The 57,064-nt window shown below is 54.6% G+C and carries 54 protein-coding genes, 2 pseudogenes and 1 other annotated feature (1 of these 57 cut by a window edge); of the genes and pseudogenes, 41 read left to right on the top strand and 15 right to left on the bottom strand.

The window, feature by feature from the left end:
- From RT197_RS17125 to RT197_RS17090, 8 genes are all read left to right on the top strand, one after another.
- On the top strand, positions 1-617 hold the 3' portion of the coding sequence (locus RT197_RS17125) for an ATP-binding cassette domain-containing protein (protein WP_312952387.1). 397 nt of this gene lie to the left of the window's left edge; 617 of the gene's 1,014 nt are visible here — the last part of the coding sequence; its start codon lies beyond the left edge, outside the window; the stop codon is at positions 615-617.
- Positions 610-1,278, top strand: a complete 669-nt coding sequence (locus tag RT197_RS17120; RefSeq protein ID WP_312952349.1) for a methionine ABC transporter permease — start codon at positions 610-612, stop codon at positions 1,276-1,278. Before RT197_RS17125 ends, RT197_RS17120 begins: the two co-directional genes overlap by 8 nt.
- A gap of 22 nt (positions 1,279-1,300) precedes the next feature.
- Positions 1,301-1,762, top strand: a complete 462-nt coding sequence (locus tag RT197_RS17115; RefSeq protein ID WP_312952348.1) for an S-ribosylhomocysteine lyase — start codon at positions 1,301-1,303, stop codon at positions 1,760-1,762.
- Between the two features lie 67 nt (positions 1,763-1,829).
- On the top strand, positions 1,830-4,142 hold the full coding sequence (locus RT197_RS17110) for a molybdopterin-dependent oxidoreductase (RefSeq protein WP_312952347.1): 2,313 nt from the start codon (positions 1,830-1,832) through the stop codon (positions 4,140-4,142).
- A 173-nt stretch (positions 4,143-4,315) separates the two neighbouring features.
- Positions 4,316-5,344, top strand: coding sequence for an isopenicillin N synthase family oxygenase (locus tag RT197_RS17105; RefSeq protein WP_312952346.1), 1,029 nt, complete (start codon positions 4,316-4,318; stop codon positions 5,342-5,344).
- 17 nt (positions 5,345-5,361) lie between these two features.
- Positions 5,362-6,168 carry a MetQ/NlpA family ABC transporter substrate-binding protein gene (locus RT197_RS17100; protein WP_312952345.1) on the top strand — a complete coding sequence of 269 codons (807 nt, stop codon included), beginning with the start codon at positions 5,362-5,364 and terminating at the stop codon, positions 6,166-6,168.
- Positions 6,161-6,949: a methionine ABC transporter ATP-binding protein gene (locus RT197_RS17095; RefSeq protein WP_312952344.1), complete on the top strand. Its 789-nt coding sequence runs from the start codon at positions 6,161-6,163 to the stop codon at positions 6,947-6,949. The genes RT197_RS17100 and RT197_RS17095 overlap by 8 nt, the downstream gene beginning before the upstream one ends.
- On the top strand, positions 6,937-7,605 hold the full coding sequence (locus RT197_RS17090) for a methionine ABC transporter permease (RefSeq protein WP_312952343.1): 669 nt from the start codon (positions 6,937-6,939) through the stop codon (positions 7,603-7,605). Before RT197_RS17095 ends, RT197_RS17090 begins: the two co-directional genes overlap by 13 nt.
- 83 nt (positions 7,606-7,688) lie before the next feature.
- Here RT197_RS17090 and yieH read toward each other — a convergent pair whose 3' ends face one another.
- Positions 7,689-8,357, bottom strand: a complete 669-nt coding sequence (gene yieH, locus RT197_RS17085; protein ID WP_312952342.1) for a 6-phosphogluconate phosphatase — start codon at positions 8,355-8,357, stop codon at positions 7,689-7,691.
- Between the two features lie 167 nt (positions 8,358-8,524).
- Here yieH and adeP point away from each other — a divergent pair, with 167 nt between their 5' ends.
- On the top strand, positions 8,525-9,862 hold the full coding sequence (gene adeP, locus RT197_RS17080; protein WP_312952341.1) for an adenine permease AdeP: 1,338 nt from the start codon (positions 8,525-8,527) through the stop codon (positions 9,860-9,862).
- Between the two features lie 390 nt (positions 9,863-10,252).
- On the opposite strand, the gene RT197_RS17075 is transcribed toward adeP, so the two are convergent.
- The 7 genes from RT197_RS17075 to rpmH form a co-directional block, all read right to left on the bottom strand.
- Positions 10,253-10,822: an NADPH-dependent FMN reductase gene (locus RT197_RS17075; protein WP_312952340.1), complete on the bottom strand. Its 570-nt coding sequence runs from the start codon at positions 10,820-10,822 to the stop codon at positions 10,253-10,255.
- 22 nt (positions 10,823-10,844) lie between these two features.
- Positions 10,845-11,585 carry a hypothetical protein gene (locus tag RT197_RS17070; RefSeq protein ID WP_312952339.1) on the bottom strand — a complete coding sequence of 247 codons (741 nt, stop codon included), beginning with the start codon at positions 11,583-11,585 and terminating at the stop codon, positions 10,845-10,847.
- Positions 11,586-11,774: 189 nt separating this feature from the next.
- The gene (mnmE, locus tag RT197_RS17065) at positions 11,775-13,139 is read right to left on the bottom strand and encodes a tRNA uridine-5-carboxymethylaminomethyl(34) synthesis GTPase MnmE (protein ID WP_312952338.1); all 1,365 of its coding nucleotides are present in this window, start codon (positions 13,137-13,139) and stop codon (positions 11,775-11,777) included.
- Positions 13,140-13,211: 72 nt separating this feature from the next.
- Positions 13,212-14,855: a membrane protein insertase YidC gene (gene yidC / locus RT197_RS17060; RefSeq protein ID WP_312952337.1), complete on the bottom strand. Its 1,644-nt coding sequence runs from the start codon at positions 14,853-14,855 to the stop codon at positions 13,212-13,214.
- 2 nt (positions 14,856-14,857) lie between these two features.
- Positions 14,858-15,115 carry a membrane protein insertion efficiency factor YidD gene (yidD, locus tag RT197_RS17055; protein ID WP_312952336.1) on the bottom strand — a complete coding sequence of 86 codons (258 nt, stop codon included), beginning with the start codon at positions 15,113-15,115 and terminating at the stop codon, positions 14,858-14,860.
- Positions 15,079-15,438: a ribonuclease P protein component gene (gene rnpA / locus RT197_RS17050; RefSeq protein WP_312952335.1), complete on the bottom strand. Its 360-nt coding sequence runs from the start codon at positions 15,436-15,438 to the stop codon at positions 15,079-15,081. Before rnpA ends, yidD begins: the two co-directional genes overlap by 37 nt.
- Positions 15,439-15,453: 15 nt before the next feature.
- A complete protein-coding gene (rpmH, locus tag RT197_RS17045; RefSeq protein WP_003849659.1) occupies positions 15,454-15,594 on the bottom strand; it encodes a 50S ribosomal protein L34 in 141 nt (46 codons plus the stop codon).
- 592 nt (positions 15,595-16,186) lie between these two features.
- On the opposite strand from rpmH, the gene dnaA reads away from it, so the two are divergent.
- From dnaA to yidA, 5 genes are all read left to right on the top strand, one after another.
- Positions 16,187-17,584 (top strand): chromosomal replication initiator protein DnaA, encoded by a 1,398-nt coding sequence (gene dnaA, locus RT197_RS17040; protein WP_312952334.1) that lies wholly within the window; start codon positions 16,187-16,189, stop codon positions 17,582-17,584.
- A gap of 3 nt (positions 17,585-17,587) precedes the next feature.
- Entirely contained in the window at positions 17,588-18,688 is a 1,101-nt protein-coding gene (gene dnaN / locus RT197_RS17035; protein ID WP_312952333.1) for a DNA polymerase III subunit beta, read from the top strand.
- 124 nt (positions 18,689-18,812) lie between these two features.
- Positions 18,813-19,886 (top strand): DNA replication/repair protein RecF, encoded by a 1,074-nt coding sequence (gene recF / locus RT197_RS17030; protein ID WP_312952332.1) that lies wholly within the window; start codon positions 18,813-18,815, stop codon positions 19,884-19,886.
- A 28-nt stretch (positions 19,887-19,914) separates the two neighbouring features.
- Positions 19,915-22,329, top strand: coding sequence for a DNA topoisomerase (ATP-hydrolyzing) subunit B (gene gyrB, locus RT197_RS17025; protein WP_312952331.1), 2,415 nt, complete (start codon positions 19,915-19,917; stop codon positions 22,327-22,329).
- A gap of 219 nt (positions 22,330-22,548) precedes the next feature.
- The gene (gene yidA, locus RT197_RS17020) at positions 22,549-23,361 is read left to right on the top strand and encodes a sugar-phosphatase (protein WP_312952330.1); all 813 of its coding nucleotides are present in this window, start codon (positions 22,549-22,551) and stop codon (positions 23,359-23,361) included.
- Positions 23,362-23,416: 55 nt separating this feature from the next.
- On the opposite strand, the gene RT197_RS17015 is transcribed toward yidA, so the two are convergent.
- Positions 23,417-24,331, bottom strand: coding sequence for a LysR family transcriptional regulator (locus RT197_RS17015; protein ID WP_312952329.1), 915 nt, complete (start codon positions 24,329-24,331; stop codon positions 23,417-23,419).
- 93 nt (positions 24,332-24,424) lie between these two features.
- Here RT197_RS17015 and RT197_RS17010 point away from each other — a divergent pair, with 93 nt between their 5' ends.
- From RT197_RS17010 to RT197_RS16980, 7 genes and pseudogenes are all read left to right on the top strand, one after another.
- Positions 24,425-25,441, top strand: coding sequence for a nitrilase family protein (locus RT197_RS17010; RefSeq protein WP_312952328.1), 1,017 nt, complete (start codon positions 24,425-24,427; stop codon positions 25,439-25,441).
- A 419-nt stretch (positions 25,442-25,860) separates the two neighbouring features.
- The gene (dgoR, locus tag RT197_RS17005; protein ID WP_312952327.1) at positions 25,861-26,550 is read left to right on the top strand and encodes a D-galactonate utilization transcriptional regulator DgoR; all 690 of its coding nucleotides are present in this window, start codon (positions 25,861-25,863) and stop codon (positions 26,548-26,550) included.
- A complete protein-coding gene (locus RT197_RS17000) occupies positions 26,547-27,425 on the top strand; it encodes a 2-dehydro-3-deoxygalactonokinase (RefSeq protein ID WP_312952326.1) in 879 nt (292 codons plus the stop codon). Before dgoR ends, RT197_RS17000 begins: the two co-directional genes overlap by 4 nt.
- Complete coding sequence (locus RT197_RS16995) at positions 27,409-28,026, top strand: 2-dehydro-3-deoxy-6-phosphogalactonate aldolase (RefSeq protein ID WP_312952325.1); 618 nt, start codon at positions 27,409-27,411, stop codon at positions 28,024-28,026. Before RT197_RS17000 ends, RT197_RS16995 begins: the two co-directional genes overlap by 17 nt.
- Positions 28,023-29,171, top strand: a complete 1,149-nt coding sequence (gene dgoD / locus RT197_RS16990; protein ID WP_312952324.1) for a galactonate dehydratase — start codon at positions 28,023-28,025, stop codon at positions 29,169-29,171. Before RT197_RS16995 ends, dgoD begins: the two co-directional genes overlap by 4 nt.
- A gap of 80 nt (positions 29,172-29,251) precedes the next feature.
- Positions 29,252-30,588: pseudogene (locus RT197_RS16985) on the top strand (MFS transporter).
- Positions 30,589-30,638: 50 nt separating this feature from the next.
- A complete protein-coding gene (locus RT197_RS16980; RefSeq protein ID WP_312952323.1) occupies positions 30,639-31,865 on the top strand; it encodes a DUF3748 domain-containing protein in 1,227 nt (408 codons plus the stop codon).
- Here RT197_RS16980 and RT197_RS16975 read toward each other — a convergent pair whose 3' ends face one another.
- Positions 31,866-32,192, bottom strand: a complete 327-nt coding sequence (locus RT197_RS16975) for a YceK/YidQ family lipoprotein (RefSeq protein ID WP_312952322.1) — start codon at positions 32,190-32,192, stop codon at positions 31,866-31,868.
- A gap of 243 nt (positions 32,193-32,435) precedes the next feature.
- Positions 32,436-32,512, top strand: a sequence feature (ROSE (Repression Of Heat Shock gene Expression) occurs in the 5'-region of heat shock genes and acts as an RNA thermometer to modulate expression.).
- Between RT197_RS16975 and ibpA the strand changes: the two genes are divergently transcribed.
- The 5 genes from ibpA to RT197_RS16950 all read left to right on the top strand — a co-directional run bounded on the left by ibpA (position 32,506) and on the right by RT197_RS16950 (position 36,931).
- Positions 32,506-32,919 carry a small heat shock chaperone IbpA gene (ibpA, locus tag RT197_RS16970; RefSeq protein WP_312952321.1) on the top strand — a complete coding sequence of 138 codons (414 nt, stop codon included), beginning with the start codon at positions 32,506-32,508 and terminating at the stop codon, positions 32,917-32,919. Its footprint overlaps the feature before it by 7 nt.
- A 113-nt stretch (positions 32,920-33,032) precedes the next feature.
- Positions 33,033-33,461, top strand: a complete 429-nt coding sequence (gene ibpB, locus RT197_RS16965; RefSeq protein ID WP_312952320.1) for a small heat shock chaperone IbpB — start codon at positions 33,033-33,035, stop codon at positions 33,459-33,461.
- A 106-nt stretch (positions 33,462-33,567) separates the two neighbouring features.
- Positions 33,568-34,701 (top strand): AAA family ATPase, encoded by a 1,134-nt coding sequence (locus RT197_RS16960; protein WP_312952319.1) that lies wholly within the window; start codon positions 33,568-33,570, stop codon positions 34,699-34,701.
- Positions 34,698-35,159, top strand: a complete 462-nt coding sequence (locus RT197_RS16955) for a PIN domain-containing protein (RefSeq protein WP_312952318.1) — start codon at positions 34,698-34,700, stop codon at positions 35,157-35,159. Before RT197_RS16960 ends, RT197_RS16955 begins: the two co-directional genes overlap by 4 nt.
- Positions 35,160-35,269: 110 nt before the next feature.
- On the top strand, positions 35,270-36,931 hold the full coding sequence (locus RT197_RS16950) for a putative transporter (RefSeq protein ID WP_312952317.1): 1,662 nt from the start codon (positions 35,270-35,272) through the stop codon (positions 36,929-36,931).
- Here RT197_RS16950 and RT197_RS16945 read toward each other — a convergent pair.
- A complete protein-coding gene (locus RT197_RS16945) occupies positions 36,928-37,632 on the bottom strand; it encodes a GntR family transcriptional regulator (RefSeq protein WP_312952316.1) in 705 nt (234 codons plus the stop codon). The genes RT197_RS16950 and RT197_RS16945 overlap by 4 nt on opposite strands.
- Before the next feature lie 276 nt (positions 37,633-37,908).
- Here RT197_RS16945 and RT197_RS16940 point away from each other — a divergent pair, with 276 nt between their 5' ends.
- Positions 37,909-39,528 (top strand): alpha-glucoside-specific PTS transporter subunit IIBC, encoded by a 1,620-nt coding sequence (locus tag RT197_RS16940; RefSeq protein WP_312952315.1) that lies wholly within the window; start codon positions 37,909-37,911, stop codon positions 39,526-39,528.
- Positions 39,525-40,847, top strand: a complete 1,323-nt coding sequence (locus tag RT197_RS16935; protein WP_312952314.1) for a 6-phospho-alpha-glucosidase — start codon at positions 39,525-39,527, stop codon at positions 40,845-40,847. Before RT197_RS16940 ends, RT197_RS16935 begins: the two co-directional genes overlap by 4 nt.
- A 23-nt stretch (positions 40,848-40,870) precedes the next feature.
- On the opposite strand, the gene RT197_RS16930 is transcribed toward RT197_RS16935, so the two are convergent.
- Entirely contained in the window at positions 40,871-41,746 is an 876-nt protein-coding gene (locus RT197_RS16930; RefSeq protein WP_312952313.1) for an AraC family transcriptional regulator, read from the bottom strand.
- A gap of 174 nt (positions 41,747-41,920) precedes the next feature.
- Between RT197_RS16930 and RT197_RS16925 the strand changes: the two are divergent.
- The 5 genes and pseudogenes from RT197_RS16925 to RT197_RS16905 all read left to right on the top strand — a co-directional run bounded on the left by RT197_RS16925 (position 41,921) and on the right by RT197_RS16905 (position 46,709).
- Positions 41,921-43,635: pseudogene (locus RT197_RS16925) on the top strand (solute:sodium symporter family transporter).
- On the top strand, positions 43,632-45,125 hold the full coding sequence (locus RT197_RS16920) for a sulfatase-like hydrolase/transferase (protein WP_312952312.1): 1,494 nt from the start codon (positions 43,632-43,634) through the stop codon (positions 45,123-45,125). The pseudogene RT197_RS16925 and the gene RT197_RS16920 overlap by 4 nt, the downstream one beginning before the upstream one ends.
- Positions 45,126-45,512: 387 nt before the next feature.
- A complete protein-coding gene (locus RT197_RS16915) occupies positions 45,513-45,860 on the top strand; it encodes a DUF202 domain-containing protein (RefSeq protein ID WP_312952311.1) in 348 nt (115 codons plus the stop codon).
- Entirely contained in the window at positions 45,850-46,212 is a 363-nt protein-coding gene (locus RT197_RS16910; RefSeq protein ID WP_312952310.1) for a DUF202 domain-containing protein, read from the top strand. Before RT197_RS16915 ends, RT197_RS16910 begins: the two co-directional genes overlap by 11 nt.
- Positions 46,209-46,709: a radical SAM protein gene (locus tag RT197_RS16905; RefSeq protein ID WP_312952309.1), complete on the top strand. Its 501-nt coding sequence runs from the start codon at positions 46,209-46,211 to the stop codon at positions 46,707-46,709. The genes RT197_RS16910 and RT197_RS16905 overlap by 4 nt, the downstream gene beginning before the upstream one ends.
- Positions 46,710-46,794: 85 nt before the next feature.
- On the opposite strand, the gene RT197_RS16900 is transcribed toward RT197_RS16905, so the two are convergent.
- Positions 46,795-47,628 (bottom strand): DMT family transporter, encoded by an 834-nt coding sequence (locus tag RT197_RS16900; protein WP_312952386.1) that lies wholly within the window; start codon positions 47,626-47,628, stop codon positions 46,795-46,797.
- Positions 47,629-47,747: 119 nt separating this feature from the next.
- Positions 47,748-47,837: a type I toxin-antitoxin system toxin TisB gene (gene tisB, locus RT197_RS16895; RefSeq protein ID WP_103676286.1), complete on the bottom strand. Its 90-nt coding sequence runs from the start codon at positions 47,835-47,837 to the stop codon at positions 47,748-47,750.
- A 612-nt stretch (positions 47,838-48,449) separates the two neighbouring features.
- Here tisB and ivbL point away from each other — a divergent pair.
- From ivbL to RT197_RS16875, 4 genes are all read left to right on the top strand, one after another.
- Positions 48,450-48,548, top strand: a complete 99-nt coding sequence (gene ivbL, locus RT197_RS16890; RefSeq protein ID WP_312952308.1) for an ilvB operon leader peptide IvbL — start codon at positions 48,450-48,452, stop codon at positions 48,546-48,548.
- A gap of 103 nt (positions 48,549-48,651) precedes the next feature.
- Positions 48,652-50,340 carry an acetolactate synthase large subunit gene (ilvB, locus tag RT197_RS16885; protein WP_312952307.1) on the top strand — a complete coding sequence of 563 codons (1,689 nt, stop codon included), beginning with the start codon at positions 48,652-48,654 and terminating at the stop codon, positions 50,338-50,340.
- 3 nt (positions 50,341-50,343) lie between these two features.
- A complete protein-coding gene (gene ilvN / locus RT197_RS16880; RefSeq protein ID WP_312952306.1) occupies positions 50,344-50,634 on the top strand; it encodes an acetolactate synthase small subunit in 291 nt (96 codons plus the stop codon).
- Between the two features lie 262 nt (positions 50,635-50,896).
- Positions 50,897-51,934, top strand: a complete 1,038-nt coding sequence (locus RT197_RS16875; protein ID WP_312952305.1) for a glycosyltransferase family 52 — start codon at positions 50,897-50,899, stop codon at positions 51,932-51,934.
- Here the strand turns inward: RT197_RS16875 and RT197_RS16870 are convergent.
- Complete coding sequence (locus RT197_RS16870; protein ID WP_312952304.1) at positions 51,909-52,694, bottom strand: DeoR family transcriptional regulator; 786 nt, start codon at positions 52,692-52,694, stop codon at positions 51,909-51,911. The two genes, RT197_RS16875 and RT197_RS16870, sit on opposite strands and share 26 nt — an antisense overlap.
- 323 nt (positions 52,695-53,017) lie before the next feature.
- Here RT197_RS16870 and rbsK point away from each other — a divergent pair, with 323 nt between their 5' ends.
- From rbsK to RT197_RS16850, 4 genes are all read left to right on the top strand, one after another.
- Positions 53,018-53,938 carry a ribokinase gene (gene rbsK / locus RT197_RS16865; RefSeq protein ID WP_312952303.1) on the top strand — a complete coding sequence of 307 codons (921 nt, stop codon included), beginning with the start codon at positions 53,018-53,020 and terminating at the stop codon, positions 53,936-53,938.
- 27 nt (positions 53,939-53,965) lie between these two features.
- Complete coding sequence (gene fucP, locus RT197_RS16860; RefSeq protein WP_312952302.1) at positions 53,966-55,282, top strand: L-fucose:H+ symporter permease; 1,317 nt, start codon at positions 53,966-53,968, stop codon at positions 55,280-55,282.
- Positions 55,283-55,293: 11 nt separating this feature from the next.
- Entirely contained in the window at positions 55,294-56,307 is a 1,014-nt protein-coding gene (locus RT197_RS16855) for an aldose 1-epimerase family protein (protein ID WP_312952301.1), read from the top strand.
- 190 nt (positions 56,308-56,497) lie between these two features.
- Entirely contained in the window at positions 56,498-56,950 is a 453-nt protein-coding gene (locus tag RT197_RS16850) for a DUF1198 family protein (protein ID WP_312952300.1), read from the top strand.
- The last annotated feature ends 114 nt before the right edge of the window (positions 56,951-57,064 follow it).

The following is a 57,064-nucleotide window of genomic DNA, read 5'->3' as shown; positions in this document are numbered from 1 at the left end:
AAGCGCAGCGTTATCCCGATGAGCTTTCCGGCGGGCAAAAGCAGCGCGTCGGCATTGCCCGCGCGTTAGCCACCAACCCCTCTGTTTTACTGTGCGATGAGGCGACTTCCGCGCTGGACCCGCATACCACGGTGCAGATTTTGCTGCTGTTGCAGGAGATTAACCAGCGTTATGGCATCACCATTGTCCTGATCACCCATGAGATGTCGGTGGTGCAAAAAATTTGCCATAAAGTGGCGGTGATGGCGCAGGGAAAAATCGTTGAGCAGGGCGACGTGCTTGCGCTATTTGGCCAACCGCAGAACGCGGTCACCGCCAGTTTTGTCCAGTCGGTGATCCACGACCGGCTACCGGCGCAGACGCTGGCCAGAATTAAACAGCAGCCCGCAAGCCGGGCGCTGCGGCTGGAGTTTGTGGGCAACACGGCGCAGCAGCCGATTATCCATCGCCTTATCCGCGAGTATCCGGTAGAGGTCAACATCCTGTTTGCCAGCATGTCGGAAGTTCAGAGCACCATTCTCGGTTTTATGATTGTGCAATTAAGCGGCGAGCCAGAACAGCTTGCGGCGGCGACGCGCTATCTCCATCAGGCAGGAGTGAAAATCAGCGATGTTTGAATTCTTTGATACGGCGGTCACCAGCGACCAGTTTCTGCTGGCGCTTCACGACACGCTACTGATGATTAGTATCTCACTGGGCTTTGGCTCGCTGATCGGTATTCCGCTGGGGATCGTGCTGGTGGTCTGTCGCCCCGGCGGCATTTTGCCGAATCGCGTGGTGCATCAGGTTCTCAACCCGATCGTCAACATCCTGCGTTCGCTGCCGTTCATTATTTTGCTGATCGCTATTTTGCCGCTCACCCGTTGGCTGGTGGGCACGACCATCGGCACGGCGGGCGCGATTGTTCCGCTGGTGGTCTTCATTGCGCCCTATATTGCACGGCTGGTGGAGAGTTCTTTGCTGGAGGTGGACGACGGCATTCTGGAGTCGGCCAATGCAATGGGAGCCAGCGCGCTGCAAACCATCTGGCACTTCATGCTGCCGGAGGCCGCATCGTCGTTAATTCTCGCGCTTACCACCGCCACTATCGGTCTGCTGGGCGCGACCGCGATGGCCGGAACCGTCGGCGGCGGGGGAATTGGCGATTTGGCGATTACCTACGGATATCAGCGCTTTGACGCGTTTGCCACCCTCTCAACCGCCATCGTGCTGATTATCATCGTGCAACTTTTACAGACACTCGGCACACGCCTTGCGCGCCGGGTGCGTCGCGAATAACCCTCTACAGGAGTGAATGACTATGCCAGTCGTTGAAAGTTTTACCCTTGATCACACCAAAGTCATCGCCCCTTACGTGCGGGTAGCGGGTCTTGAACGCCATCCGAAAGGCGGCGTGGTGCAGAAATTCGATCTGCGCTTCCTGCAACCGAACGTTTCGGCGATCCCGACGGCGGCTCTGCACACGCTTGAGCACCTGCTGGCGTTCGGGCTGCGTGAGGAACTGGACGGGGTGATCGACATTTCCCCGATGGGCTGCCGCACCGGTTTTTATCTGATCCTCTGGGATGAGCGCGAACCGAAAACCATTGCCACGGCCTTAACTCGCGTGCTGCAACGGGTGGTGGACGCGACGACCGTGCCGGCGGTGAGCGCCCTGGAGTGCGGCAACTATCGTGACCACTCGCTGTTCTCCGCCAAAGAATATGCGCGTCAGGTGCTGGACCAGGGGATCAGCACCGATGCCTTCGTCCGGCAGTTATAAACCGTGATTGCCCTCGATCTGCATGGACAAACGCGGTCGTTACCGGCGGCATGACCCGGAGGCCAATGTGAACGATAAATACCACCGTCTGACGGCAACCCACTGGGGAACCTATAACGTCACCACCGAAAACGGTGCGCTGACCGCCATTGAGCCGGTCGAATGGGATCGCCAGCCTTCAAAAATAGGTCAGTCACTGCCCGGCAGCGTGCAGAGCGAAACCCGCATCAAACGTCCGGCGGTCAGGCTGGGCTATCTCCAGGGCAAGGCCGCTTCGCGGGAAGGGCGCGGCAAAGAGCCGTTTGTCGAAGTGAGCTGGGAAGAGGCCACGGAACTGGTTGCGGCGGAACTGCGGCGGGTGAAAGACACCCACGGCAATCAGGCGATTTACGGCGGCTCCTACGGCTGGTCGAGCGCCGGGCGTTTTCATCATGCCCAGAGTCAACTGCATCGTTTTCTCAATTATTTTGGGGGTTACACCGCCAGCACCAATACTTACAGCATCGCGGCGGGCGAGCGCGTCCTGCCGCATATTCTCGGCGATCTGGATACGCTGCAACGCCAGCATACCCACTGGGCGGTGCTGGCTGAGCACTGTGAACTGGTTGTGGCGATTGGCGGTCTGCCGTTGCGCAATGCGCAGGTTAACGGCGGTGGCGCGAGCGATCACGCTCTGAACCACTGGCTGCAAACGTTACGCCACAATGGCACACGCTTTATTAACGTCAGCCCGGTACGTAACGATCTCTCGGCGCTGCCCGATGCCGAATGGTTAGCAATCCAGCCCGGCAGCGATACCGCGCTGTTGCTGGCGGTCTGCCAGGTGCTTATCGACGAAGATCTTTATCATCACGATTTTGTATCGCGCTGTACCGTCGGGTTTGCGCGCTTTGCAGCCTACGTGCAGGGGCGTGATGATGACCAGATAAAATCGCCGGAGTGGGCGGAGCCGATCACCGGCCTGCCAGCTGCCACCATCCGCCAGCTGGCGCGGCAAATGGCGGCTAAAAAAACGCTGATTAATATGGCGTGGTCGGTACAGCGTGCGCGGCAGGGCGAGCAGGCATACTGGGCGCTGGTGGCGACCACCGCGCTGCTTGGGCAGATCGGCACGCCGGGCGGCGGCATCGGTTTTGGCTACGCCTCAACCAACCTTTGCGGCGCGGATCGACGCGTCTTTTCCGGCCCGCGCCTTCCCGTCGGACGCAACGCGGTGCAAAGCGTCATTCCGGTCGCCCGTGTCGCCGACATGCTGCTGCATCCCGGCGGGCACTATGAATTTGACGGGCAGACGCTCACCTATCCCGATATCCGGCTGGTTTACTGGGCGGGCGGCAATGCTTTTCATCACCATCAGGATCTCAACCGACTGATCCGCGCCTGGCGGCAGCCGGAGACGGTGATTGTCCACGAGCAATACTGGACGGCGCAGGCAAAGCACGCTGATATCGTATTGCCCGCCACCACCTCGCTTGAGCGCGAAGACATCGGCAGCGCCAGTAACGATGGCTTTATGATCGCCATGCGCCAGCATTTACCGCCGTTCGCCGACGCGCGGGATGATTACGCCATTTTCAGCGCGCTGGCCGAACAGCTGGGCTTTGCAGACCGTTTTACCGAAGGGCGCACCGCCAGCGACTGGCTTCGCCATATGTACGAACAGTCGCAGCCGCGCGCGGCGGCAGACGGCATCACCCTGCCCGTCTTTGATGAATTCTGGGCGAGCGGCAAGCTGGAATATGCGCGTCCCGACGAGCCACAAATTTTACTGCGGGCGTTTCGCGACGATCCGACCGCCGCGCCGCTGACCACGCCGTCCGGCAAAATTGAACTCTTCTCGTCGGCGGTGGCTGATTTTGGCTACGCCGAAGCTCCCGGACACGCTTACTGGCACGCCCAGGAATATGCCGCCCAGCGCCAGATCAAGCAGAACTGGCCGTTGCATCTGCTTTCCAGCCAGCCGCGCACGCGTCTGCACAGCCAGTACGATCACGGTATCGTGAGCCGCCAGACCAAAATTAATGGCCGTGAACCGCTGTGGATGCATCCTGACGATGCCGCCACGCGCGGCATTGCTGAAGGCGATATTGTCAAAGTCTTTAACCCGCGCGGTGCGCTATTAGCCGGGGCGCATCTGACGCGGGACATCCTGCCCGGCGTGGTGCAAATGTCGACCGGTGCCTGGTACGATCCGCTTAACAGCGCGGGATCCCGTTCGTTAGATAAACACGGTAATCCGAATGTACTGACCGCCGATATCGGCAGCTCGCGGCTGGGTCAGGGCTGTACGGCGCAAACCTGCTTTGTTGACATTGAGCGCTTTACCCAGCCGCTACCGGAAATTACCGCCTGGTCGCCGCCGTTATTTACGCAACGGTGAAATTTCGTCTGAAATAAAGCCGGAGATGAAGCGACGAATTATTCATATAACCTCTTTGCCAGTGCATAAATAACTATTTGCGGCTTTCGGATAATATTAGAAAGATATGTTCGTAGTGTTAGTCACGGTGAAATGGCAAGGTGAAGCCATTGCAGATTAACAGGACGAAAACGTTGAGCACAGCCCACGCGTTATCACTTCCGGTGATTGATTTTTCACAATTAAAAGGTAGCCCGCAGCAGCGTCAGGCTTTTCTCGAAAGCCTCGGCAAAGCGGCGCGCGACGTCGGTTTTTTCTATCTGACGGGTCACGGAATTTCGTCGCAGCTTCTTGCGGAAGTCCAGCGCGTCTCATGGCAGTTTTTCGCCCTGCCGGACGCGGACAAACTCAGCGTGAAAATGGCCAATTCCCCGCACTTTCGCGGCTATAACCGCGCCGGATCGGAAATCACCCGGGGTCAGCCGGATTACCGCGAGCAGTTTGATATCGGTGCCGAGCGCGCAGCGATAGCGGATCGCACGGCACCGGTATGGCTACGGATGCAGGGGCCAAACCAGTGGCCGGAAGCGTTGCCGGAACTGCGCACCGTGCTGAGCCGCTGGCAGCAGGAAATGACCAACGTGGCGCTGGAACTGCTGCGTGCTTTTGCCGAAGCGTTGTCGCTACCGCGCCACGCGTTCGACAATCTGTATGGCGAGTATCCCAACGAGCACGTCAAGCTGATCCGCTATCCGGGGCGTAACGGCAGCGAATCGCGGCAGGGCGTAGGGGCGCATAAAGATTCCGGCTTCCTGACCCTGCTATTGCAGGATGAGCAGGGCGGTTTGCAGGTGGAGGTTTCCCCGGATAACTGGGTGGACGCCGTGCCGTTGCCGGACTCGTTTGTGGTGAATATCGGTGAACTGCTGGAGCTGGCGACCAACGGCTATCTGCGTGCCACCGTTCACCGCGTGGTTTCCCCGCAGGTTGACCGTCAGCGGCTGTCGGTGGCGTTTTTCCTCGGCGCGCAAATGGATGCGGTCGTGCCGGTTTATCAACTGCCGGAAAAGCTGGCGCAGCTTGCGCACGGACCCACCAGCGATCCGCTTAATCCATTATTACGTGAGGTGGGCTGGAATTATTTAAAAGGGCGTCTGCGTTCGCATCCTGACGTCGCTAACCGCTTTTATGCTGAATATCTTAATAACGAAAAACGTCCTTGAGAAATAAGGGTAATTAAATGATTAAAACTGTGGGCTTTACGCTGGCTGGACTTTCTTTGTTGATCGCTCAGACATTACATGCAGAACCGTTACGCATTGCGGCCGATCCTATTCCTCATGCGGAAATACTCGAGTACGTGCAAAAAATCGATCCTAAACTGGATTTGAAAATTGTCGAAATGAGCAGCGGGGGCGTTAATCCGAATGAACTGCTGTCTTCCGGGGATGTGGACGCCAACTATTTCCAGCATCTGCCCTATTTAAAAGATCAGGAAAAAGCGCTCGGTAAAACCTTTAGCGTAGCGGCGGAAGTACATATTGAACCGCTGGGTATTTATTCGCATAAATATAAATCGCTGGCCGATTTACCGCAGGGCGCGAGTATTGCCGTGCCCAATAACGCACCTAACCTGAGCCGCTCACTGCATTTATTGCAGGACAAAGGGGTGATTAAACTGAAGGACACCGGCAACGCGTTGACCACGCTGGTGACGCCGGAAGATATCGCAGAAAACCCGAAAAAAATCAAAATAGTCCAGATTGAGTCCCCGCAGATCCCGCGCGCGCTGGATGACGTTGATGCCGCCATCATTAACGGGAACTATGCGCTGGAAGCGGGATTGGTCCCGGCGAAAGATGCGCTGGGCCTCGAGTCTGCCGACCACAACCCGTACGCCAACCTGCTGGTTACCCGGCCAGAGCTGCTGAAAGATCCGCGCATTGTGCAGCTGGCGAAAGATCTGACCTCACCGCAGGTCGCGAAATTCATTAAAGACAAGTACAACGGCTCGGTGATCCCGGTCGCGGCCTCACAGCATGATTAAAATCGAAAAAATCAGTAAATGGTACGCCGGTGCATCCGCACCGGCGTTATCCGACATCTCCCTGACGATTGAAGCGGGCACGATTTTCGGCATTCTCGGGCGCAGCGGCGCGGGAAAAAGCACGCTGCTGCGCTGTCTGAACCGTCTGGAGCAGCCTGGGTCAGGGCGGATAGACATTGATGGTCAGGATATTGCGTCGCTCAGCGTTGCGCAGCTGCGCCAGAAGCGCCAGCAGATGGGAATGATTTTCCAGCATTTTAATCTGCTGCATTCGCGTACCGTGCGTAACAATATCGATCTGCCGCTGGAAATTGCCGGTATTGCGCCCAAAGAACGCGCGCAGCGAATTGAAGCGTTATTAGCGTTGGTCGGGCTGGAACAGTTTGCCGATAGCTGGCCGTCGCAGCTCTCCGGCGGCCAGAAACAGCGGGTGGGTATCGCCCGCGCGCTGGCGGCTCAGCCGCGCTATTTGCTGTGCGATGAAGCCACCAGCGCGCTCGACCCGGAAACCACCCGTTCTATTCTCGACCTGCTGGCGGATATTCAGCGCCAGCTCAATATCACGATTGTGCTGATCACCCATGAAATGTCGGTGGTGAAACGGATATGCCACGGCGCAGCCCTGCTGGAGCACGGCAAACTGATTGAAAGCGGCACGCTTGAGCAAATTATGGCGCGTAAAGAGGGACGCCTGCGGCAGATGCTGTTGCAGGACGGTGAAACCGACCGCGCCTTCCTGGCAAAATATCAGGTGGAGGTGGCAACCCGATGCGTAGCGTAAACTGGGATCGTTTTCTGGAGCTGCTGCTCAACGCCACGCTGGAAACGCTGTATATGGTCGCGCTGGCGACGGTGTTTACCGTGCTGATTGGCCTGCCGGTGGGCGTGCTGCTATTTCTGACCCGCAAGGACGGCATTTTGCCGAACCGCAGCGTGGCGGTGGTGCTGAACTCAGTGGTCAATATTGGCCGGGCGCTGCCTTTTGTCATTTTGCTGATTGCCCTTATTCCCGTTACCCGTTTGATCGTCGGCACCACGCTTGGCAGCACCGCCGCCATTGTGCCGATCACCCTCGGCGCGTTCCCGTTTTTTGCCCGCATCGTCGAAAATGCGCTGGACGAGGTGGATCGTGGGCGAATAGAAGCGGTGGAATCGATGGGCGGTAGCCACTGGTTTATCGTCAGCCGGGTACTGTTGCCAGAAGCGCTTCCGGCGCTGGTGGCGGGTGTTACCCTGACCATCGTGATGCTCATCGGCTTTTCCGCGATGGCGGGCGTAGTGGGCGGCGGCGGGCTGGGCGATCTGGCGATACGCTATGGCTACCAGCGTTTTGATAACACCTTAATTGCAGGCACGGTGATCGTTTTACTGCTGCTGGTGCAGCTGATCCAAAAAGCAGGCGATCGGCTGGTGCGCTCGCTGGCCCTGCGCCGCTGATCGTCTGCTGACGTGCCACGTGCGTTATCTGCGCGCCGGGATTGTAGACGCGCTGGCGTTTGCCGCTACCGACGCGCGCGATTTTACTCGCGGGTGATCTGCCAGCCGCGCGCTTTCCACAGATCCGATAACTGCGCCAGATCGGTAAAGGGGGTTACCTTTGGATGGTCAATCGGCTGGTTATGCGGGTCGGCGCAGAAATAAAATACTTCCATTCCGGCGGCGATCCCCGACTGTGCGCCCGCCACTGAATCGTCCACCAGCACGCAATTTTGCGCCTCGACGTTCATGGCTTTCGCCGCATGAAACATGAGCGCCGGATCGGGCTTCCAGCGTTGAATATCGTAGCCGCTGAATAATTTATCCGGGAAATGGTTCAGCATTCCCGTGCGGCCCAGAGAGTGCTGCATTTTGCTGACCGGGCCATTCGACACCACGCACATTGGCACCGTCACGCTGTCCAGCAGCGCATTCGCGCCCGCAATGCCGACCAGTTCAGAATCAAACAGGCGGGCGACTTCAGCGCGATACACCGGCTCTAAATCAGCTTTTGCCAGGTTTACCCCGTACTCACCGTTAATGGTATCGATGATCTCGTAAAGCTTAACGCCTTTAAAACGCTTAAAAATCGTTTCCAGATCGAGCGTAATGCCATACTGCTGGAACATATGCACGTAGGCACGGGAACAAATCACTTCACTGTCTACCAGCGTACCGTCGCAATCAAAAAATACTGCTTCAATGTGGGACATGCCTGTTTCCCTGTTAACAAGTTTAACGTTTACCTGATGAAATTTAGGCCACGCAATCGTTGCCGTATAAGCAAAATCAATGAAAAAAGTGTGCCGTGAATCTTCCTATTGTCTCATTTTGGTATAGGATAGCGACGGATTTTCCCTCCTTTTCTCGGAAACAGATAATGAGTCAACAACACAACACCCAGGCATCTGGTCAGGGAATACTTGAGCGCGTTTTCAAATTACGTGAACACGGCACCACGGTACGCACCGAAATCATCGCCGGGTTCACCACCTTCCTGACGATGGTCTATATCGTTTTCGTTAACCCTCAGATCCTGGGCGTGGCGGGAATGGACACCAGCGCCGTCTTCGTGACTACCTGTCTGATCGCTGCACTGGGCAGCATCCTGATGGGGATTTTCGCCAACCTGCCGGTCGCGCTGGCACCGGCGATGGGGCTGAATGCCTTCTTTGCGTTTGTTGTGGTGCAGGCGATGGGTCTTCCCTGGCAGGTCGGGATGGGCGCGATTTTCTGGGGCGCGGTAGGTTTACTGCTGCTGACCGTTTTCCGCATCCGCTACTGGATGATTGCTAACATTCCGGTGAGCCTGCGCGTAGGGATCACCAGCGGCATCGGGCTGTTTATTGGCATGATGGGGCTGAAAAACGCAGGCGTGATTGTGGCCAACCCGGAAACGCTGGTCAGCATCGGCAATCTGACCTCACACAGCGTGCTGCTGGGCGTACTCGGCTTCTTTATCATCGCAATTCTGGCATCGCGCAATATTCACGCGGCGGTGCTGGTTTCTATTGTAGTCACTACGCTGCTGGGCTGGATGCTGGGCGACGTTCACTATCAGGGCATCGTCTCCGCGCCGCCGAGCGTCAGTTCCGTTATCGGGCACGTTGACCTCGCCGGTTCGTTTAATCTGGGGCTGGCAGGGGTGATTTTCTCCTTTATGCTGGTCAACCTGTTCGACTCCTCCGGCACGCTGATTGGCGTGACCGATAAAGCCGGTCTGGCCGACGAGAAAGGTAAATTCCCGCGCATGAAGCAGGCGCTGTACGTGGACAGCATTTCTTCAGTCGCCGGTTCTTTCATCGGGACGTCATCCGTTACGGCTTATATTGAATCCTCTTCCGGCGTCTCCGTCGGCGGTCGCACCGGCCTGACGGCGGTAGTGGTCGGTCTGCTGTTCCTGCTGGTGATCTTCCTGTCACCGCTGGCAGGCATGGTGCCGGGCTACGCGGCGGCGGGCGCGCTGATTTACGTTGGCGTACTGATGACCTCAAGCCTGGCGCGCGTGAAATGGGAAGACCTGACCGAATCCGTCCCGGCCTTTATTACCGCCGTGATGATGCCGTTCAGCTTCTCCATCACCGAAGGCATCGCGCTGGGCTTTATTTCTTACTGTGTGATGAAAATCGGTACCGGTCGCCTGCGCGACCTCAGCCCGTGCGTGGTGATCTTGGCGGTGTTGTTTATTCTGAAGATTGTGTTTATTGATGCGCATTAATTGTCTGGCAGGGGATCGGGGGCACGTACTCTCGCCCTCTCCCTGCGGGAGAGGGCTGGGGTGAGGGCGATTCCGTAGCGCTTACTTTCCCCCTCTCCCTGACCCTCTCCCTCAAGGGAGAGGGAACAGTCTGGCGTCGTCGTTGAGTTTGTCACCGGTTTTCTCCCTCTCCCTGTGGGTGAGGGCTGGGGTTAGGGCGATTCCGTAGCGCTTACTTTCCCCCTCTCCCTGACCCTCTCCCTCAAGGGAGAGGGAACTGTCCGGTGTCGTCGTTAAGTCTGTCACCGGTTTTCTCCCTCTCCCTGTGGGAGAGGGCTGGGGTGAGGGGCTTACGGGTATTTGCTCCCTCGAGAGGGTGGACATTCCCAGCCAGCGCACCCGCTTAAGCCGTTACTTATCACTTACCCGCTGAATGTACTCGCCAAACGCCGTTAGCTGACCGGTCAGATGATCCAGCGTGCTCTGGTCAATCACCTCGCCCAGCTGCGGATCGACTTTATTCTGAATCACCCCGCCCATAAATTCCGGCTTATTCATCACCATCGCATCCAGGAACACCAGGATCTGGCGCAGGTGATACTGGCAGCGCGCGCCGCCGATTGCGCCCATTGAGCTGGTCTGAATAAGCACTGGCTTGCCCGCCAGCGGCTGTTCCGGCAGGCGCGACAGCCAGTCGATAGCGTTTTTCAGGCCGCCTGGCACTGAATAATTATATTCGGGGGTTACGATCACCACGCCGTCCGCCTGGCGGATTTGCTCCGCCAGCGCTTCGACGCTTGTCGGAAAACCCTCTTCCTGCTGGATATCGGCGTCATACAGAGGGATATCACCAATCGACGGCAGCGCCGAGACCTGCATCCCGGCCGGAGCCACTTTAGGCAGGGTGCGGGCGACCATTCCGTTAAAAGACCCTTTGCGCAGACTTCCCAACAGCGTAACCACGTGCAACGTATCAGACATAATGACTCCTCTTGTGTGGAGATTAGTTTTGATCGGATTCGTTGAGTGTAAACGCTTTTTCAGCGGTGAGACTGGTAAAGTGCATCAAACGCCCTGCGGGTTCTCTGGCGCGAACCTGGGGATCGGGCAGGCAGCACCAGCTTCCTTTCCCGGTATATTCCCAGACTTTTAGCCGCTCAATGGCGGGCGTGACCGCCACCGACCACACCAGCACCGCTTCGGCATCGCAGACGGCTTCAATCTGCGGCACGCTGGCTGCCCGCAGACGCCCGGAGCCGGGCAGCAGGGTCAGTGAATGGCTTTCCGCCTCGCCCGTCAGCTTCAGCACGCTCTGACGCAGCGCAAGGAGCTGCGCGCATGCCTCATTGGGATCGTTTTGATTGTTAATCCACAGCGTTTCATTGCTGGTAAAACTGTAGCGTTCATTGCCCTGCGCGGCGGGGCGTTGTAGCGCCAGCGCCAGCCCGCAATCGCCTTCGGTAGTTAACGCCACGCCGACAATATTGCCGGTATAGGCGATGGAAAAACGCGGCAGCATGTTATCCAGGAATACGGGTTTTCCGCCTGGCTGGACGACGATCTCCGGCAGTTCGCTAATGCCATAAAGCATAAACATCAGTTCAGCGAGCAGCGCTCTGGAGGTCAGAAAACGCGTCCGGCGATGTTCCGGGAGTTGGCGAGCCTGATGATGGCAGGCCGCAGAAAGGCGGTTAGACAGGAGATAGCCGTCGCTAAGGGTGCCTCTTGCAAAATGCGTTGCCATTTTTCGCTCCGTGATAATGGGCTGTGGTAAAGAAGAAAAAGGTGTTGTCGGTTAACCGCTTTCGTTTTTAAACGCAAATGAAGCAAATGAGAAGATCCTGAACCTCATTTTTACAATTCATTTGATATGGACGATGTTTTTAAGAGAAAACCGTGCCCGCATCAATTTTAATCTTATGCGGGCATGAATTTATTTCCCGATACAAAAGCTGGAGAAAATTCGTCCCAGCAGGTCGTCCGAGGTAAATTCCCCGGTGATTTCACTCAGAGCCTGCTGCGCCAGCCGTAGCTCTTCTGCCAGCAGTTCGCCCGCCCAGGCACCGAGAAGCTGCGCTTTGCCCTGCTGGAGGTGATTGGCGGCCTGTTCCAGCGCCTGTAAATGACGGCGGCGGGCGAGGAAGCCACCTTCCATGTTGGTGTCAAAACCCATGCTTTGCTTGAGATGGTCGCGCAGGACATCCACGCCTTCACCGGTGCGCGCGGAGAGGCGCACAAGTGAGTGACTGTTCACTTCACTGAAGCCCAGCGTCTCGCCGGTGATATCCGCTTTGTTACGCACCACGGTAATGGGGAGTTTAACCGGCAGACGGGCGATAAAGTCCGGCCAGATCTCCGCCGGGTCGATGGCATCCGTAGTGGTGCCGTCCACCATAAACAGTACGCGGTCCGCCTGTTCAATTTCCCGCCATGCGCGCTCAATGCCGATACGCTCGACTTCATCGCTGGCTTCACGCAGCCCGGCAGTGTCGATGATGTGCAGCGGCATTCCGTCGATGTGGATATGCTCGCGCAGCACGTCGCGGGTGGTGCCAGCGATGTCGGTGACAATCGCTGCTTCACGCCCCGCCAGCGCGTTCAGCAGGCTGGATTTACCCGCGTTCGGACGCCCGGCAATCACCACTTTCATGCCTTCGCGCAGCAGGCTGCCCTGACGCGCTTCGGCGCGCACCGCGTCGAGATCGGCGATAACATTATTAAGCTGGCCTTCAATTTTGCCGTCAGAGAGGAAGTCGATTTCCTCATCCGGGAAGTCAATCGCCGCTTCTACATAGATCCGCAGGTGAGTGAGCGCTTCCACCAGATGATTGACGCGCGCGGAAAATGCGCCCTGCAGCGAGTTCAGCGCCGAACGTGCGGCCTGTTCTGAACTGGCGTCGATCAGGTCGGCAATGGCTTCCGCCTGGGCTAAATCGAGCTTGTCGTTGAGAAATGCGCGCTCGGAGAATTCGCCGGGCTTCGCAATGCGCAGGCCGGGGAGGGTCAGAATGCGTTTTAACAGCAGGTCGAGGATCACCGGGCCGCCGTGACCCTGAAGCTCCAGCACATCTTCACCGGTAAAGGAATTCGGGCCGGGGAACCACAGCGCAATACCCTGATCCAGCGCCGCGCCGTTGGCATCCTTAAACGGCAGATAGTCGGCATAGCGCGGCTTCGGCAGCTTGCCAAGCACAGCCTCGGCAACGTCGCGAGCTTTCAGCCCGGAAATCCGCAGAATGCCTACGCCGCCGCGTCCCGGAGGCGTGGCCTGGGCAACGATAGTGTCGTTATGGTTCATGATATGTCTCGTTGAATACCAATAAAAAAGGCGGTCAATCGACCGCCCTTATTGTAGCGTTAACTTACCGGATCAGAGTTTTTTCTTCTCGCGGCTGTGCAGGCCACGTTTTTCCAGACCACGGTAAATCAGCTGCTGCTGAATAATCGTTACGGTGTTACTCACGATATAGTACAGCACCAGACCTGACGGGAACCACAGGAAGAACACGGTGAAGATGACCGGCATAAAGGTCATGATCTTCTGCTGCATCGGATCAGTCACGGTGGTCGGCGACATCTTCTGGATGAAGAACATCGTCAGGCCCATCAGGATCGGCAGGATGTAGTACGGGTCCTGTGCGGACAGGTCATGGATCCACAGAGCGAACGGCGCGTGGCGCAGTTCAATGGAGCCCATCAGCATGTAATACAGCGCAAGGAAGATTGGCATCTGGATGATCAGCGGGAAGCAGCCGCCCAGCGGGTTAACCTTCTCTGCTTTGTACAGCGCCATCATTTCCTGGCTCTGACGTTGCTTGTCGTCACCCAGACGCTCACGCATCGCCGCAATCTTCGGCTGCAACATACGCATCTTCGCCATCGAGGTGTACTGCGCTTTAGTCAGCGGGTACATGATGCCACGCACGATAAAGGTGATGACAATGATGGAGAAGCCCCAGTTACCCAGGAAGCTGTGGATCCATTTCAGCAGTTTGAACAGCGGCTGGGAGATGAACCACAGCCAGCCGTAATCCACGGTTAAATCCAGGTGCGGCGCAACGGCAGCCATTTTGTCCTGAATTTCCGGGCCGACCCACAGGGTGCTGGCAAGTTGAGCGGCCTGGCCTGGTTGAACCAGCAGCGGCTGAGACTTATAGCCGATGGCAGCAACGCCGTTACCCAGATTCGCGGTGTAGAAGTTGTTGGTGCTGTTGGCAGGCGGAACCCACGCGGTCGCAAAATACTGTTGCAGCATTGCTACCCAACCGCCGTTAGCGCTGACGTTCAGGTTTTCGTTATCGGCAATGGTGTCGAACTTGTATTTTTCATACTTCTCATCCGGCGTGGAGTACGCCGCACCACGGAAAGTATGCAGCGCAAAGTTGCTGCTACCGGTGTCACGATGGGAAGGTAAATTGATGGACTGCTTCAACTGACCAAAGGTGGAAAGCTCCAGCGGTTTAGCACCGGCGTTCTGCACGTTGTAGTTGACGTTTACCGCGAATTCACCGCGCTTCAGGATGAAGGTTTTGGTGAAGGTGTTGCCTGCGGCGTCGGTCCAGGTCAGCGGGATGGTCAGTTCTTTCTGACCGTCAGCCAGCACAAACGCATCTTTATCAACGTTATACAGGGGACGAGAACCGTTAGCCGGGTTATCCGGGCCGTCACGACCGGTCAGGCCGCTCTGCGCCTGGTAGATAAACTCTGGCGTGGTTTCCAGTAACTGGAACGGCTCTTTAGAACCCAGCTCTTTCGGGTAGGTCAGCAGGTGTGCCTGCTCAACGTCACCACCACGCGTGTTGATCGTCAGCTCCAGCACGTCGGTTTTCACTGTAACCAGTTTACCCTGGCCACTGGCTGGTACGCCCTGGTCTGCGGCACTACCCGCTGCGGTGGTCGTAGTCTGCGTGATCTGCTGCTGGGGCTGAGGATTTTTATCCTGCTCCCAGGCCTGCCAGATCATGAAAGACACGAACAACAAAGCGATGACTAGAAGATTGCGTTGCGAATCCATCGTTAGTGTTCTCTGGTATCAAAGGGTCCGGGCGGGACGGGGTCGTCTCCACCAGGGTGTAAAGGGTGGCATTTTAATACGCGTTTCACCGTCAACCAACTGCCTTTTATCATTCCAAACCTGCGCAATGCCTCAATTCCGTATTGAGAGCAGGTCGGGGTGAAACGGCAGTGCGGCCCAAGCAGCGGACTGATCAGGCGTTGATAGACCCGGATAAGGCCTATCAGGACTCGCGAGCCAGCCGACAGTGGCGACGCCATAACTTTTCCAACGCTTCCGTTAGCGCCCGGTTATCGAGGTCGGCAACCCCTTTTTTCGCCACCACCACGAAATCCATTGCCGGGAGTTCATGTTGACGTAAACGAAAGCTTTCACGCGTCAGACGTTTAATCCGGTTGCGTTCATGCGCACGCTTTACGTTTTTCTTGGCGACGGTAAGACCGATGCGGGGATGCCCCAGCGAATTCAGGCGGCCGAGGATGGTGATTTGCGGCGTGCCAGCCCGTTGCGGCTGCTGGAAGACGAATGTGAAATGAGTGGGAGTTAACAAACGTAACTCCCTGGGAAATGCGAGCTTAACCACTCAGGGTTAGCTTTATTACTTGGAAACGGTCAGACGAGAGCGGCCTTTAGCACGACGACGTGCCAGAACCTGACGACCATTTTTAGTAGCCATACGAGCACGGAAGCCGTGAGAACGGTTGCGCTTCAGTACAGACGGTTGAAAAGTGCGTTTCATGGCGATTTCTACCTAAACTTGAATAAATTCACTGACTTTTGCGTATACCCGAACGAATTTCGAACGACTTACGCCACAGTGTGGGTGATTAAAGAGGCCGGATTGTAATAATTGTACACTCCAGAGTCAATTCTCTTTCCTTATATCCCGCGTATTTTCGCACGTTTTTATGAGCAAATTGCCCCCTACAAACATGCGCAACGCGCCGGGTGGAGGATTATACGACCTCACTGGCAAAGCGCAAGGATCCTGCCGGATCTTCATGAGATCGTTTAAGCAGATTTTTGTCGTAGCTCATTAATTTTTCCAATATGCGGCCTGGAACGTGCCGCGTCCTGCCAGGATCGTTTACACTTAGCCGGTTGCGATCCTCCCTGTGGATAAATCGGGAAGAATCTGTGAGAAACAGAAGATCTCTGGCGCAGTTTACGCTATGATCCGCCTCCCGATCGTTTCCCTGGATCCAGATCGGGTATATATCGCAAATAGCGGTTCGCACGTCACCCTTACGTGGGTCTTTTCGCCGTGCGTCAACAATCATGAATGTTTCAGTCTTTGTCATTTATCGACTTTTGTTCGAGTGGAGTCCGCCGTGTCACTTTCGCTTTGGCAGCAATGTCTTGCCCGATTGCAGGATGAGTTACCAGCCACAGAATTCAGTATGTGGATACGCCCGTTGCAGGCGGAACTGAGCGATAACACGCTGGCTTTGTATGCGCCAAATCGTTTTGTGCTCGATTGGGTAAGGGACAAATACCTCAATAATATCAATGGACTGCTCAATGAGTTTTGTGGCACTGACGCGCCGCAGATGCGTTTTGAAGTCGGGACGAAACCTGCTTCACAAACGCCAAGAGAACCGGTTAGCGTAGCCGCACCCGCGCAGGCGGCGCAGGTGCATGTTCCGCGCCCGATCCCGGCATCGCGTCACGGCTGGGATAACGTTCCCGCCCCCGCGGAACCGACCTATCGTTCCAACGTCAACGTTAAACATACCTTTGACAACTTCGTCGAAGGTAAATCTAACCAGCTGGCGCGTGCTGCGGCCCGTCAGGTGGCAGATAACCCCGGCGGTGCGTATAACCCGCTGTTCCTCTATGGCGGTACGGGTCTGGGTAAAACGCACCTGCTGCACGCGGTGGGAAACGGTATCGTTGCCCGCAAGCCGAACGCCAAAGTAGTCTATATGCACTCCGAGCGCTTTGTTCAGGACATGGTAAAAGCCCTGCAAAACAACGCGATCGAAGAGTTTAAACGCTACTACCGTTCCGTCGATGCCCTGCTTATCGATGACATCCAGTTCTTTGCAAACAAAGAACGATCCCAGGAAGAGTTTTTCCACACCTTTAATGCGCTGCTCGAAGGCAATCAGCAGATCATTCTCACTTCGGATCGCTATCCGAAAGAGATCAACGGTGTGGAAGATCGTCTGAAATCCCGCTTCGGCTGGGGGCTGACGGTGGCGATCGAGCCGCCGGAGCTGGAAACCCGCGTAGCGATCCTGATGAAAAAAGCGGACGAGAACGATATCCGTCTGCCGGGTGAAGTGGCCTTCTTTATTGCCAAGCGCCTGCGTTCGAATGTGCGTGAGCTGGAAGGGGCGCTGAACCGCGTGATCGCTAACGCCAACTTTACCGGTCGGGCGATTACCATTGATTTCGTGCGCGAAGCGCTGCGCGATCTGCTGGCGTTGCAGGAAAAACTGGTCACCATCGACAACATTCAGAAAACGGTGGCGGAGTATTATAAAATCAAAGTGGCGGATCTGCTTTCTAAACGCCGCTCCCGTTCGGTAGCTCGTCCGCGCCAGATGGCGATGGCGCTGGCAAAGGAGCTGACCAACCACAGCCTGCCGGAAATTGGCGATGCTTTTGGTGGTCGTGACCATACTACCGTCCTTCATGCCTGCCGTAAGATTGAGCAGTTGCGTGAAGAAAGCCATGATATTAAAGAAGATTTCTCTAATTTAATCCGAACATTATCGTCGTGACCTATGAAATTTACCGTTGAACGTGAACACTTATTAAAACCGCTGCAACAGGTGAGTGGTCCCTTAGGGGGCCGCCCGACGCTGCCGATTCTGGGTAATCTTCTGATGCAGGTAGCGGACGGCACGCTTTCGCTGACCGGCACCGACCTCGAAATGGAAATGGTCGCGCGTGTCGCGCTGAGCCAGCCGCACGAGGCGGGCGCAACGACCGTACCGGCGCGTAAATTCTTTGATATTTGCCGTGGGCTGCCGGAAGGCGCGGAGATCGACGTGAAGCTGGAGGGCGACCGGATGCTGGTACGCTCCGGGCGCAGCCGTTTCTCTCTCTCCACGCTGCCTGCCGCCGACTTCCCGAATCTGGACGACTGGCAGAGCGAGGTAGAATTTACCCTGCCGCAGGCAACAATGAAGCGCCTGATTGAAGCCACCCAGTTTTCTATGGCCCATCAGGACGTGCGCTATTACCTGAACGGCATGTTATTTGAAACCGAAGGCGAAGAGCTGCGCACCGTGGCGACCGACGGGCACCGCCTGGCGGTGTGCTCAATGCCGCTTGGCGAATCGCTGCCGAACCATTCGGTGATCGTGCCGCGTAAAGGCGTAATTGAACTGATGCGAATGCTCGACGGGGGCGAAACGCCGCTGCGCGTGCAGATTGGCAGTAATAACATTCGTGCGCACGTAGGCGATTTCATCTTCACCTCCAAGCTGGTGGACGGTCGCTTCCCGGATTACCGTCGCGTTCTGCCAAAGAACCCGGACAAACATCTGGAAGCGGGCTGCGATATCCTTAAGCAGGCCTTTGCCCGTGCGGCGATCCTCTCGAATGAGAAATTCCGTGGCGTGCGCCTGTTTGTTCACGAAAACCAGATCAAAATCACCGCCAATAACCCGGAGCAGGAAGAAGCCGAAGAGATCCTCGACGTCACTTACGCCGGAACGGAAATGGAAATTGGTTTTAACGTCAGCTACGTGCTGGATGTGCTCAACGCGCTGAAGTGCGAGAACGTGCGCATCATGCTGACCGACTCGGTTTCCAGCGTGCAGATTGAAGATGCTGCTTCACAATCCGCGGCTTACGTTGTGATGCCGATGAGACTATAGACAGGTATCGGGCTATCTTATTTGTTATTCTGGCTGCGGGCAGCGCGCTGTTTCGGCGCTGCGGTTGCTACGCTGTCCGTCACCAGACTAACTGCGACGATAACGCCCTGGTTATGAGTTGATCATGTCGCTATCCCGATTGCTTATCAAAGATTTCCGCAATATCGAAAATGCGGATCTCGCTTTATCTCCCGGCTTTAACTTCCTGGTTGGCGCAAATGGCAGCGGCAAAACCAGCGTACTGGAAGCTATCTACACGCTGGGTCACGGTCGGGCGTTTCGCAGCCTGCAAATCGGCCGGGTGATCCGCCACGAGCAGGAGGCGTTTGTCCTGCACGGGCGTTTACAGGGCGAAGAGCGGGAAATTTCGGTCGGTCTCACCAAAGACAAACAGGGCGACAGCAAAGTACGCATTGACGGCACCGACGGACATAAAGTCGCGGAGCTGGCGCACCTGATGCCGATGCAGTTAATTACGCCGGAAGGCTTTACGTTACTTAACGGCGGCCCCAAATACCGCAGAGCGTTCCTCGACTGGGGATGCTTTCACAACGAAGCCGGTTTTTTTACCGCCTGGAGCAACCTTAAACGGCTGCTGAAACAGCGCAATGCGGCGCTGCGCCAGGTGAGCCACTACGCGCAACTGCGCCCGTGGGATAAAGAACTGATCCCGCTGGCGGAACAAATCAGCCGCTGGCGTGCCGAATACAGCGCGGCCATTGCTGAAGATATGGCAGATACCTGCAAACAGTTTTTACCAGAGTTCGCCCTCACGTTCTCTTTCCAGCGCGGCTGGGAAAAAGAGAGCGATTACGCCGACGTGCTGGAGCGGAGCTTCGAGCGCGACAGAATGCTGACCTACACCGCGCACGGCCCGCACAAGGCGGATTTTCGCATTCGCGCCGACGGCGCGCCGGTGGAAGACACGTTGTCGCGCGGGCAGCTAAAACTCCTGATGTGCGCGCTGCGTCTGGCGCAGGGAGAGTTCCTCACCCGCGAAAGCGGACGGCGCTGTTTATACCTGATAGATGATTTTGCCTCAGAGCTTGACGACGCGCGGCGCGGACTGCTTGCCAGCCGCTTAAAAGCCACGCAGTCGCAGGTCTTTGTCAGCGCCATTAGCGCTGAACACGTTCTGGACATGTCGGACAAAAATTCGAAGATGTTCACCGTGGAAAAGGGTAAAATAGCGGATTAACCCAAGATAAAATGAGCGAGAAACGTTGATGTCGAATTCTTATGACTCCTCCAGTATCAAAGTCCTGAAAGGGCTGGATGCGGTACGTAAGCGCCCGGGTATGTATATCGGCGATACGGATGACGGCACCGGTCTGCACCACATGGTATTCGAGGTAGTAGATAACGCTATCGACGAAGCGCTCGCGGGTCACTGTAAAGATATCGTTGTGACGATCCACGCCGATAACTCCGTTTCCGTTACGGATGATGGCCGTGGCATTCCGACCGGTATTCACCCGGAAGAGGGTGTTTCGGCGGCGGAAGTGATCATGACCGTTCTGCACGCGGGCGGTAAATTCGATGATAACTCTTATAAAGTGTCCGGCGGCCTGCACGGCGTAGGCGTCTCCGTGGTGAACGCCCTGTCGCAGAAGCTGGAACTGCTGATCCGCCGTGAAGGCAAAGTGCATCAGCAAACTTATGTGCACGGCGTGCCTCAGGCACCGCTGGCGGTGACCGGCGATACCGACGCAACCGGTACGCAGGTGCGTTTCTGGCCGAGCCACGAAACGTTTACCAACGTGGTCGAATTTGAATACGATATCCTGGCCAAGCGTCTGCGCGAGCTGTCATTCCTCAACTCCGGCGTTTCTATCCGTCTGAAAGATAAGCGCGACGGCAAAGAAGACCATTTCCATTACGAAGGCGGCATCAAGGCGTTTGTTGAGTATCTCAACAAGAACAAAACGCCGATCCACCCGACCGTGTTCTATTTCTCCACCGAAAAAGACGGCATCGGCGTGGAAGTTGCGCTTCAGTGGAACGACGGCTTCCAGGAAAACATCTACTGCTTTACCAACAACATTCCGCAGCGCGACGGCGGGACTCACCTTGCAGGCTTCCGTGCGGCGATGACCCGTACCCTGAACGCCTACATGGACAAAGAAGGCTACAGCAAAAAAGCGAAAGTCAGCGCCACCGGCGACGATGCCCGTGAAGGTCTGATTGCCGTTGTTTCGGTCAAAGTGCCGGACCCGAAATTCTCCTCGCAGACCAAAGATAAACTGGTTTCTTCCGAGGTGAAATCAGCGGTGGAACAGCAGATGAACGAACTGCTGGCGGAATACCTGCTGGAAAACCCGTCCGACGCGAAAATCGTGGTTGGCAAAATTATCGACGCCGCGCGCGCGCGCGAAGCGGCGCGTAAAGCCCGTGAAATGACCCGTCGTAAAGGCGCGCTGGACTTAGCCGGTCTGCCGGGCAAGCTGGCGGACTGTCAGGAGCGCGATCCGGCCCACTCTGAACTGTACCTGGTGGAAGGGGACTCGGCGGGCGGCTCGGCAAAACAGGGGCGTAACCGTAAGAACCAGGCGATCCTGCCGCTGAAAGGTAAAATCCTTAACGTCGAGAAAGCGCGCTTCGACAAAATGCTCTCTTCGCAGGAAGTGGCGACGCTTATTACCGCGCTGGGTTGCGGTATTGGCCGTGACGAGTACAACCCGGACAAGCTGCGCTATCACAGCATCATTATCATGACCGATGCGGACGTCGATGGCTCGCACATCCGTACGCTGCTGCTGACCTTTTTCTACCGTCAAATGCCGGAAATCGTCGAGCGTGGGCACGTCTACATCGCCCAGCCGCCGTTGTATAAAGTGAAGAAAGGCAAGCAGGAACAGTACATTAAAGACGACGAAGCGATGGATCAGTATCAAATCTCCATCGCCCTGGACGGCGCATCCCTGCACGCAAACGCCCAGGCACCTGCGCTGGCAGGCGAGCCGCTGGAACGTCTGGTGTCTGAGTACAACGCCACGCAGAAAATGATTGGCCGCATGGAGCGTCGTTTCCCGAAATCGCTGCTGAAAGAGCTGGTGTATCAGCCGACGTTAAGCGAAGGCGATCTGGCGAACGAGCAGACCGTTACCCGCTGGGTATCGCAGCTGATCACCGTGCTGAACGATAACGAACAGCACGGCAGCGTGTGGAAATACGACATCCGTGAAAATACCGAGCTTCAGCAATTCGAGCCGATTATTCGCGTGCGTACCCACGGCGTGGACACGGATTACCCGCTGGATCACGAGTTCGTACTGGGCGCGGAATATCGCCGTCTCTGCACGCTGGGTGAGAAGCTGCGCGGCCTGATCGAAGACGACGCCTTCATCGAACGTGGCGAACGTCGTCAGCCGGTTGCCAGCTTCGAGCAGGCCCTGGAATGGCTGGTGAAAGAATCCCGTCGCGGCCTTGCGATTCAGCGTTATAAAGGTCTGGGCGAGATGAACCCGGAGCAGCTGTGGGAAACCACCATGGACCCGGAAAGCCGCCGTATGCTGCGCGTTACCGTGAAAGATGCGATTGCTGCCGACCAGCTCTTCACTACCCTGATGGGCGACGCCGTTGAACCGCGTCGCGCATTTATCGAAGAAAACGCCCTGAAAGCGGCGAACATCGATATTTAATCGCGGGTACTGAAGCCAACAAAAACGCCTGAATTTTCAGGCGTTTTTTATTTGTGCTGTGCCCGTACCGGGATGACAAAGCGGCGCGCCGACACGCTATGACATCGACAAAAGAGGAATCCGCGCCTCGTTCCCATCCTCCTTTTCGCCCGACTCTTTTACTGTCTTTTGAGCGGAATCGCGTTAGCATGAGCAACGGCTCATCTTATCGGGGAAATCATGGCTATCAAACTTATTGCAATCGACATGGACGGGACTTTGCTGCTGCCGGACCATAGTATCTCTCCCGCTGTTAAAAATGCGATCGCCGCCGCCCGCGAGCGTGGCGTGAGCGTCGTTATCACCACCGGTCGTCCTTATGCTGGCGTGCATCATTATCTGAAAGAGTTGCACATGGAGCAGGAAGGCGACTACTGCATTACCTATAACGGCGCGCTGGTGCAGAAGGGCAGCGATGGCAGCACCGTCGCGCAAACCGCACTGAAATATGACGATTATCGCTATCTGGAGCAGGTCGCTCGCGAGGTTGGATCGCATTTTCACGCGCTCGATCGCAATACGCTGTATACCGCCAACCGCGATATCAGCCGCTATACCGTTCATGAATCCTTTGTGGCGACCATTCCGCTGGTGTTCTGCGAACCTGAGAACATGGACCCGGAAACCCAGTTTCTGAAGGTGATGATGATCGACGAGCCAGCCATTCTGGATAAGGCTATCACCCGCATTCCTGCGGAAGTAAAAGAAAAATACACCGTGCTGAAAAGCGCGCCGTACTTCCTTGAAATCCTCGATAAGCGCGTGAACAAAGGCACCGGCGTGAAATCCCTGGCCGAAGCGCTGAACATCAGGCCGGAAGAAATCATGGCGATTGGCGATCAGGAAAATGACATCGCGATGATTGAATTTGCGGGTATGGGCGTGGCAATGGATAACGCTATCGATTCGGTGAAAGAGATCGCTGATTTCGTGACCAAATCCAACCTCGACGATGGCGTGGCGTATGCTATTGAGAAGTTTGTGCTGAATTAACCCCGCACCGGGACGTTACTGACGCGGCTGCGCATAATCATTCGCCGAAGCTGCGTCAGTAGTCTGGCCCTGAAGATTTTTCCCGGCATCCCCCGTTAAGAACTGCCGACGGGGTGGTCACGATATCAAGAAAATGATCTCTCAGCGGATCTTTTATCCGTGAATTCCATGCGATGCCGGTTTGCCATGTCGTATATTCACCTTCAAGCGCAATCAGATTCACGCCTGATGGCAGGATATGCCGGACACTTTCGGGTAACAGCGCTACACCATCACCCGCCGCAACTAGCGCCAGCAGAGTTTGAATGTCATCGGCGGCAGCCACCCTGGTGGGGGACAAATGATGCGACGTCAGGAAACTGGCTGTCTGTGTGGATAACCCTTCTCCACGGTTGGGAGAAAGTTGAAGAAGCTGGCTATTTTCAATCAGTTTCAGGGCATTTTCTAAACTGACAAAGCGGTCTGAAGCTACCGCAAGAACCAGTTTCTCTTCTGCCAGTACCTGACTTTGCAGCTTTTCAGAAACAGGTAGCCGCACAAACCCGGCCTGAAGATGTCCTTCGAGTAGCGCGTGGCATTGCACCCCCGAAGGCATATCGTTAAGAAAAACCTGTACGTCAGGAAACACACTACGAAAAACAGCGACTTTTTCCGGGGCCATTCGAAAAGAAGAAATACCAAATCCGAGGACAAGTTTTCCCGCTTTACCCTTGCGAATATCACCCGCCTTGTTCAGGCATTTTTCATAGTATTCCAACGCCTTACGCGCTTCAGGAAGTAGTTGCTCCCCGGCACTGGTCAATCGTGCACCATGACGCCCGCGCTGAAAGAGCGTGATCCCTAAGAGGTGTTCAAGTAGCTGGATCTGCTTTGTCAGGGCTGGCTGCGTGACACAAAGGCTTTCCGCCGCAGACCGATACCCTGCTGATTGAGAGAGCGTGACAAAGGCACGCAGTAGCTTTATATCCATTCCAGTCAGTTATCAAAGAGGGAGAAATTCTGATTATACATACTTCACTTCCCTCTGTTGGAATAAGGCTTCCCTTTACAGAGGATAAAGAAGATGGAAAAGAGTATTCGCGTAGCTTCGGTTCAGTTTTGCCATCGCGCCAGCGACAAGGCGTATAACTTATCGGTTATGGAAGATTTCATCGCCGAAGCCCGGCAGGAAAACGTACAAATTTTAGCATTCCCGGAAATGTGCATTACCGGATACTGGCATGTGCCCGATCTCAGTAGTCAGCAGGTCAATGCTTTGGCGGAGCGAGCCGACTGTAGCCCATCGCTGGATGTCATAACCGGCCTGGCGAAAAAATATCACATGGCAATCGGGGCCGGGTTTATTGAAAAAGGGGCTGACGGAAAATTATATAACGCTTATGCAGTGTGTATGCCTGGTGGTGAACGTCACATTCACCGAAAATTACATGCCTTCGAACACCCGGATATTGCCCGGGGCAATGACTTCACCGTCTTCGATACCCCCTGGGGCGTGCGCGTTGGTATTCTCATTTGTTGGGATAACAATCTGGTTGAAAATGCGCGCATTACAGCGCTAATGGGCGCTGATATTCTGATTGCTCCTCATCAAACCGGAGGGACGCATTCACGCAGCCCCTTTGGCATGAAGCCAATTCCTGTCAGCCTTTGGGAAAATCGCCACCAGGATCCGCAAGCGCTTAAATCTGCATGTCAGGGAGACAGTGGACGAGGCTGGATAATGCGCTGGCTGCCCGCACGAGCCCATGATAATGGGTTTTTCATCCTGTTCAGCAATGGTGTAGGGCTTGATAATGGCGAGGTCCGCACAGGGAATGCCATGATTCTTGATCCCTATGGAAGAGTTGTTAACGAAACTGACTCCTTTGACGATGCGATAGTCATTGCAGATCTGGAGCTGGAGTTATTAGCCATGTCGACAGGGCGGCGCTGGATCCATGGACGACGGCCTGAACTGTACACTATTCTGAGCGAATCTCAGGGCTATGAGCGCGATGCCAGAACGGCAAGGTTCTCAGAGGATATCCCTTCCTTCAGCGCTGGCGGGAATGAAGAGAAAGAAAAAATGGTTGATCAATAAAATCAGAGAATTAAACAGCGTGCCTTTGCTCGAAGGCGCGTTGTTTTAACGCCAGGGGTAACGCGCAAAATGAGGTGCGATCAATCCTCCTTGAAAGTCATTTATGCACGTAACCGATTCATCGACCACGTAACAATCACTCACTTGCGCCTCTCACTCAACGCTGGCTGTTAACCCCTCCTGCTTAAAAAAGACCGTTTTTCGTTTGCCGGACAGACCCTCAAAAGCCCGCAAAATCTTTTAACGTTTTTTTTACCAATTGTCGTTTTTGTGATCTGAATTGTAGTACGACCAATAATGATTGTACTACTATCCACTCACGGAACGACGAAGACCACACAAATTTGTACTTCAATGCTGGGGATTTTTGCATCAACGAGGATAAAGTAATGGCAGCGAAACCGCGTTAAGGACTTTCTATGACCATTACTAAAACAGACCGCATCATCGTTACCCTCGGACGGCAGATTGTGAGCGGTAAATATGTTCCCGGCGCAGCGCTGCCTTCCGAGGCAGATCTGTGCGAAGAGTTTGAAACCTCGCGCAATATTATCCGCGAGGTGTTTCGTTCCCTGATGGCGAAGCGGCTGATTGAAATGAAGCGCTATCGTGGCGCGTTTGTCTCGCCGCGCAACCAGTGGAACTACCTTGATACCGAGGTGTTGCAGTGGGTGCTGGAGAACGATTACGACCCGCGCCTGATTAGCGCAATGAGTGAAGTGCGAACGCTGGTGGAACCCGCCATTGCCCGCTGGGCCGCGGAGCGCGCGACCTCCAGCGAACTGGCGCAAATTGAGGCGGCGCTGAACGACATGATTGCCAATAACCAGGATCGGGACGCGTTTAACGAAGCGGACATCCGCTATCACGAAGCGGTGCTGAACGCGGTACACAATCCGGTATTGCAGCAGCTGAGCGTGGCGATCAGTTCGCTCCAGCGCGCCGTTTTTGAACGCACCTGGATGGGCGATGAAGCGAATATGCCAAAAACGCTCCAGGAACATAAGGCGCTGTTCGATGCGATCCGGCATCAGGACGGCAATGCAGCAGAGCAGGCGGCACAGACGATGATTGCCAGCTCGACCCGAAGGTTAAAGGAAATCACATGACATCACGCTATATCGCTATCGACTGGGGCTCCACCAATCTTCGCGCCTGGCTTTACCAGGGCGAAAACTGCCTGGAAAGCAGGCAATCGGAAGCCGGGATCACCCGTCTTAACGGGCGAACCTTCGATGCGGTACTGGCGCAAATTACCGAAGGGTGGGCGCAGGAAAATACGCCGATTGTGATGGCGGGAATGGTAGGAAGCAACGCAGGCTGGGTGAATGTCCCCTATCTTCCCTGTCCGGCACGTTTTGACGATATCGGCACGCAGCTCACCCGCGTTAAAGAAAATGTCTGGATCGTTCCCGGGTTGTGCATTGACCGGGAGGACAACCACAACGTCATGCGCGGTGAAGAAACCCAACTGACCGGCGCCTATGCCATGCAGCCTTCCGCCGTCTATGTGATGCCCGGCACCCACTGCAAGTGGGTACGGGTTAGCGACGGCGTAGTGGACGATTTTCGCACCGTAATGACCGGCGAACTGCACCACGTCCTGCTGAAGCATACGCTGGTGGGTGCCGGGCTGCCGGAACAGACCGACTCGCCGGAGGCGTTTGACGCCGGGCTGGCGCGCGGTCTGCAATCCCCCCATCTTCTTCCTCGCCTGTTTGAAGTCCGCGCCTCGCACGTCCTCGGCGCGCTGGCGCGTGAACAGGTGAGCGACTTTCTTTCCGGCCTGCTGATTGGCAGTGAAGTCGCCAGCATGGCTGACTTTATCCCGACGCAGCAGGCCGTCACCCTTGTCGCCAGTCCGTCACTCACCGCGCGCTATCAGCGGGCGTTTGAGTGCGTCGGGTGTCGCAGTCAGACGCTTAGCGGCGACGCAGCATTTCAGGCAGGAATAAGGAGCATCGCTCATGCAGTGGCAAAATAAACTTCCGCTTATCGCCATCCTTCGCGGTATTAAACCCGATGAAGCGCACGCCCATGTGGCGGCGGTGATTGAGGCGGGATTCGACGCGGTGGAGATCCCACTGAACTCGCCGGAATGGGAAAAAAGTATTCCGGCAATGGTAAACGCGTTCGGCGATAAAGCGCTGATTGGAGCAGGCACCGTGCTGACCCTGGCGCAGGTGGACCAGCTCGCCGAAATGGGCTGCAAATTAATGGTCACGCCTAACATCCAGCCGGAGCTAATCCGTCGTGCGGTAGAGCATGGCATGACCGTTTGCCCTGGCTGCGCCACGGCGACCGAAGCTTTCGACGCCATCAATGCCGGGGCGCAGTCGCTGAAAATTTTCCCGTCCTCGGCTTTCGGCCCGGACTATATCAAGGCGCTGAAAGCCGTCCTGCCGCCGGAAATCCCGGTGTTTGCGGTCGGCGGCGTCACGCCTGAAAACCTGAAGCAGTGGATTGACGCTGGTTGCGTCGGTGCCGGACTGGGCAGCGATCTCTATCGCGCCGGGCAACCCGTCGAACGCACCGCGCAACAGGCAGCCGCATTTGTTAAAGCGTATCGAGAGGCAGTGCAATGAAAATTACCAAACTCACCACGTACCGTTTACCCCCGCGCTGGATGTTCCTGAAAATCGAAACCGACGAAGGCGTTGTCGGCTGGGGCGAGCCGGTAATCGAAGGCCGCGCGCGTACCGTTGAAGCCGCAGTCCACGAGCTGGGCGAATTCCTGATTGGTCAGGACCCGGCGCGAATCAACGACTTATGGCAGGTCATGTACCGCGCGGGTTTCTATCGCGGCGGCCCGATCCTGATGAGCGCCATCGCCGGTATCGACCAGGCACTATGGGATATCAAAGGCAAAGTCCACAACGCGCCGGTATGGCAGCTAATGGGCGGCCTGGTGCGCGACAAAATCAAAGCCTATAGCTGGGTCGGCGGCGACCGTCCGGCAGACGCCATCGCCGGGATCAGCACCCTGCGCAAAATTGGTTTTGACACCTTTAAATTAAACGGCTGCGAAGAATTAGGCATTATTGATGATTCGCGCAAAGTCGATGCGGCGGTAAATACCGTGGCGCAAATTCGCGAAGCCTTCGGTAATGAAATTGAGTTTGGTCTCGATTTCCACGGTCGCGTCAGCGCACCGATGGCAAAAGTATTAATTAAAGAGCTGGAACAATATCGACCGCTATTTATTGAAGAGCCGGTATTAGCCGAGCAGGCGGAGTATTATCCACGCCTGGCAGCACAAACGCATATTCCGATTGCCGCGGGCGAACGCATGTTCTCGCGCTTTGAATTTAAACGGGTGCTGGAAGCGGGCGGGGTGGCAATTTTGCAGCCGGATCTTTCCCACGCAGGCGGTATCACCGAGTGCTATAAAATCGCCGGGATGGCAGAGGCTTACGATGTGGCGCTGGCTCCGCACTGCCCGCTGGGTCCGATTGCGCTGGCGGCCTGCTTGCACGTCGATTTTGTCTCGCACAATGCGGTGTTCCAGGAACAAAGCATGGGCATTCACTACAACAAAGGCGCGGAGCTGCTCGACTTCGTGAAAAATAAAGAAGATTTCAGCATGGAAGGCGGCTTCTTTAAACCGCTGATGAAACCGGGTCTTGGCGTTGAAATTGACGAAGAGAAGGTCATTGAGCTGAGCAAAAACGTGCAGGACTGGCGTAACCCGTTATGGCGTCACGCAGACGGTACTGTCGCCGAGTGGTAATTGCCCGATGACGCGGTAATAACGCGTCCAGCGCACTCAATATATTTTTAATTATTTACACCCTCTGTAAACCACAGGGCATGGTGAGTGGCCTCGCCATGCCAAAATTCGGAGACAGATCGTTATGGATATTTCTGTAACTACTGCAAAACCCGGCCGTCGCCGTTATTTAACGCTGGTGATGATCTTTATTACCGTGGTCATTTGTTATGTTGACCGCGCCAATCTGGCGGTGGCATCTGCCCATATTCAGGAAGAGTTTGGTATTACGAAAGCGCAAATGGGCTATGTATTTTCTGCCTTTGCGTGGCTTTATACGCTCTGCCAGATCCCCGGCGGCTGGTTCCTGGATCGCGTCGGCTCCCGTCTGACCTATTTTATCGCCATTTTCGGCTGGTCGGTCGCCACGCTGTTTCAGGGATTTGCCACCGGGCTAATGTCGCTGATTGGCCTGCGCGCCATCACCGGTATTTTTGAAGCCCCCGCCTTCCCAACCAACAACCGGATGGTGACAAGCTGGTTCCCGGAACACGAGCGCGCGTCGGCGGTGGGCTTTTACACGTCCGGGCAGTTCGTCGGCCTGGCATTCCTGACGCCGCTGCTGATTTGGATCCAGGAGCTTCTGAGCTGGCACTGGGTGTTTATCGTGACCGGCGGCATCGGCATCGTCTGGTCATTGATCTGGTTTAAAGTCTATCAGCCGCCGCGCCTGACGAAAGGCATCGGTAAAGCGGAGCTGGACTACATCCGCGACGGTGGCGGGCTGGTTGACGGCGACGCGCCGATCAAAAAAGAAGAGCGCCAGAAACTGACCAAAGCGGACTGGAAGCTGGTTTTCCACCGCAAGCTGGTGGGCGTATATCTGGGCCAGTTCGCCGTGACCTCGACGCTGTGGTTCTTCCTGACGTGGTTCCCGAACTACCTCACCCAGGAAAAAGGGATCACCGCGCTGAAAGCAGGCTTTATGACCACCGTGCCATTCCTCGCCGCGTTCTTTGGCGTACTGCTGTCGGGCTGGGTGGCGGATCGGCTGGTGCGCAAAGGCTACTCTCTGGGCGTGGCGCGTAAAACGCCGATCATCTGCGGCTTGCTGATTTCCACCTGCATTATGGGCGCGAACTACACCAACGACCCGATCTGGATCATGTCGCTGATGGCGATAGCCTTCTTCGGCAACGGCTTTGCCTCCATCACCTGGTCGCTGGTTTCGTCGCTGGCCCCGATGCGCCTGATTGGTCTGACCGGCGGCGTGTTTAACTTCGTCGGCGGTTTAGGCGGCATCACCGTTCCATTGGTGATCGGCTACCTGGCGCAGGACTACGGTTTTGGCCCGGCGCTGGTCTATATTTCCGTGGTGGCACTGCTCGGTGCGCTCTCCTACATCCTGCTGGTTGGCGACGTTAAACGAGTAGGCTAACGTTCCGCCTTGCGCTACCCTGATGCGATATCATGCATCAGGGTAGTTTTATGAAACAAATCACCTTCGCCCCCCGCCATCATCAGTTAACCAACATCAATACCTGGACGCCGGACGGCCAGTGGCTGGTTTTTGACGTGCGCCCTTCCGGCGCGTCATTTACCGGAGAAACCATTGAGCGCGTGAATGTACAGACCGGGGCGGTGGAGGTGATTTATCGCGCCACGGAGGGGGCACACGTCGGCGTGGTGACGGTCAGCCCGGTGGCAGAAAAGTACGTGTTTATCCACGGACCGGAACACCCGGATGCGCAGTGGCATTACGATTTTCATCATCGCCGTGGCGTGGTGGTGGAAAAGGGCCGCGCCAAAAACCTCGACGCGATGGATATCACCGCGCCCTACACTTGCGGCGCGCTGCGCGGCGGCACCCATGTCCACGTCTTCAGCCCGAACGGGCAGTTTGTCAGTTTTACCTACAATGACCACGTACTGCACGAGCGCGATCCGGGGCGGGATCTGCGCAACGTAGGAGTGGCGGCCCCTTTTGGTCCGGTTACGCCGCATGGCCATCATCCGCGTGAATATGGCGGCAGCCACTGGTGCGTGCTGGTCAGCCGTACCACGCCCGCGCCGCGCCCCGGCAGCGATGATATCAACCGCGCTTATGAAGAAGGCTGGGTGGGCAATCAGGCGCTGGCGTTTATCGGCGATACGCTGTCGCTGAAAGGCGAAAAAGTCCCGGAACTGTTTATTGTCGATCTGCCGCAGCATGAAGCAGGATGGAAGCAGAGTGGAGCCGATGCGCTTGCCGGTACGGAAAATACCCTGCCTGCGCCGCCTGCGGGCGTGGTGCAGCGCCGCCTGACCTTTACCCATCAGCGCGCGTTTCCAGGACTGGCGACGCTTCCCCGCCACTGGGTGCGGGCCAATCCTCAGGGCACGTCCATCGCGTTTCTGATGCGCGATGACGCGGGCGTTATTCAGCTCTGGCTTATCTCACCGGCGGGCGGTGAACCGCAGCAGCTCACGCATAATCACACGGATATTCAGTCGGCGTTTAACTGGCATCCGTCAGGGAAGTGGCTGGGATTTGTGCTGGATGGACGGATTGCCTGCTGCGACGCGCAGCGCGGAGAAGTGGCTTTTTTGACTGCCGATCGTGCGAACTGTCCTTCCGCTGATGCGATTGTCTTTTCACCTGACGGTCAGTACATCGCCTGGATGGAAGAGGTTGAAGGCTTCCGTCAGCTGTGGGTAACGGAAACCGGACGCTGATTACTGTGGCATCTGCGCGGGCGGGATCACGTCATTGGTGGCCTGTGAATCTTTCTCGCTCTTTTCAACGCGGGATTTTACCGAGCTGTCGGTGCGGAACATATCCCACGGCAGCAGGACGGTATCGACGATGGCCGTGAACGGCAGATCCAGCAAGACCAGCGATTTCGTTCCCCAGTTGGTGTTGCTGGAAAGCATATTGCTGCTGGCGCGCGTACCAGGATAAACCCCCTCTTTGCCGCCGGTGTGCGACATCACGCTGGAGCAACTGCATAAAAAAACTATCCCACTGAGCAATGCCAGCTTAAAAACTACTTTTTTCATCATATTTTTAATCATCTTGGTGGCACTGGAAAAACCGTGTATCCGGGTTATAGCTTTCCCTGTCAGAAATGAACAGACCGGAAACGTTGCTCTGTGGCGGTAATCGCAATTTGACCTTTTGTGCGATGATTCCAGTGTATGCGCTGTGTGTAAAAGTGCAAAAATTCAGACCGCCGCTCTTGAAAGAAGTTTCGTCGTACCCATTTATCAGGTGTAACCCAATGAGGAACATGCCTGAGGGGTGTTCCGGGACTCCCGACCTGTCCATGACGGAAGGTCAGTAACAAAATACTCGCTGATTTCAGGAGCTTTTATTATGCGTAATTTCGATCTCTCCCCACTGTACCGTTCAGCTATCGGCTTCGATCGTCTGTTTAACCTGCTGGAAAACAACCAGACCCAGAGCAACGGCGGCTATCCTCCGTATAACGTGGAACTGGTAGATGAAAACCACTACCGCATTGCGATTGCCGTAGCCGGTTTTGCGGAGAGCGAGCTGGAAATCACCGCCCAGGACAACCTGCTGGTGGTAAAAGGCTCCCATGCCACCGAGCAGAAAGAACGTACCTACCTTTATCAGGGTATCGCCGAGCGTAACTTCGAACGTAAATTCCAGCTTGCGGAAAACATTCATGTGAAAGGCGCAAACCTGGTCAACGGCCTGCTGTATGTCGAACTGGAACGCGTTGTTCCTGAAGCGAAAAAACCGCGCCGTATCGATATCAACTAATTTCATCCGGGTCGCCGCAGGCGGCCTGTTTTAACCCGTGCTCGCCGTCAGGGAGCCGATGCGAATCTTCGGATTTGCAGATATTCACTCGCTTCTCAGAAGGAGAATGTAATATGCGTAACTACGATTTATCCCCGCTGCTGCGTCAATGGATTGGTTTTGACAAACTGGCCAACGCGCTGCAAAGCACCACGGAAGGCCAGGCCTTCCCGCCGTATAACATCGAAAAAGGTGACGATAACCACTATCGCATCACCCTCGCGCTGGCCGGATTCCGTCAGGAAGATCTGGATATCCAGCTTGAAGGCACCCGCCTGACCGTTAAAGGCACGCCGGTCAAAAGCGAAACCGAACCGAAATGGCTACATCAGGGACTGGTGATGCAACCGTTCAGCCTGACGTTTACCCTGGCTGAATATATGGAAGTCGCCGGAGCGACCTTCAATAACGGTCTGCTGCATATTGATATTGTGCGCAATGTCCCCGAGGCCATCGCTCCCCAGCGTATCGCTATCAGCGAGCGTCCGGCGCTGAATAGTTAAGCTGCGCCCTCTTTAAAAGGCTCCCGTTGTGGAGCCTTTTTTGTCTCTTTGCCCGCAGAGCAATGACGGGATACACTGGTCACAATGCGGGAATTCGGGAGCGGCTATGCGCGTTGAAAAAGTGGAATTTGAAGGGCTGTCAGGCGTCGGGCGGGTCCAGCTCGACCTCGCGCCAGATCAACACATTTATACCTTTATCGGCGCGAATGGCGTGGGCAAGACCAAAACGCTGGAGGCGCTGTTTCAGGTTCTGTTTTTTAGCTGTGAACAGGTTAAAGGTGTTTCAGTTGGGTTTGCGCACGGTGATTTCAGATTCAGATCGTTCCTGAAAAGCGGGCAGCCCGATGTGGTTATTGGCATTGACGACAAAATTTTTCCCACTTCCTCAAAACTTACCGAAATATTTTCCAGCCTTGCCCATCCTCACCCCGTTATTTTCCTTGGAGCGCAGGCAAGAGGCGTCGTGAAACATAGCGAGCGCTCGTCGGGTCAGCCTCCAGGCACGCTGTCCCAGCGGCGGGAAAAATATCTCACAGCAACAATGTATAAAATGAAGTCCGATTTTGGCTCTATGAACATGGAAACCAGTATCGAAGAGTGGTTTGTTACGCTTGCCCGCTCCTCCAACCCGTATCAGAAAAAAGAAGACAATCGCGAAATCGAAATCAAAACGGTCATTCGTTTGCTGCATGATATCGATGCCCGTATCGATCCCGATTTCCTCGAAATCAGCGGTGATGATCGCGTCAGCCTGAAGATTGAGGGGCAAAAGCGCGAACTGGCACAGCTTAGCTCCGGTTTTACCTCCATCCTGAAACTCATCCAGGCTATCGTGTCTGGCTACGGCTACTTCACCAATGAAACCGAGCTGCAAAAAGTAAATGGGATCGTGTTAATTGATGAAATCGAAAGCCATCTGCACCTGACCTGGCAGGCCAGCATCATTCCGCTGCTGAAAAAACTCTTCCCCAACACGACGTTCTACATTACCACCCACTCATCGGTCGTACTTTCACAGTTGAAAGAAGGCGAGGCGTATACGCTGTATCGCGATGATGACGGTGCGGTAAAAACCAGGCTCATTCCGGCTCCGAATAAAGCCGCGTTGGCGGATATTTTAAGAGACGTTTTCCAGGTCGATCTTAATCAAATGAAGTTTGAAAACAGCAGCGTAGACGAACAGGCCGCAGGAAAAGCACGTCTGCTGGCGTTGCTGAAACAGCAGGAGAGTAAAAAATGACACGGAAAGTTTTGCTGGACGCTAATCTTTTGATCGCCGCCTTTGATACTAACGGCACCACGTCGGAGGCGATGAAAGCGATTGCCAGCGAAAAACTCGCGGCGCTGTTAAACGACCCGGAAGCGCTGATTTTTATTACTCCGCTGGTGCGCTACGAAGTATTAAGAGGGATTAGCTGGCAAAACCAGGCTGATTTCCTGACGATGCAGACGACACTTAACGAATTTCCAGAACTGGAGATCACCCGCGATATTTCTGAGCTATCCGCTAATCTCTTCCGCCTGGACAAGGATAACGCGATAAAACTCAATGAAAAACGCAACGTTGATAAACGGCGCTTTGATGTTTTTCATTTTTGTAGCGCGCACTGTAACAGCCTCGAATTGTGCTCGAACGATACCGATATCGCGAAAATCGCCAGCCTGCATATGACATATCAACAAACTATTGTTGCCTGATCTGAAAGCCCCGAACTCACGGGGCTTTTTTGTGCGCTACCACCCATACATCCCCCGTTATCTCTGCCAGAATCCTTTCTATCCGTAATGTTATTCACAGGGAAAAAAAGATGAGTGATATAGCATTAACCGTCAGCGTTCTGGCGCTGGTGGCTGTAGTAGGGTTGTGGATCGGCAATATCAAAATACGCGGTGTGGGGTTTGGCATCGGCGGGGTGCTTTTTGGTGGCATTATCGTCGGACACTTTGTCGAACAGGCAGGCATCACCCTGAGTAGCCCGATGCTGCATTTTATTCAGGAGTTTGGCCTGATCCTCTTTGTCTACACCATTGGTATTCAGGTGGGACCGGGGTTTTTTACCTCGTTGCGGGTATCGGGACTGCGGCTGAATTTATTTGCCATCCTCATCGTCATTATGGGCGGGCTGGTCACCGCCATTGTGCACAAATTCTTTAATGTTCCGCTGCCGGTGGTGCTCGGCATTTTCTCCGGTGCGGTGACGAATACGCCCGCGCTGGGAGCCGGGCAGCAGATCCTGCGTGACCTTGGCGTGGGCGGAGATGTCGTCGATCAAATGGGGATGAGCTACGCAATGGCCTATCCGTTTGGTATTTGCGGCATTCTTCTCTCTATGTGGCTGATTCGCCTTTTCTTTCGCGTTAGCGTTGAGAAAGAAGCGCAGGACTTTGATGCCAGTTCCGGCAGCAGAAATCTCCAGCTTCAGACCATTAATCTCTGCGTTGAAAACCCGAATCTGCATAACCTTGCGTTACAGGAGATCCCGTTGCTCGACAGCGATAAAATCGTCTGCTCGCGCCTGAAACGTGGCGATATCCTGATGGTTCCCGCGCCCACGACCCTGATTCAGAACGGCGATTTGCTGTATCTGGTCGGGCAGCAGGCGGATCTGACTGCCGCGAAGCTGGTGATTGGTAAAGAGGTTGAAACCTCGCTGTCAACGCACGGCACCGACCTTTGCGTTGAGCGGGTGGTGGTCACTAACGAAAAAGTGCTCGGCAAGAAGCTGCGCGATCTGGATTTCAAACAGCGCTATGACGTGGTGATTTCAAGACTTAACCGCGCCGGGATCGAGCTGGTCGCCAGCAACAGCGCCGTATTGCAGTTCGGCGATATTCTTAATCTGGTGGGCCGCCAGGCATCAATTGATGCGGTCGCGGCGGAGCTGGGCAACGCGCAGCAAAAACTTCAGCAGGTGCAGATGCTGCCGGTATTTATCGGCATCGGGCTCGGCGTGCTGCTGGGCTCCATTCCGCTGTTTATCCCCGGTTTCCCGGTCGCGCTGAAGCTGGGGCTGGCCGGTGGGCCGCTGATTATGGCGCTGATCCTCGGGCGCATCGGCACTATCGGCAAGCTGTACTGGTTTATGCCGCCGAGCGCAAACCTCGCGCTGCGTGAGCTGGGGATCGTGCTGTTTCTGGCAGTCGTCGGGCTGAAATCCGGCGGTGACTTTGTTCAGACGCTGGTTGAGGGCGATGGTTTAAGCTGGGTAGGCTACGGTATTTTTATCACCGGTATTCCGCTTATCACCGTCGGCATTCTGGCGCGCATGTTGGCGAAGATGAATTATCTGACCATTTGCGGGATGCTCGCCGGGTCCATGACCGATCCGCCCGCGCTGGCTTTTGCGAACAATCTCCATTCGACCAGCGGGGCGGCAGCGCTGTCATACGCCACGGTTTACCCGCTGGTCATGTTCCTGCGCATTATCACCCCCCAGTTGCTGGCAGTTCTGTTCTGGGGGATAAGTTAATGCACGCGCAGCAGGTGGTAATCGACCTGATACTCGCTGGCATTGCGAAACATAATCGAATAGTTTAAAAACTCGCCGCTATTGCTGTAGGAAAGTGAAGTAATACGCAATAGCGGCGTATTTTCTGTCACCATCATTAATTGCGCAACTTTTCTGTCCGCCAGCACCGGCGACAGGCTTTCATAATTCCCGGTGATTATTATTCCGCACTCATTTTCAATATAGCGAAACTTCGAGCCTTCCAGATGTGCAATCGATAAATTGCGAAACAGCTTTACCGGCATATAGCTGTCTTCAAGCATTATAGGTTTATCATCGACATAACGTAGACGCCGCGAATAATAAATCCGCTCATCGGGCTGAATTCGTAGCTGCCTGGCAATAGCGGGCGGCGCGGGCATCACCACAAAATCCAGAACCTTACTGAATACAATCCGGCCCTGGCTCTCCATGACCTCGCATAATCCGGTCAGATTGCTGGTCTCCTGATACACATCCTTTTGAATCACATACGTTCCGCTACCGTGTTTACGTTCGACCAGCCCCCAGAGAATTAACAAATCAATGGCTTTACGAATGGTCATCCGCGAAACGGCATACTCCTCCGCCAGCTTTTTTTCGCCCGGAAGTGGACTGCCAACATTGTAATGCTCTGAATTAAGCCGCAGCCGTAATTTATCGGCTATCGATTTGTAGATCATCGTTAGATCTCTCCTTGTCCCCGGTACGCATCGGTAAACGTACTATTTATCAATATAAAGCAACAGGTTATAAAAATGAAAAGTTAAGCGGCAGATAAACATGTCTAACATTTGGCAGAAAACAATACAACTCGCCCTAATTTAAAATCATGAGTTCGGTCACAAATAATTCTAATGTTTCATGTTTTTTATTCGCCCTCTTTTTATTGTTAACGCAGCAGGACGCTATCACAAAAAAATAAATGCTCTACGTGTTCTTTATCGAGGATGTAAAAAATGCTTAGTCAAATTCAACGCTTTGGTGGTGCGATGTTCACGCCAGTGCTGCTTTTCCCGTTTGCCGGGATGGTTGTTGGCATTGCCATCATGTTACAAAATCCGATGTTTGTTGGTGATTCTCTTACCCGACCCGATAGTCTTTTTTTCCAAATTATAAAAATTATCGAAGAAGGTGGCTGGACTATTTTTCGTAATATGCCGCTTATATTTGCCGTCGGGCTGCCTTTGGGTCTGGCAAAACATGCACATGGGCGTGCCTGCCTGGCTGTATTAGTGAGTTTCTTAACATGGAACTATTTTATTTGCGCGATGGGAATGACGTGGGGCGGTTTTTTTGGCGTTAATTTCGCGATTGAACCGACAACCGGTAGCGGCCTGACAATGATTGCCGGGATCAAAACGCTCGATACCAGCATTATTGGGGCAATTGCGATTTCTGGCATTGTTACCGCGATCCATAATCGCTGCTATGAAAAAACATTGCCGGTATTTCTTGGAATATTCCAGGGGACATCGTTTGTCGTGATCGTCGCCTTTTTTATGATGATCCCCTGCGCCTGGATAACCCTGCTGTGCTGGCCAAAAGTGCAGATCGCCATTCAGTCATTGCAAACTTTTTTAAGCGGAGCGGGCGCGCTGGGCGTATGGATTTACACCTTCCTGGAACGTATTTTAATTCCCACCGGGCTGCATCATTTTGTCTATGGCCCGTTTGTGTTTGGTCCGGCGGTGGTTGAAGGTGGATTACAGCCTTACTGGATCCAGCATCTGCACGAATTTAGCCAAAGCTCCCAGCCGTTGAAAGACCTGTTCCCCGCTGGCGGTTTCGCCATGCACGGTAACTCGAAAGTCTTCGGCGCACCGGGTGTGGCGCTGGCTATCTACTTCACCGCCGCACCGCAAAACCGCGCGAAAGTGGCAGGCTTACTGATCCCGGCAACCCTGACGGCAATTCTGGTCGGCATTACCGAGCCGCTGGAATTTACCTTCTTGTTTATTGCGCCGTTCCTGTTCGTTATTCACGCCCTGTTAGCCGCCACCATGACCGCTGTGATGTATATGGCGGGCGTCGTGGGGATGTTCGGCGGCGGAATGCTCAACGAATTTTTACCGCTGAACTGGATGCCGATGTTCCATAACCACGCATCGGTGATGTTCATCCAGATGGGTATTGGTCTGTGCTTCACCGCCATCTGGTTCGTGGTCTTCCGCACGTTGATCCTGCGCTTCAACCTGAAAACGCCGGGGCGCGAAGACAGTGAAATCAAACTTTACAGCAAAGCCGATTATAAAGCGGCGCAGGGGCAAACGACCGCCGCAGAGCCCGCTACTCGTCTCGGCCAGGCTGCCGGATTCCTCCAGGCGCTGGGCGGTGCGGACAATATTGAAAGCGTGAATAACTGTGCGACGCGCCTGCGCATTGAGTTAATTGATCCCGCCAGAATGCAGAGTGATGACGTCTTCAGGGCGCTGGGTGCGCACGGGGTTGTCCGCCGTGGTAACGCGATTCAGGTCATTGTCGGGCTGAATGTCCCGCAGGTCCGGGATCAGCTTGAAGTGCTGATAAAAACGCAATGCGTTAATGAACATTCCAACATGACAGAGGCTGTATCATGAAAAAATTCTCAGTAGTTATTGCCGGTGGTGGCAGCACGTTTACGCCAGGTATTGTATTGATGTTATTAGCAAATCAGCACCGTCTGCCGCTGCGATCGCTGAAGTTCTATGACAACGACGGCGCACGTCAGGAAATCGTCGCTGAAGCCTGCAAAATCATTATGAAGGAACAGGCACCGGATATTGAATTCAGCTATACCACTGACCCGCAAGCCGCGTTCAGCGATGTGGATTTCGTGATGGCGCACATCCGCGTCGGCAAATACCCGATGCGCGAAAAAGATGAAAAAATCCCGCTGCGCCACGGCGTGCTGGGTCAGGAAACCTGCGGGCCGGGCGGCATTGCCTACGGGATGCGCTCCATCGGCGGGGTGCTGGAGCTGGTCGATTATATGGAACAGTATTCCCCGAATGCATGGATGCTGAACTATTCCAATCCGGCGGCGATTGTCGCCGAGGCCACGCGTCGTCTGCGCCCGAACGCGAAAATCCTCAACATCTGCGATATGCCGATCGGCATTGAAGGGCGGATGGCACAGATTGTCGGCCTTCAGGATCGTAAGCAGCTACGCGTGCGCTACTACGGCCTGAACCATTTTGGCTGGTGGAACGCGATTGAGGATTTGCAGGGCAACGATTTGATGCCGCAACTGCGCGAGTACGTGGCAAAACACGGCTATGTGCCGCCGTCGAACGATCCGCACACCGAAGCAAGCTGGAATGATACTTTCAGCAAGGCAAAAGATGTGCAGGCGCTCGATCCCGAGACTATGCCGAATACGTACCTGAAATATTATCTGTACCCGGATTACGTGGTCGCGCACGCCAACCCGGAACGTACCCGCGCCAACGAGGTGATGGATCACCGTGAGAAGCAGGTGTTCAGCGCCTGCCGCGCTATCATAAAAGCCGGTCACTCTGCCGCCGGGGATCTGGAGATTGATGAACATGCGTCCTACATCGTCGATTTGGCGGCGGCCATTGCCTTCAACACCCAGGAGCGAATGCTGCTGATTGTGCCCAATAATGGGGCTATCCATAATTTCGACGCCGACGCGATGGTCGAAATTCCCTGTCTGGTGGGAAAAAATGGGCCAGAGCCGCTGACCGTGGGTGATATTCCGCACTTCCAGAAAGGGCTGATGAGCCAGCAGGTGGCGGTGGAAAAACTGGTGGTGGATGCGTGGGAAGAACGGTCGTATCAGAGACTGTGGCAGGCCATCACCCTGTCGAAAACCGTGCCGAGCGCCTCGGTGGCGAAGGCCATTCTGGATGATTTGATTGAGGCTAATAAGGCGTATTGGCCGGAGCTGAGGTAAGCTTGTTGCCGGGTAGCACAACGTTACCCGGCAATCTCCCCTTCTCTCCTCATCACCGCCGAAGGCGCATAGCCAAACTTCCGCTTAAACGCCTTGCTGAAGTGAAACGAATCAAAGAAGTTAAGCATATCGGCGATTTTGCTGACTGAATTCCCTTCCTGTTTAAGCAGCGACAGCGCCAGATCCAGCCGGGCATCCAGATAGTATTCCTTCGGCGTTTTCCCGGTATAGCGCAAAAACAGGCGGCGCAAGTACTGTTCGCTGCACTGCATCCACTGCGCCATGTCGGCTACGCTCCAGCGTTTTTGCAGATCGGCGTGGAGCAGGGCGATCAATTTTTCTATGCGGAGAAGCTGGCGGTCTTTGGTGCCGTTTTCCAGGATCAGACAAATCCACTGGTAGATGATCTTTGTCAGAAAGGCGACCGCCAGATTATTTTTCACTGGATTTCGGCTGGCGATCAGCTTTTCAACTTCATTAAGCTCATCCTTAAAGTTATTTCCGTTATAGATAATAGCTTGCTGAAATAAAGGGATCTCCATAACGCTGGTAGGGATAAATTCCATCCAGTATTGTTCCCAAATCAGACCATCACAATGATAAGACTTTATATCGATTGGTTTTAAGAATATAACGCAATTGCCATTAAGAACAATTTCGGAATTATCGTTAAGTTTAATTTTTCCGCATCCCTGAAGGGTATAAATCGCGACCCATGAGTTGGCGATGAGCGGCTTCTTTTTGTCGCGAGGCCACATCACACGGTAGCTTTCATCGGCCAGCGTGTGCCATAACGAGATCAGCGAAATTCCGCTTGAGATCACATTTTCTTCAAGAACTAACGGAATATTGTAGGTGGTTTCGTTTTTTACATGCGAATTATGCTTTTTTCCATTCATTTTAATTTCCCTTCAGCGAATGATGCCAGCAACCTGATTTTTTGGAATTTAGCAAAAAAAGAACTGCTCAGGGATACATTGCATCTCGTTTTAGAAAAATCATCACCTAAACCCGGCGTGATCGCTATTTATTTATCGCTGCGTCGGAATATAACGATAAACATGGGGTACAAGATGAATGCTACACAAATTTTTAGCTTTGTCGGCTTTACCTTGCTGGTGGCGGTCATTACCTGGTGGAAGGTGCGCAAAACCGACACCGGCTCGCAACAGGGATACTTTCTCGCCGGACGGTCGCTGAAAGCGCCAGTAATTGCCGCGTCGCTGATGTTGACCAACCTCTCCACCGAGCAACTGGTGGGGCTGTCCGGGCAGGCGTACAAAAGCGGCATGTCAGTGATGGGCTGGGAAGTGACCTCCGCCGTCACGCTGATTTTTCTGGCGCTGATCTTCCTGCCGCGCTACCTCCAGCGTGGCATCGCCACCATTCCTGATTTTCTTGAAGAACGTTACGATAAAACCACCCGTATTATTATCGATTTCTGCTTCCTGATCGCGACCGGGGTCTGCTTTTTGCCCATCGTGCTTTATTCCGGCGCGCTGGCGCTTAATAGCCTGTTTCACGTTGGCGAATCGCTGAATATCTCCCAGGGAGCGGCATCTGGCTGTTAGTGATTTTACTTGGGCTGGCGGGGATCGTTTATGCGGTAATCGGCGGGTTACGGGCGATGGCCGTCGCTGACTCAATAAACGGTATTGGCCTGGTGATTGGTGGCCTGATGGTGCCCGTTTTTGGTCTGATGGCGATGGGGAAAGGGAGCTTTCTGCAGGGCATTGAACAGCTCACCACCGTCCACGCAGAGAAATTAAATTCTATTGGCGGGGCGTCCGATCCTCTGCCGATTGGCGCGGCGTTTACCGGCCTGATTCTGGTGAACACGTTTTACTGGTGTACTAATCAGGGTATCGTTCAGCGCACGTTAGCATCAAAAAGTCTCGCTGAGGGGCAAAAAGGGGCGCTGTTAACGGCGGTTCTGAAAATGCTCGACCCCCTGGTACTGGTATTACCGGGGCTTATCGCTTTTCACCTGTATCAGGATTTACCGAAAGCAGATTTAGCGTATCCAACGTTGGTCAATAATGTTCTCCCTGTACCGCTGGTCGGGTTCTTTGGTGCCGTGTTATTTGGCGCGATTATCAGCACCTTTAATGGCTTTTTAAACAGCGCCAGTACCTTATTTAGCATGGGGATCTACCGACGCATTATTAACCCGAATGCGCAACCCGATCGACTGGTTGCCGTCGGGCGAAAGTTTGGTTTCTTTATTGCCATTATTTCCGTGCTGGTTGCGCCGTGGATCGCCAACGCGCCGCAGGGTTTATACAGCTGGATGAAACAGCTGAACGGTATCTACAACGTTCCGTTGGTGACCATCATTATTATGGGCTTCTTCTTCCCGCGAATTCCCGCGCTGGCGGCGAAAGTTGCCATGTTCCTCGGTATCGTCAGCTATATCACCATCAATTACTTAGTGAAATTTGATTTCCACTTCCTCTATGTGCTGGCCTGCACCTTCTGCATCAACGTCGTGGTGATGTTGATTATTGGGGCGATCAAGCCGCGCGCAACGCCGTTTAAATTCCACGATGCCTTCGCGGTGGATATGCAGCCATGGAAAAACGTGAAGATTGCCTCCGTCGGCATCCTGTTCGCGATGATTGGCGTTTACGCCGGGCTGGCGCAGTTTGGCGGCTATGAGACGCGCTGGCTGACGCTGATTAGCTACGGCATCACCGCCGCCGTGGTTGTCTACCTGATTTACAGCAGCTGGCGGGATCGCCACGCCATACCTGCGGTTTATGCTACTGACGTTAAGGAAAAACCATGAGTCGTCCAAATTTCCTGTTCATTATGACCGATACCCAGGCCACCAATATGGTCGGGTGCTATAGCGGTAAGCCACTGAACACCAATCATATTGATGCGCTTGCCGACGAGGGCATACGCTTCAACTCCGCCTATACCTGCTCCCCGGTTTGCACCCCGGCGCGTGCGGGGCTGTTTACCGGCATCTACGCCAACCAGTCCGGCCCGTGGACCAATAACGTTGCGCCGGGCAAAAATATCTCAACGATGGGCCGTTATTTTAAAGATGCGGGTTATCACACCTGCTATATCGGCAAATGGCACCTCGATGGGCACGACTATTTCGGCACCGGCGTTTGTCCGCCGGAATGGGATGCCGACTACTGGTACGACGGCGCGAATTACCTGTCTGAGCTGACCGATCAGCAGATCGGCCTGTGGCGCAACGGGCTGAACAGCGTGGAGGATTTGCAGGCGCACCATATTGATGAGACGTTCACCTGGGCGCACCGCATCAGTAATCGGGCGGTCGATTTTTTGCAGCAGCCCGCGCGCGACGAAGAGCCGTTTTTAATGGTCGTCTCCTATGATGAACCGCATCATCCCTTCACCTGTCCGGTGGAATATCTGCAAAAGTACGAGGATTTTTTCTACGATCTTGGCGCAAAGGCAGACGATGATTTAGCCACTAAGCCGGAGCACCACCGCCTGTGGGCGCAGGCGATGCCCTCGCCGGTCGGCGCTGACGGGCGTTATCATCATCCGATGTATTTTGCCTGTAATGATTTTGTAGACGATCAGATTGGTCGGGTCATCAACGCCCTGACGCCTGCCCAGCGTGACAATACCTGGGTGATTTACACCTCCGATCACGGGGAAATGATGGGCGCGCATAAACTCATCAGTAAAGGCGCGGCGATGTATGACGATATCACCCGCATTCCGCTGATTATGCGCCCGCCGCGCGGAACGCCGGTGCAGGTTGATACCCCGGTCAGCCATATCGATCTCCTGCCGACGATGATGGCCCTGGCAGACATTGAGAAACCTGCGATTTTGCCGGGTGAAAACATTCTGGCGGCGGATGCCGGACGCGGCGTGATGGTGGAATTCAACCGTTACGAGATTGAGCACGACAGCTTCGGCGGGTTTATTCCGGTGCGCTGTTGGATAACGGACCGCTGGAAGCTGGTGCTGAACCTGTTTACCAGCGATGAACTGTACGATCGGCACAGCGATCCTGACGAGCTGCATAACCTCATCGACGACCCGGCGCTGGCCGAAGTGCGCAGCCAACTGCACGACGCGCTGCTTAACTATATGGATAAAATCCGCGACCCGTTCCGCACCTATCAGTGGAGCCTGCGCCCGTGGCGTAAGGATGTGCAACCGCGCTGGATGGGCGCTTTCCGTCCGCGCCCGGAAGACGGGTATTCCCCCGTGGTACGCGACTACGACACCGGCCTGCCCACCCAGGGCGTGAAGGTTGAGGAGAAGAAGCAGAAGTTTTGATGGGGCGGGGAGGAAGGGTTAAGCCGTTGTCATAAATTAAAACAGACGGCGGGCTTAACCCTGTACCCGGACGGTTCCCTCTCCCTGGGGAGAGGGTTAGGGAGAGGGGAAGAGTACAAGCCCCGGCGCTACTCTTACCCCACCCTCACCCGGAAGGAAAGGTGCATACTCATACCACGTCTGGGTTCACAAGCCTCTTTCAGCCTTCGCCAAAAACAGTAATTCTGTCTTTCCATTCTGTCCGTTTCCGAACAGGCTGTGCCAACGACGCCTGCTGGCCCGGAATCTCAGTACGGATCCGTATCACTTTTACACTCTGTGGCGGGTTTTGCAGATCGTACATCGCTCTTCAGGTAAAATTAATGCAGACGTCACTAAGGAGCTGTTATGAAAATATCCCGCCTCGGAGAAGCACCGGACTACCGCTTCTCGCTGGCAAATGAACGTACTTTTCTTGCCTGGATCCGCACCGCGCTGGGTTTCCTGGCCGCAGGCGTCGGGCTTGACCAGCTTGCCCCGGATTTCGCCACGCCCGCCATTCGCGAGTTGCTGGCCCTGCTGCTGTGCCTTTTTGCCGGTGGGCTGTCGATTTATGGTTATCTGCGTTGGCTGCGCAATGAAACAGCCATGCGCCTGAAAGAAGATTTGCCCTACACCCGTACTCTGTTGGTGATAAGCATTGTTTTGCTGATCGTCGTGGTCATTGTGATGGCGCTGGTGCTTTATGCCGGATAGCCGTAAAGCCCGCCGCCAGCAGGACCCCGGTCTGCAACCCGAACGAACCTCGCTGGCCTGGTTTCGTACTCTTTTGGGTTACAGCGCGCTGATGGCGCTGGCGGTAAAGCACCACTGGCATCAGGCCGGGGCGCTGTTCTGGATCTCCATTATTATTCTGGCTATCGTTGCTGCGCTGCTCTGGCACTACACCCGCCGTCGCAGTCTCATGGATATCGCGCACGGCGATTTTGCCCAGCCGGGCGTAGTTCGTGACAAATTTTTGATCTCCCTCGCGGTCCTTTCCCTCGCATTATTGTTTGCTATGACTCATATACGACAACTCTTGAGTGTGATTCAGGAATTACTATGAGTGAACGCTACATCATGGAAGATGCCATGCCGTGTGATATCACCATCGATCTGGCGATCAGCCGCCAGCCGGAGCGGTTGTACCGGAGTCTGCATCTCTCCCATATCCACTTTCTCCCGCTGGTGGAGCTGAATGCGCACGGGCAACCCAGCGCCAGTTCGCTGACGGGGGACGCGTGGGGGCGTTTTCTGAATACGGTATTTGATATCTGGGTGAGAGAAGATGTCGGACGCGTATCGGTATCGTTATTTGAAACGACCCTGAACATCTGGCGAGGCCTGCAACCGGGCAGTATTCCGCCGGAAACGCTCTGTACCAGATGCCGTCACTGCGAACACCGACGTTTTTGCGCCGGATGTGGTATATCGCAGGATCGGAGCATATTGTGCAGCGGCTACCACCAGTTTTTCGCTTACACCGCGCCTTATATGCGGGTCATGCGCGACCTGCTAAACCAGCACCGCTCGCCGATGGAACTGATGGCGCTGCTGGGGTAGGTGCTTTCCTGTGCAGACATAGCGGTCGCCGATATAGTCAATATATATGCTAAATATACGCTGATAGCCTTTACTGCGTAAATCCTCACGCCAGCCGCAGCAGTATTGCCCCGGCGGCGATCCCACAGGCGGCGAGCACGCGCAGCGGTGTGACCTTTTCTTTAAGCACGATCGCCGCAATCAGCGCGCCGAACAAAATAGAGGTTTCACGCAGCGCCGCGACAACCGCCAGCGGAGCCTGGGTCATAGCCCAGAGCGCCAGACCGTAAGAACCCATCGTACCAATCCCGCCGGGAATGCCCTTTTTCCAGTGGCGCGTCAAATAGCGCGTAGCCTCGCGGCGGCGGGCGATCAGCGCCCAGCACAGCAGGCAGGCACCGTTCATAAAGAAGGTCCACAGCGTATAGCCAAGCGCGGTGCCGGAAACGCGCACGCCGTTACCGTCAACCAGCGTATAACCCGCGATAAAAAAGGCGTTGAGCAGGGCGAGGCAGACGCCTTTTGTTAAACGTAAGCGCCCGTTAAAGGCCATCGCGAGGATCGCCAGACAAATGACGCCAATGCCCGTCCACGCCAGCGGCGTAAGATGTTCGCCAAGGATGACCACGCTCACCAGCGCTACCAGCAGCGGCGCGGTGCCGCGCATTAATGGATAAGTCTGGCTCATGTCGGAGATGTGATAAATACGCGCTACCAGCACCGTGTACACCACCTGCAGGGCACAGGATGCGATCAGGTACGGCACGCTCGCCAGCGTAGGCTGCACCGAGAATGGGATCATAATGAGCGCGATAAGCGCCGCCGAACCGCTGACGCTAATGGCGGAATAGAGCTTGTCGCTGCCCGCTTTAACAATGGCATTCCAGCTTGCGTGCAACAGTGCGGCAAACAGCAGAACACAGAAAACGGTAATGGTCATGGCGGCATGTAATTGGAAGTTGTCACAAAAATGTAACATAACCACCGCTGATAAAACCAGTGGGAATTTGTGAGAGAGGGACGGTTGCCCGTCCCTCTCCGGTGCGGCCTGAACCTGATTTACCGGAGGTATTTCAGGACTGCATCAAGCAGTTGCAGCAAGGCAACAATGAGTTTCAGGATAAGAATGACCATATCCATTTCGCCCATACGCTTCTCCTTTAGGTAAAGGAGCACGACCGACTGACGTACCTTTCCGCCGCCTGTTGCCAGCCGTATTGTTGGCGTAACACAGTGTGCTCTCTCAGGGTTAAGGCACTGACGGCACCACCCGTTTCAGCCAGGACGATCTATCGCGCCGTAATAGAGCGGACCCTGAATGTCACACTGCGAACATAACCAGTATAGATAAATACTGTATTTATGAACAGTATTTTATGGACAAAAAAAGCGACGTGTTCCATACTCATTCAGGTCAAAAAAGGGAAGAAAATTGCGCGTTCTTGCGGGATCGCGTATACTTCTTGCGTTGACGTAACACAGTGTGCTCTGCGGTTACCACCCGCAAAACGCTGCAAAAATCGCCCTCGGCCTTACTGGTTGGGGGCGTTTTGTTATGTAGCTCTACTCGCCTGCCTGATATTGAACAAAGCATCGCTTTTGCACCGTATGCCAGCAGATCGCCGCCGTGCTGCCTCAATTGTCTTACCACAAAACTGTGATCGTCTCCCCAGTTTTACCCGGCTACAAAAAAAGCAGTTGTTTCAGCGCAAATCCTGTGCTTGTATGAAACCACTAACTTCATAAGTCATCAGGTCCCTAATGAACCATTCCATGCTCAACACGACGCTACTAGCAACCGCGCTACCCGCTGCGGCTGTCGTCGTGCGTGTGGTGGTGGTCGTCGGCAATGCGCCGTAGGGTCCTGGACACACACTTCCAAAACCCCGCCGGCGCAAACCGGGCGGGGTTTTTCGTTTAAGAGCCTGCCCGGAAAGTCGGCCCAGAAGAAAAGGACTGGAGCATGGCAAGTTCGGGCACAATATCGCAGACCACACGCTATACCGGCGCGCAGTTGATCGTACATTTACTGGAGCGTCAGGGCATCACGACGGTAACGGGCATCCCCGGCGGGACAGTGCTTCCTCTCTATGACGCATTAAGCCAGAGCAAATCTATCCGCCATATCCTGGCGCGTCACGAACAGGGCGCGGGATTTATTGCCCAGGGCATGGCGCGTACCGACGGTAAACCCGCCGTGTGTATCGCCTGTAGCGGACCGGGTGCGACTAACCTGGTGACGGCTATCGCCGATGCGCGTCTCGACTCCATTCCGCTGGTCTGCATTACCGGTCAGGTTCCCGCCTCAATGATCGGCACCGACGCTTTTCAGGAAGTGGATACCTACGGTATTTCTATCCCCATCACCAAACATAACTATTTAGTGCGTAACATCGCCGAACTGCCACAGGTGATAAGCGATGCGTTTCGGATCGCCCAGTCCGGGCGTCCGGGGCCGGTGTGGATAGATATTCCTAAGGACGTACAAACCGCTGAAATTGAGATGAGCGAACTGCCGGAGCCGGGCTGCCGCACGCCAGCGCCCGCCTTTGAGGCGCAAAGTATTCACGACGCGGCGGCGATGATTAACGCGGCCTCGCGCCCGGTGCTCTATCTGGGCGGCGGCACCATTAACGCCCCGGAACAGGTGCGCCAGCTGGCGGAGAAAGCGAATCTGCCGACCACGATGACCCTGCTGGCGCTGGGCATGTTGCCGAAGGCACATCCGCTGTCGCTGGGCATGTTGGGGATGCACGGCGCGCGCAGCACCAATTATATTTTGCAGGAGTCGGATTTGCTGGTGGTACTCGGCGCACGTTTTGATGACCGGGCGATCGGCAAAACCGCTGAATTCTGTCCGAATGCGAAGATTATTCATGTGGACATTGACCGCGCCGAACTGGGAAAAATTAAGCAGCCGCACATCGCCATTCAGGCCGACGTTGGCGAAGTGCTGGATGCCCTGATCCCCCATATCGACGCCCAGCCGCGCACGGAGTGGCGCGCGCTGGTAGCGGATTTACAGCGCGAATTCCCTGGCGCGATCCCGGAAGCGGGCGATCCGCTCAGTCACTACGGGCTGATTAACGCTGTCGCCGCCTGTGTGGATGATAGCGCCATCGTCACCACCGACGTCGGTCAGCACCAGATGTGGACTGCACAGGCTTACCCGCTGAACCGTCCGCGCCAGTGGCTGACCTCCGGCGGGCTGGGCACGATGGGCTTTGGACTTCCGGCGGCCATTGGTGCCGCGCTGGCTAATCCTGACCGCAAAGTGTTGTGTTTTTCCGGTGACGGCAGCCTGATGATGAATATTCAGGAAATGGCCACTGCCGCCGAAAACAATCTCGACGTCAAAATCATTCTGATGAATAACGAGGCGCTGGGGCTGGTTCATCAGCAGCAAAGCCTGTTTTATCCGCAGGGCGTTTTTGCCGCCACCTATCCCGGCACCGTGAACTTTATGCTGATCGCCGCCGGATTTGGTCTGCAAACCTGCGATTTAAATGCGCAGGATGATCCGCAGGCGGCCTTGCAGGAGATTATCGCCCGGCCCGGTCCGGCGCTGATCCACGTGCGCATTGATGCCAGTGAAAAAGTGTATCCAATGGTTCCGCCGGGTGCGGCCAATACTGAAATGGTGGGGGAATAAACCATGCAACAGCTCACTCACGAAAACGTTATTCTGGAACTCACCGTGCGCAACCACCCTGGCGTTATGACCCACGTCTGCGGCCTGTTTGCCCGTCGTGCGTTTAACGTTGAAGGCATTCTGTGTCTGCCGCTACGGGACACCGAGCTCAGCCGTATCTGGCTGCTGGTCAACGACGACTGGCGGCTGGAGCAGATGATAAGCCAGGTCGAAAAACTGGAGGACGTGGTAAAAATCAACCGCAGCCAGTCTGATCCGACGATGTTTAACAAAATATCGGTGTTCTTTGAGTAAATCTTGCAGGCTGAACGAGGGGTAATCCCTTGTTCAGCCAGAATTTACTAATTGATGAGTGTGTTATTTCTTTGCATAAAATGAGTAGCTTATCAAAAAATGTTGAGCGGCTAACGAAGACCTGTTTTTTAATATCCCTTCAATTATTAATGGTGCTTTTTTAGATACACATAACCGCTCTATATGCCACATATGGTGACTTTACGGTATCATTTTGGAATGGTATTATGGCGGAATTCTTAATATTATGAGCGTGTAAGTGATGGATATCGTTGAACATTTGTTTATTGTTTGCTCCCCGCTTCAGCTCAGAATTGTTTCGCAAATTAAACAGCGATATAGCAATTATCGCTTCCATGTGATCTACCTCAAGACCAAAGTCGAGCTAAAACCTTATATCTACGAAGCGGTAAATAACGATTTCGCTTCTGGCCTGGTTGCCAATATGGACTATGGTTTTTTTAATATTCTTAAAATAAAAAACTTTCTTAATCGTAAGAACATTGCCTGTGTTTATATGGCGAACATTAGCCATCTTTCTATTCAGTACATATTGAAGCTGTTGCCCCGCAACGTCAAAATAAGAACCTTTGATGACGGTATTTTAAGTATTAACTCGGTAGGTTATCTGGATAAACAGATAAAACTCCGCAAAGGTCTTAGCCGCAAGCTCACTCAGGCATGGCTTGGCACGCCTTACAACATCAGAGATATCGCTGAAAAAAGCGAGTTGCATTTTTCGATTGTTAATAAAGAAAGCAACAACCGTAATGTTAAATGCGATATTGTGTATCTTGATATTATTTCGAATGACTATCTGACGGCATCCCATCACACCGCCATTGCGCGCAATCAGGGGGAAATCAATGTTTTTGTCGGATCTAAATTCAAAGATATTCTCCATAATAAAAATGATGATAACCTTGCGGCCCTGGTAAATAAAATAAAGCATATTTCCGACCGTCATCGCGCTTTTCAATATTTAAGGCATCCACGAGAGAAAAGCAGTCAGCGTTTCGGTATGGAAGAGATCGTCCTGGATTCGATCTCCGAAGATTACATCTGCCAGCTCTCGACGCGCTATCAGCGCGTCAACGTCTTTGGCTTCGCCAGTACCTGCCAGCTCAACGTGATGAAATTAGACAATGTTCACATCACGCTGCTAAAAACCTCGCTGATCCGGCCTGATATTCGTGATTCCTTCGCGCTGTTTGCGAATAGCGAAAAGGTGGACATCCTTGACCTGGATGAACCTTCTGCGGTCAGCGAACCGCTTATTCACTCTCAGAATCTGGCGTAATTACTTTTACGGAGCCGTTCCGGCACTGGGCGGCATACTCTGTCGGTAGCGGCCGGTCGCTGATCAGCACGTCAAACGCGGAAAGCGGCCCCATACTGGCGGGCGCAACTTCATCAAATAGCGCATGGCGCGCCAGCAGGATTTTGCGCAGGCCGTGATCCATCGCTTTGCGTTTGGTGGCGAGGTCGTCCGCATTAAACCAGGTTACGCCGAAGTGAGTGTGTACGCCGCTGGCGGAAATAAAGACTTTGCGCGGGTTAAGCGAATCGAGTGGTGATGGATTATTGGCGTCGTAGAAAGCGTCACTCTTCGCGCGATAAGTTCCCCCGCACAGAACCGCCGTCGCGTTCGCCTTTTCATTCAGCGCCACAAAAACCCGATGTGAATAGCAGATGCCGGTAAAGGTAATGTCATCGGGGATCATGCTGATAACCAGCGGCATTTCCGCGCCGTTATCAAAAAAAACCAGATCGTTTTCGTTGACCAGTCCCGCAGCCAGAATCGCCAGCGGAACGTCATCCTGATGATAAGGCGCGGGTGGCAGCGAAGATGCCACGGGCTGGGCAGGCTTGTTCACCATCACGATATAACCCCCGAGCAGGGTCAGCGGCAGGGGATCGGGGCTTTCCTGACTGAAATCGCGGCGAATGGTCATCACCGACACTTCCAGCATCCGCGCCGCCTCTTTAAGGTGGATACGATCGGTCTTTTTCAGAAGCTCCATCAGGCGACGAATACGTTCTTTTTGTTTAGTCTCCATTTTCCCTCTCATCAGACGCGGATAATGTTTCGTGAGTAACATTTTCTTGTCGTCAGTAACATGGCGACCATGAGTTACTATACTGTGCGCAAATGTGAAAGAAAAGCCTGTTATGCGGCGTATTTCGCGATATAACCGTCAAATTATCAACTGATTATCCTTTTATGAAGCCACAGACGCTGGCAGGTCTTCCCGTAGATTGAGTAAATTCCAGGCGAGGAAATCGTTGCATAATCGCGATCCTAGTCACAAATGATACTAAAATAACATGCTAATGTTACGATAATATCATTGTTATGTGATTGTTTCCGAGAGGTAGTAAAATGGATATCGCGGTTATCGGCTCCAACATGGTGGATCTCATCACCTACACCCACCAGATGCCTAAAGAGGGCGAAACGCTTGAAGCGCCCGCGTTCAAAATCGGCTGCGGCGGCAAGGGGGCGAACCAGGCTGTGGCAGCCGCCAAGCTGAATTCTAAAGTGCTGATGCTGACCAAAGTCGGCGACGATATTTTTGCTGATAATACCATTCGTAACCTGGAGTCATGGGGCATCAATACCACCTATGTGGAGAAAGTCCCCTGTACCAGCAGCGGCGTGGCGCCTATTTTTGTTAATCCCAATTCCAGCAACAGCATTCTGATTATTAAAGGGGCTAACAAATTCCTCTCCCCGGAGGATATCGACCGCGCGGCAGAAGATTTAAAAAAATGCCAGCTTATTGTTCTGCAACTGGAAGTTCAGCTGGAGACGGTGTATCACGCCATCGAATTCGGCAAAAAACACGGCATCAAAGTGCTGTTAAATCCGGCTCCGGCGCTGCGCGAACTGGATATGTCGTATGCCTGTAAATGCGATTTCTTTGTCCCTAATGAAACCGAGCTGGAAATTCTGACCGGAATGCCGGTGGACACTCACGATAATATTCGTGCCGCCGCCCGTAGTCTGATCGAAAAAGGGTTGAATAATATTATTGTCACAATGGGCGAAAAAGGTGCGCTGTGGTTAACGCGCGACCAGGAAGTCCATGTTCCCTCTTATAAAGTCAATGCCGTCGACACCAGCGGCGCGGGCGACGCCTTTATCGGTTGCTTTGCGCATTATTACGTCCAGAGCGGAGATGTTGAAACCGCCATGAAAAAAGCCTCTCTCTTCGCCGCTTTTAGCGTGACGGGAAAAGGCACTCAGTCGTCATATCCCAGCATTGAGCAATTCAATGAATTTCTGGCATTAAACGAATAATCACCCTGTACAGTAAAAGGTAGCACTATGAACGATAAAAACATCGTTCAGATGCCTGACGGGTATCTGAATAAAACACCTCTGTTCCAGTTTATTTTGTTATCCTGCCTGTTCCCACTCTGGGGATGCGCGGCTGCGTTAAATGATATTTTAATTACCCAGTTCAAAAGTGTTTTTTCATTAAGTAACTTCGCATCGGCGCTGGTACAAAGCGCCTTTTACGGCGGTTATTTTTTAATTGCGATCCCGGCCTCGCTGGTCATTAAAAAAACCAGCTACAAAGTGGCTATTTTAACCGGCCTGACGCTGTATATCGTTGGCTGTACCCTGTTCTTCCCCGCCTCGCACATGGCCACCTACACCATGTTCCTGGCGGCGATTTTCGCCATCGCCATTGGTCTGAGCTTCCTGGAAACGGCGGCAAACACTTACAGTTCAATGATTGGACCGAGGGCTTACGCCACGCTGCGCCTCAACATCAGCCAGACCTTCTACCCGATTGGTGCGGCAGCAGGGATCCTGCTGGGGAAATATCTGGTCTTCTCCGAAGGCGAGAGTTTGCAAAAACAGATGGCGGGCATGAACGCGGAGCAGATCCACAACTTCAAAGTCTTGATGCTGGAAAACACGCTGGAGCCGTATAAATACATGATTATGGTGCTGGTTGTGGTGATGGTGCTGTTCCTGCTGACCCGCTTCCCGACCTGTAAAGTGGCGCAAACGGCAAGCCACAGACGCCCGTCGGCAATGGATACGCTGCGCTATCTGGCGAGCAATGCCCGCTTCCGTCGCGGTATTCTGGCGCAGTTCCTTTATGTCGGGATGCAGGTTGCGGTCTGGTCTTTCACCATCCGTCTGGCGCTGGAACTGGGTGACATTAATGAGCGCGATGCTTCCAACTTTATGGTCTACAGCTTCGCCTGTTTCTTCATTGGCAAATTCATCGCCAATATCCTGATGACCCGTTTTAACCCGGAAAAAGTGCTGATCCTCTATTCCATCATCGGCGCGCTGTTCCTCGTCTATGTCGCGCTGGCACCCAGCTTCAGCGCGGTCTACGTCGCGGTATTAGTGAGCGTGCTGTTCGGACCCTGCTGGGCGACGATCTATGCCGGAACGCTGGATACGGTTGATAACGAACATACAGAAATGGCGGGCGCGGTGATCGTCATGGCGATTGTTGGCGCGGCGGTAGTCCCGGCGGTTCAGGGCTACGTGGCGGACATGCTGCACTCGCTCCAGCTTTCCTTCCTCGTTTCAATGCTGTGCTTTGTGTATGTGGGCATCTACTTCTGGCGTGAAAGCAAGGTCCGGCGCAACCTGACCGCAGCCACGGCTTCCTGAGGAGAACAATCATGACAACGCGTTTAACGCTCTGGCGGGAACTGTTCAGCGAACAGCCGCGAATCCTGCTTGAAAATGACGATTTCACCGTTACGGCCTTCCGCTATGCCAGTGGCGTCGAGGGGCTGCGCGTCGCCAACGCGCGCGGGCATCTGGTCATTCTTCCCTGGATGGGACAAATGATTTGGGATGCGGTGTTTGACGGGCAGGATCTGACCATGCGCAACATGTTCAGCCAGCCGAAGCCCGCCGGTGAAATTGTGGAAACCTACGGCTGTTTCGCCTTTCACTCCGGCCTGTTGGCGAACGGCTGCCCGTCGCCGGAAGATACCCATCCGCTGCATGGCGAAATGGCCTGCGCCCGGATGGACGACGCCTGGCTGGAACTGGCGGGTGATAGCCTGCGCATTGGCGGAGGCTATGAATACGTGATGGGCTTCGGTCATCATTATCAGGCGCAGCCTGCGGTCGTCATGCATAAAGGCAGCGCGCTGTTTGATATTCAGATGGCGGTAACTAACCTGGCATCGGTTGCCATGCCGCTCCAGTACATGTGCCATATGAATTATGCTTACGTGGCGCAGGCGACCTTCAGCCAGAACGTGCCGGACGAGGCGCTGACGCTGCGCGAGTCGGTTCCGGCACACGTTAAACCGACGGAACAGTGGCTGGCTTTCAATCAGCGAATTTTGCAGGGGGAGGCCTCGCTGGAAATCCTTAATGAGCCGCACTATTACGACCCGGAGATCGTCTTTTTCGCCGACAAACTCGATCGCTATGCAAGCGCGCCAGAGTTTCGCATGATCGCCCCCGATGGCACCACGTTCGTCACGCGATTCTCCAGCGCTGACTTCAATTACGTCACGCGCTGGATCCTCTATAACGGCGATCAGCAGGTTGCCGCCTTTGCGCTCCCCGCTACCTGCCGCCCGGAGGGTTTCCTGGCTGCGCAAAATAACGGCACCCTGGCGCATCTTGAGCCGCAGCAAACGCGCCGCTTCAGCGTGACGACCGGTATTGCCTGATTTCCTCCGGCCAGACTGCTGCTGGCCGGTCAATAAAACTCTCGCGTAAAATCTGACCCTTCCTGAGCCGCAAATTCCGCAAATGAGGCATAGTGTGGGAGTATGTCCTGTTAACAGAACCCACCCATTGTGTATCATACGATGCTGTTACGCGGCTGCGCTGCCCCGAAGGACGTTAAGTGAGAGATGCATGATCTGGATAATGCTGGCAACGCTGGTCGTTGTGTTTGTAGTCGGATTTCGGGTATTAACCTCCGGCTCCCGCCGGGCGATCCGCCGCCTGAGCGAGCGGTTGTCGCTGACGCCTGAGCCGATCGAGTCAATGATTGATCAGATGGGTAAGACGGCTGGTCACGAGTATTTACAGTACCTTGAGCGACCGGATGAATCGCATCTGCAAAATGCCGCCCAGGTTTTGCTGATCTGGCAGGTTTCGGTGGTGGATAGCAGCGAACAGAATCTGCTGCGCTGGCACCGGCTGCTGCAAAAAGCGCGGCTGGCCGCGCCGATTACCGATACCCAGCTCCGTCTGGCGCAGGGTTTTTTACGCGAGCTGGAGCCGGAAGCCTGGGAGCTGAATGCCTTTCAGACGCGCTATAACGCGCTGTTTATGCCGGAAGAGGGCGTGTTCTGGCTGCACTGATGGGATGGGGGCTTTCGGGAGATGGGCTTCCGGGCGCGTACTTTCCCCCCTCACCCTAACCCTCTCCCTCAAGGGAGAGGGAACTGACCGAGCGCGGGGTGACGTCCGGTGCCG

It is taken from the genome of Superficieibacter sp. (assembly GCF_032071645.1).
Taxonomy (GTDB): Bacteria; Pseudomonadota; Gammaproteobacteria; order Enterobacterales; family Enterobacteriaceae; genus Superficieibacter.
Note: the sequence above shows the minus strand (reverse complement) of the source record. Positions and strands in the feature narration are given on the sequence as shown.

What these genes read in the sequence shown, in the direction of transcription:
- ilvN (WP_312952306.1), top strand. Translation starts at nt 50,344, where the DNA reads ATGCAACAGCTCACTCACGAAAACGTTATTCTGGAACTCACCGTGCGC.
- RT197_RS17015 (WP_312952329.1), bottom strand. Translation starts at nt 24,331, where the DNA reads ATGGATATAAAGCTACTGCGTGCCTTTGTCACGCTCTCTCAATCAGCA.
- ivbL (WP_312952308.1), top strand. Translation starts at nt 48,450, where the DNA reads ATGAACCATTCCATGCTCAACACGACGCTACTAGCAACCGCGCTACCC.
- fucP (WP_312952302.1), top strand. Translation starts at nt 53,966, where the DNA reads ATGAACGATAAAAACATCGTTCAGATGCCTGACGGGTATCTGAATAAA.
- RT197_RS17095 (WP_312952344.1), top strand. Translation starts at nt 6,161, where the DNA reads ATGATTAAAATCGAAAAAATCAGTAAATGGTACGCCGGTGCATCCGCA.
- dgoD (WP_312952324.1), top strand. Translation starts at nt 28,023, where the DNA reads ATGAAAATTACCAAACTCACCACGTACCGTTTACCCCCGCGCTGGATG.
- RT197_RS16995 (WP_312952325.1), top strand. Translation starts at nt 27,409, where the DNA reads ATGCAGTGGCAAAATAAACTTCCGCTTATCGCCATCCTTCGCGGTATT.
- RT197_RS16940 (WP_312952315.1), top strand. Translation starts at nt 37,909, where the DNA reads ATGCTTAGTCAAATTCAACGCTTTGGTGGTGCGATGTTCACGCCAGTG.
- recF (WP_312952332.1), top strand. Translation starts at nt 18,813, where the DNA reads ATGTCGCTATCCCGATTGCTTATCAAAGATTTCCGCAATATCGAAAAT.
- RT197_RS16910 (WP_312952310.1), top strand. Translation starts at nt 45,850, where the DNA reads ATGCCGGATAGCCGTAAAGCCCGCCGCCAGCAGGACCCCGGTCTGCAA.
- RT197_RS17115 (WP_312952348.1), top strand. Translation starts at nt 1,301, where the DNA reads ATGCCAGTCGTTGAAAGTTTTACCCTTGATCACACCAAAGTCATCGCC.
- RT197_RS16905 (WP_312952309.1), top strand. Translation starts at nt 46,209, where the DNA reads ATGAGTGAACGCTACATCATGGAAGATGCCATGCCGTGTGATATCACC.
- RT197_RS16960 (WP_312952319.1), top strand. Translation starts at nt 33,568, where the DNA reads ATGCGCGTTGAAAAAGTGGAATTTGAAGGGCTGTCAGGCGTCGGGCGG.
- RT197_RS16915 (WP_312952311.1), top strand. Translation starts at nt 45,513, where the DNA reads ATGAAAATATCCCGCCTCGGAGAAGCACCGGACTACCGCTTCTCGCTG.
- RT197_RS16975 (WP_312952322.1), bottom strand. Translation starts at nt 32,192, where the DNA reads ATGATGAAAAAAGTAGTTTTTAAGCTGGCATTGCTCAGTGGGATAGTT.
- yieH (WP_312952342.1), bottom strand. Translation starts at nt 8,357, where the DNA reads ATGTCCCACATTGAAGCAGTATTTTTTGATTGCGACGGTACGCTGGTA.
- RT197_RS16955 (WP_312952318.1), top strand. Translation starts at nt 34,698, where the DNA reads ATGACACGGAAAGTTTTGCTGGACGCTAATCTTTTGATCGCCGCCTTT.
- RT197_RS16850 (WP_312952300.1), top strand. Translation starts at nt 56,498, where the DNA reads ATGATCTGGATAATGCTGGCAACGCTGGTCGTTGTGTTTGTAGTCGGA.
- RT197_RS16875 (WP_312952305.1), top strand. Translation starts at nt 50,897, where the DNA reads ATGGATATCGTTGAACATTTGTTTATTGTTTGCTCCCCGCTTCAGCTC.
- ibpB (WP_312952320.1), top strand. Translation starts at nt 33,033, where the DNA reads ATGCGTAACTACGATTTATCCCCGCTGCTGCGTCAATGGATTGGTTTT.
- RT197_RS17100 (WP_312952345.1), top strand. Translation starts at nt 5,362, where the DNA reads ATGATTAAAACTGTGGGCTTTACGCTGGCTGGACTTTCTTTGTTGATC.
- RT197_RS16945 (WP_312952316.1), bottom strand. Translation starts at nt 37,632, where the DNA reads ATGATCTACAAATCGATAGCCGATAAATTACGGCTGCGGCTTAATTCA.
- tisB (WP_103676286.1), bottom strand. Translation starts at nt 47,837, where the DNA reads ATGGGCGAAATGGATATGGTCATTCTTATCCTGAAACTCATTGTTGCC.
- RT197_RS16930 (WP_312952313.1), bottom strand. Translation starts at nt 41,746, where the DNA reads ATGAATGGAAAAAAGCATAATTCGCATGTAAAAAACGAAACCACCTAC.
- RT197_RS16920 (WP_312952312.1), top strand. Translation starts at nt 43,632, where the DNA reads ATGAGTCGTCCAAATTTCCTGTTCATTATGACCGATACCCAGGCCACC.
- gyrB (WP_312952331.1), top strand. Translation starts at nt 19,915, where the DNA reads ATGTCGAATTCTTATGACTCCTCCAGTATCAAAGTCCTGAAAGGGCTG.
- rbsK (WP_312952303.1), top strand. Translation starts at nt 53,018, where the DNA reads ATGGATATCGCGGTTATCGGCTCCAACATGGTGGATCTCATCACCTAC.
- RT197_RS17070 (WP_312952339.1), bottom strand. Translation starts at nt 11,585, where the DNA reads ATGGCAACGCATTTTGCAAGAGGCACCCTTAGCGACGGCTATCTCCTG.
- ibpA (WP_312952321.1), top strand. Translation starts at nt 32,506, where the DNA reads ATGCGTAATTTCGATCTCTCCCCACTGTACCGTTCAGCTATCGGCTTC.
- yidD (WP_312952336.1), bottom strand. Translation starts at nt 15,115, where the DNA reads ATGGCGTCGCCACTGTCGGCTGGCTCGCGAGTCCTGATAGGCCTTATC.
- yidC (WP_312952337.1), bottom strand. Translation starts at nt 14,855, where the DNA reads ATGGATTCGCAACGCAATCTTCTAGTCATCGCTTTGTTGTTCGTGTCT.
- RT197_RS16870 (WP_312952304.1), bottom strand. Translation starts at nt 52,694, where the DNA reads ATGGAGACTAAACAAAAAGAACGTATTCGTCGCCTGATGGAGCTTCTG.
- RT197_RS16935 (WP_312952314.1), top strand. Translation starts at nt 39,525, where the DNA reads ATGAAAAAATTCTCAGTAGTTATTGCCGGTGGTGGCAGCACGTTTACG.
- RT197_RS16900 (WP_312952386.1), bottom strand. Translation starts at nt 47,628, where the DNA reads ATGACCATTACCGTTTTCTGTGTTCTGCTGTTTGCCGCACTGTTGCAC.
- RT197_RS16855 (WP_312952301.1), top strand. Translation starts at nt 55,294, where the DNA reads ATGACAACGCGTTTAACGCTCTGGCGGGAACTGTTCAGCGAACAGCCG.
- yidA (WP_312952330.1), top strand. Translation starts at nt 22,549, where the DNA reads ATGGCTATCAAACTTATTGCAATCGACATGGACGGGACTTTGCTGCTG.
- RT197_RS17090 (WP_312952343.1), top strand. Translation starts at nt 6,937, where the DNA reads ATGCGTAGCGTAAACTGGGATCGTTTTCTGGAGCTGCTGCTCAACGCC.
- adeP (WP_312952341.1), top strand. Translation starts at nt 8,525, where the DNA reads ATGAGTCAACAACACAACACCCAGGCATCTGGTCAGGGAATACTTGAG.
- dgoR (WP_312952327.1), top strand. Translation starts at nt 25,861, where the DNA reads ATGACCATTACTAAAACAGACCGCATCATCGTTACCCTCGGACGGCAG.
- RT197_RS17075 (WP_312952340.1), bottom strand. Translation starts at nt 10,822, where the DNA reads ATGTCTGATACGTTGCACGTGGTTACGCTGTTGGGAAGTCTGCGCAAA.
- RT197_RS17010 (WP_312952328.1), top strand. Translation starts at nt 24,425, where the DNA reads ATGGAAAAGAGTATTCGCGTAGCTTCGGTTCAGTTTTGCCATCGCGCC.
- RT197_RS16950 (WP_312952317.1), top strand. Translation starts at nt 35,270, where the DNA reads ATGAGTGATATAGCATTAACCGTCAGCGTTCTGGCGCTGGTGGCTGTA.
- RT197_RS17000 (WP_312952326.1), top strand. Translation starts at nt 26,547, where the DNA reads ATGACATCACGCTATATCGCTATCGACTGGGGCTCCACCAATCTTCGC.
- dnaN (WP_312952333.1), top strand. Translation starts at nt 17,588, where the DNA reads ATGAAATTTACCGTTGAACGTGAACACTTATTAAAACCGCTGCAACAG.
- mnmE (WP_312952338.1), bottom strand. Translation starts at nt 13,139, where the DNA reads ATGAACCATAACGACACTATCGTTGCCCAGGCCACGCCTCCGGGACGC.
- ilvB (WP_312952307.1), top strand. Translation starts at nt 48,652, where the DNA reads ATGGCAAGTTCGGGCACAATATCGCAGACCACACGCTATACCGGCGCG.
- rpmH (WP_003849659.1), bottom strand. Translation starts at nt 15,594, where the DNA reads ATGAAACGCACTTTTCAACCGTCTGTACTGAAGCGCAACCGTTCTCAC.
- RT197_RS16980 (WP_312952323.1), top strand. Translation starts at nt 30,639, where the DNA reads ATGAAACAAATCACCTTCGCCCCCCGCCATCATCAGTTAACCAACATC.
- RT197_RS17120 (WP_312952349.1), top strand. Translation starts at nt 610, where the DNA reads ATGTTTGAATTCTTTGATACGGCGGTCACCAGCGACCAGTTTCTGCTG.